The organism is Meridianimaribacter sp. CL38 (assembly GCF_004328055.1).
Lineage (GTDB): Bacteria > Bacteroidota > Bacteroidia > Flavobacteriales > Flavobacteriaceae > Gaetbulibacter_B > Gaetbulibacter_B jejuensis.
Genome location: NZ_QKWS01000001.1, coordinates 980,414 through 1,038,084 on the forward strand (window position 1 = coordinate 980,414; position 57,671 = coordinate 1,038,084).

The window sequence follows — 57,671 nt, forward strand, 5'->3', positions numbered from 1 at the left end:
AAGTTGTTCTAAGCTACGTTGTTTATTTTTGTTTTGCTTAGCGAGTTCTTCTAGTTTTTCTGTAAGCTCTTCCTTTTGAATTTTGTCCTGAAGCTTTTCTAATTCTTCAAGTAATTTTTCATCTTCCTTAAGTTGCTGCTCATTTTCATCTAAACGTTTTTGAAGGTCTTCTTTAAATTGATCTTGTTCTTCATTTTGAAATTCCTCAAGGTTGTCTTGAAGTTTTTTGTTGAAGTTTTGCATCAATTGCTCCTGCTCTTTTTGACGTTTTAAAAAGTTTTCGAGTTTCTTTTTATCATTGAAATTGAGCTCTTCTTTTTCCTTTTGATTTTTTGAAATTTCTTCGAGTTTCTTATCCTGATCTTTCAGTTTTTCAAAAGAATTGTTTAAGTCTTTTATGGTTTCGTTTTGCTCCTCTAATTGCTTTTGCTCTTCTTCATCTTTAGTCAACTTTCTATAACTAAACACTGAACTTTTAGTGCTTTTGTAATTATGGATTGCATCGTTATCAAACACCTGAAAATATAGCTCATAATCTACACCTTCGGTAAGTTGTAATTGATTTGGGAACGCGCTTACAAACTCGTCAAAATTAGATGAGCTAACAGGAATAGTTTCGGTCTTTTTATCACTATCATCATTTGAAGGGTAATACACCAACTGCAGTTTGCTCAATCCATAATCGTCACTAACTTGTCCGAAAAAATACAAGGATTGGTTATCAATTGAATCTTTTTCAACCTTTAAGGTTAACTCAGGGTAATCATCTTTAATCACATTAATTGAAAACGCTAAATTTTCGTAATCTTTTAGCGCATCATTACTTGTGCTAATACTGTACTCTAAATTGTTGTACAAGCGTTTATTAGCTTCAAAATTTCCATTGTCTAAAGGCTTAAACTGTATAGTATCTTGCGCGTAGAGTGCTACAGTATTTGTGGACTTAGTATTAACTTTCCAAGTAACGTTAGTCCCTTCTGGAACTGTTGTAGAACCTGTACTTTTTAAGGTTTCATCAGCTTTTTTGGTATGCGAAGGATAATCTAAAACCATTTCAAAATTCACCAGCTTAGGGATGTTTACCACATTTAAACTATACATTTTAGAGTTAACATTATTTGCCGATAAATTAAACTCTATTTTATCCTTTGGTTGGGTAAACACATACTCAAATTGTCCTGGAGCTGTTTGCTGTAAAAAATAAGTTTCGTTGTTGTATTTTATTTGAGCGTTTTCAGGAATTACTTTTCCTGTAGTAGAAACCAGAAGTTTAAAGTCTTTGTTTTCAATAGCGTTTAAATCTTCATTAACAACAAAAAACTGAAAAGGTGCAGGTGGCTCATAAGCCACATTGTAATTCACCACACGTTCATAACTATCACTAAACCAATTTAGTTTTCCTGTTGCGTAAGAGAGCAACAAAATAACAATTGGTATAGCTGCATATTTTAGATATTTGGCGTTTTTCTTGAAATTAACTGCCATTTTAAACGGAATTGGGCTCAATTCGGCAGATTTTTGTTCAATACTAGCCAATAGTAATTCAGAGTCTGCGGCATGCTGTTTAAGCTGAAGCACGTTAAGCAACTTATCGTTTACTTCAGGAAAATGGTTTCCTATAATTTTTGAAGCGTCTTCATAGTTAATACCTTTTTGAAGTTTAAACAGTTTCGCTAAAGGAATAGCAATAAACTTTGCAAAAAGTCCAATCTCTACCGCAACAAACAACCAAAATAAAACGGTTCGTGCTGTAGGATTCAGCCAAAGTACATATTCAACAAAAAGCGTAAATAAAAGATACAACAAGCCAATGGCAAAAAATAAAATAATGCCTTTTAACAACTCATTGGTATAAAATCGTCTAATAAATTGCTCTAGCTTTGCCTGTATTTCTTTAAAATGACTTGCCATACGGTTAAATAACTTACTAATATAAAATTTATTTTGGTCTGTAAATGCTTAAATTTTGGTAAGATTCTGTTAATTTCGAGAAGATGTATTAAATTTAAGACTAACATTTTGCTTTTGTTATGAAAGATTTAAAATACTTAGCTGCTTTTTCAATTCCAATTGTTGCGTGTATTGGCATCTACTTAAAAGGATATTTTTCTTACTTAACTCCTGTTTTTGCCTTTGTCATTATTCCTTTGCTAGAACTAGTGTTTCCTGTTGATACGCATAATTTATCTTCACAAGAAGTTGATAGTAAACTAAAACACAAACTTTTTGATTGGTTACTGTATCTTAATCTTCCTTTGGTATATGGCCTACTCTTCTTTGGAATTTATGAAGCGACAACCTCAACAATTGAAACTTATGAATTTGTGGGTTTAATACTCTCTGTTGGTATTGTTTTGGGAGTTAATGGTATAAATGTGGCTCATGAACTTGGTCACAGACAATCCACCAACGAGCGTTTTATTGGAAAAGCCTTGTTGTTACCTTCTTTATATATGCATTTTTATATTGAACACAATTTTGGACATCATTTGCATGCAGCAACTCCTGAGGATCCTGCAACAGCAAGATACAATCAAAGCGTGTATTCGTTTTGGATTACTTCAGTATTTAGACAATATGGCAATGCATGGAACATTCAACTAAAATTGCTAAAAAACGGCAAAAAAGGGTTCTTTTCGGCAAAAAATGACATGTTTTGGTACATTTTGCTTCAAACAGGCTATTTATTTACAATGTTTGCGTTGTTTGGAACTTTAGGTTTAATATTTGCGTTTTCGGCAGCAATTATAGGTTTTATACTTCTTGAAACGGTTAACTATATTGAACACTATGGATTGCTACGATTAAAAACTAAATCTGGCAGATACGAGCGCGTTAAAGAAATTCATTCCTGGAACTCCAACCATGTCATTGGAAGAATTGTGCTTTATGAACTCACAAGACATAGCGATCATCATTTTAAATCTTCTAAAAAATATCAAGTTTTAGATTGCCATGATGAAAGTCCGCAAATGCCTTATGGTTATCCAACTTCAATGGTTTTGGCAATGCTGCCTCCACTTTGGTTTAAAATTATGAATAAACGTGTTCCACGTGAAATGATTTCTTAAAAAGAGAAGAGAAAAAAGAAGATAGAAAAGAGACTGTTGTGCATTATCTTTCTCTTTATTCTATTTTCTTTGTTCTTTCTTCTGCTCTAGTCTATCTTTGCAGCCATAAACTAAAAACAATGTCAAAAAACGTTCGTGTGCGATTTGCACCAAGCCCAACAGGACCTTTACATATTGGAGGTGTAAGAACTGCACTTTTTAACTACTTATTTGCCAAAAAACACAATGGTACTTTTGTTTTACGTATTGAAGATACTGACCAAAACCGTTATGTTGAAGGTGCTGAAGACTATATTGTAAAATCTCTTGAATGGTGCGGAATTCCTTTTGATGAAGGTCCAGGAAAGAATGAAAAATTTGGTCCTTACAGACAAAGCGAACGCAAACATTTATATAAAGAATATGCTGACAGATTAATTGCTGAGGGAAAAGCTTATTATGCGTTTGATACTGCTGAAGAATTAGATTTTCATAGAAAAGACCACGAGGCTAAAGGCAAAACATTTATCTATAATTGGCATAACAGGCTAAAATTGAGTAACTCTTTATCACTTTCTGAAGATGAAGTAAAAACTAAGCTTGACGCTGGAGAAGATTATGTGATTCGTTTTAAATCGCCTCAAGATGAGACACTTCATCTAAAAGATATTATTCGTGGTGATATTAAAATAGATACCAATACGCTAGATGATAAAGTATTATTTAAAGCTGATGGTATGCCAACTTATCACTTGGCAAATATTGTAGATGACCATTTAATGGAAATCACTCATGTTATTCGTGGTGAAGAGTGGTTGCCTTCTCTTGCTTTACATATTCAACTTTATGATGCTTTTGGATGGGAAGCTCCAGAATTTGCACATTTACCTTTAATTTTAAAGCCAACCGGAAAAGGAAAATTAAGCAAGCGTGATGGAGATAAATTAGGCTTTCCAGTGTTTCCTTTAGAATGGAAAGACCCAAATACTGGAGATGTATCTAGAGGTTATAAAGAAGATGGTTATTTCCCTGAAGCAGTGGTAAACTTTTTAGCCTTTTTAGGTTGGAATCCAGGAACAGAGCAAGAAATTTTCTCTTTAGAAAACTTAACTCAAGTGTTTGATTTAGCTAAAGTTAATAAAGCTGGTGCGCGTTTTGATCCTGATAAAACCAAATGGTTTAACCACCATTATATGCAAGAACAAGACAACTATGATTTAGCTGTTGCATTTAAAAATTCTAAAGCTGAATTATCTGAAATTGACACACAGTATATTGAACTAGCAATAGGATTAATTAAAGAACGTGCCACTTTTGTGAGTGATTTTTGGGATTTGAGTCATTTTTTCTTTGTAACTCCTACTGAATATGATGAAAAATCAGCTAAAAAAGCATGGAAAGAAGATTCATTGGACTTAATGAAAGAGCTTATTTTTGTTATAGAATCTGTTGATGATTTTACAGTTGAAAACCTTCAAACCGTTATAAAAGGTTGGATAACTTCTAACAATATTGGTTTTGGAAAAGTAATGATGCCTTTACGACTAGCTCTTGTTGGTGCTTTACAAGGACCTGATGTGTTTGATATTATTTACATGATAGGTAAAAACGAAACTGTACAGCGTATACAAAACCTTATTAATAATTTAAAGTAAAAAAAAGCGAGTTGTAACAACTCGCTTTTTTATTTTATTCTTTATCGTTTAAAACACAATAATAGCTGTAAAAGCAAGCATAGACTGGTTTCCTTTAAACTTGTTGTTTCCTCCTGTTGTGTCTAAATCATTATTGTTATTAAGTTTATTGAGCATGTTTGTAAACCCATAAATGTATTGCGCTCTTAACTTAAATCCTTTAAAACCTGCTGTAGCTCCTACTGCTCCATTGACATTAAACTGTGAAATTCCTGTGATATCTTTAGCTGAAAGATTGTTATAGCTTCCAATAATGTAATTTTCGTGGTTGTCATCTTTTAATTCCAATTCGCTATTGTATTGAATCATTGGTCCTACATCAACAGTAATGTAATCCTGTAAAACCTTTGCATGAAACAAAAAAGCCACTTGAGCTGTAAATAATTTATAATCTATTTCTTCTTCATTAGCAATTACATTTGATGGTCTAGCAAAAATACCAACATTATTTTCAGATAATTGAATGTTATAACTAACCGTGTACCACTTATGAGGTAAATCGACTGTTGCACTTAAACCTCCTATCCAGCCTTCGCCTTTTACTGTTTGAAAGTTATCCGTAATAATGTCAAACTGGGTAAGTCCACCATATATTCCAATACCATTTTTTATAGAATATCGTTGGTGTTGTGCTAATGCTGTTGTAACAAAAGCTATACTAAATGCTACTAATAAGAAAAGTTGTTTTTTCATGATTTTATTTTTTGAGGGATAAACAAACCTAATCATTTTTTGATTTAAACTTTGGTAATTCGTAAAAAATATGGTGCTTCATTAAAATATAACTTAAATTAGTAAACAAATATTTCCTAACCATTAAAAAACTTGTTATGGGCGAATTTATCTTATTTCCTATTATTTTTTTCGGATTAATCGTTTTAATCTCTTCCTTCTTTATTGTTAAGCAACAGTCAGCTGCCATTATTGAACGCTTTGGTAAATTTCAAAGCATTCGTCATTCTGGACTTCAAATGAAAATCCCTTTAATCGATCGTGTAGCTGGTCGTTTGAGCTTAAAAATTCAACAGCTCGATGTGATTATTGAAACCAAAACGTTAGATGATGTATTTGTGCGTTTAAAAGTTTCGGTTCAGTATATGGTAATAAAAGATAAAGTTTACGATGCGTTTTATAAGTTAGATTATCCACATGATCAAATTACTAGTTATGTATTTGATGTGGTTCGTGCCGAAGTGCCTAAAATGAAACTAGATGATGTATTCGTTAAAAAAGACGATATCGCCATTGCTGTAAAAGCAGAATTAAATGATGCAATGTTAGAGTATGGTTTTGACATTATTAAAACCTTAGTAACTGATATTGATCCTGACTCTCAAGTAAAAGCTGCAATGAACAGAATTAATGCTTCTGAGCGTGAAAAAATAGCTGCTCAATACGAAGGTGATGCAGCACGTATTTTAATAGTTGAAAAAGCAAAAGCAGAAGCTGAAAGTAAGCGTTTACAAGGTCAAGGTATTGCTGATCAAAGACGTGAGATTGCTCGTGGTTTAGAAGAATCTGTTGAAGTACTAAATCGCGTTGGTATTAACTCACAAGAAGCCTCTGCATTAATAGTTGTAACACAACATTACGACACATTACAATCGTTAGGAGAAGAAACCAATAGTAACTTAATTTTATTACCAAACGCTCCTCAAGCAGGAAGTAATATGCTTAATGATATGGTGGCTAGTTTTGCTGCAAGTAACCAAATTGGTGAAGCTATGAAAGAAGCTAGAAATAAAAAGAAAGAAGACTAATTATTTATATTATAAAGTAAAAGCCTCAAAGTTATTTTGAGGCTTTTTTGTGTTTATTAATTAGTTGTTTTAAACTTTCTAAATAATCCTCAAGTGCTTTGTTATTGACTTTTGGATGCTCCATATTAGGAATCGTCATTGGGTTTTCATCCAAATGCTCATAAATTTCAGGATAATTGGTTTCAATTTCTCTCGTTAATACTGATATTTCTGTTATTAAATCTTTTGCAGTTTCCATACTATTTGAGTTTATCTTAAAATACAAAAAAAATAAGCCAAACAGTATTAAGGATTAGTTAAAAGGATGGCGTTCTTCCCAATCTCTTGTTGGATTCATTAGGCTAAAAATCAAATTTAAAGCAGCATTTAACAACACGTTTGTATGCCTTAAGTATATGAACATATTTTTAGGTTTTGCACCTACCGAACTCTTTATTTCCATTGCTGTTCTTGCATAAACAGTATGTTCAAATTTGTTGTTTATAGCAAATTCTGCCATGTCATACAGCATATTCAAATACAATTGATGGTTGTATTGATATGCGCTATCATACCCAAGAAAATAGGTTTCAAGCACCTTATTATTCAGAATTAATGTATAAAAACCTACAAGAGTACCATCAAGATAATACGCAAAGACTTTAAATTGGTTTTTTAGCTCTTTTTTAAGCGTGTAAAAATGATTTTTAGGAAGTATAAAGGTATTTATCCTTGCATTATCAGAAACGTTCTTATAAAGGCTAAATAACAATTCTGAATGAGCTTCAATAGCATCAAGGTTTAATTCTTTCTTTTGAATAGCACTCGCCTTTTTACGAGCTGTTTTTAAACGTCGTCGATATTTTTTATTTAAACTGATTTGATAATCATTAAAGGTATTCCAATTTTTATGCGTTGGCATAATCATATTGGGTTGAACCGAGACTTTTCTGAATGTATTCGTTTTAAACAATTCTGAATACGAATGAATAGAATCATCTTCAAAATAGTCTTTAAAAATTAAGGTTCTTATGGTTTTTCCTTTTGATGATTTTATGTCTTTTTTCAACTGATACACAGCATCGAAAACACAAGAAAGAAAATCACGTTCTGATATGGCTTCAGCATTAAAATATAAACCGTGTTGTCCTGTATGCATAAGGTTTCCAACAACCAAAACATTTCCTTTAAGCACTTTAGAAACATAATGTTTTACGCGTTCTTGAAAACAAGAGTCTTTATGGTTTCTAAAAATATCTTCAACATACAATTGTACACGCTGAATGATAGCAATACCCACTAAATTTTCAGCATTAAAAACACCTATATAATACCATGACATATTATCTGGTGAGGCGTTTTCAACAGCTGTTAAATAGGGTTTTTGAAGAAATACATCATGCGTGGTTAGTGCTTGCCACGAATCAGGTAAATCATTTTGAGAATTGTATATTTTAAAGTGTATCAATGTAAAAAGAAAAAGACTGAACGCTTATGTCAGTCTTTTTATGTTATAATTCATTACAAAATTTATTGCCATCCGCAAACAATGCCTCCCATGATTGCCATAGTAACAATCCAATAGCCAGCATTAATAAAAATGTATTTTGCGCCTTTTCTTTCAAACAACGCATTGGTTCCAAGAATTGGTAATGCGATAAAGATTCCTGCAATTGTGCCATGTAAAGCACCATGTTTAAAGGTTCTAAAAGCAGTACCATAATCTGCCATAAATGCTTCAAAAGATGGTTTTGCAAGACTAGGATCGCCACCAACCATACCTAAAGCACCAGTTTGATGAATGGTTAAAAACTGTAAAGCAAAGGCTAATAAGAACGCAAAAATAAATGCAAGGATAAAAATTTTAGCCATATTGGCGCCTTGCATTTTTTCTTCGGTCATGTCAGCAGCTTTCATCCAAGCTGTACCAAATACTTTTGGATTGTACCAAATTGCACCAATAATCAATGCAGAAACTGCAGCTGCTAAAAGTGCTAAAAAATTGATTTCCATAATGAAATGTTTTAGTTAGTGTACTAAAGATAGTAATTATTGAAATACAATTTCTGTTTTATTATCTATTAAAGCGCTTTAGCTTCTTCTACCAACAATGCATTTTTATCTTCTAAAGCTTTTTCTATAAACTCATTAATAGCATCGTTTTTTTCTAAACCATTTGCTAATAATACTTTTAAAGTAAGCATAGCAGCAATGCGTGTTCCAACCTTTTTTACAGCAGTTCCAAATAAAGGCTCTAACTCGTCATAACTAACCTCATTGGCTAATTCAAGAATTTCAGCTTTTACTTTAGCCTGTTTATCTTCTGGGTAATTCGTGTACTTTTTTCCTAATTGCTGAATAACATTAATAGCTTTACGCTGTTGTTGCTGTTTAGGTTTGTTTTGTTGTTGCGGCTTTTCTTGTGGTTTTTGTTTTTCCCAAGTATCTCGCAATCCAACTGTTTTATTAAATACTAAAGCATTAGATGTAGAATCGTTATCAACATTAAAATATCCTAAACGTTGAAATTGAAACCTATCTCCTACTTTAGCTTCTTTTAAACTAGGCTCAACAAATGCTTTGGTAATGTTTAACGAATTAGGATTTAAGAATTCCATAAAGTCTTTGTCTTGATGACTATCTGGTGCTTCATCCATAAACAAACGATCGTATTCTCTAACTTCGGCTTCAACAGCATGCTTAATGGATACCCAATGTAATGTTCCTTTTACTTTTTTAGACGTATCAGTATCGTAAGTACAATGTACTTCGGTAATATTTCCGTTAGCATCTTTTACAACCTCATTTGCTTGAATGATGTAAGCGTTTTTTAAACGAACTTCACCACCAAGTTTTAACCTGAAAAACTTACTTCCTGCTTCTTCTTTAAAATCGGCTTTTTCAATATATATTTCTTTTGAAAAAGGAACTTCTCTAGAACCTGCTTGTTCGTCTTCAGGATTATTTTCAGCCTCTAACCATTCTACTTTATCGTCAGGATAATTAGTGATAACCACTTTTAGTGGATCTAAAACTGCCATAACACGTGGTGCAGTTTTGTTTAAGTGATCACGAACACAAAATTCTAATAAAGATACATCAATAACATTTTCGCGTTTTGCAACACCAACACGTTCAATGAAATTTCGGATAGATTCTGGTGTATAACCACGACGTCTTAACCCAGAAATAGTAGGCATTCTAGGATCATCCCAACCGTTTACAATACCATCTTCAACCAACTTAAGTAGCTTACGCTTACTCATAATGGTATAACTTAAATTTAAACGTGCAAACTCACGCTGTTTAGGAAGCATTGGATAAGTGCTTTTTGAATACTCATACACTTGCTCCTTAAACCAGTCGTAAAGCTCTCTATGCGGCTTAAATTCAAGCGAACATAAACTATGCGAAATTTGCTCGATATAATCACTTTCACCATGTGTCCAATCGTACATTGGGTAAATACACCAATCGTTTCCTGTCCTGTGATGTGCTTTTTTAAGAATACGATACATAATTGGATCGCGCATTAACATATTAGGATGTTGCATGTCTATTTTTGCACGTAAAATATGATCGCCTTCGTTGAATTCGCCTGCTTTCATACGTTCAAACAACTCTAGGTTTTCTTCAACCGAACGATTGCGATAAGGACCATCGACTCCTGGTTGTGTTGGTGTTCCTTTTTGTTCTGCCATAGCTTCGCTAGATTGCGAATCGACATAGGCTTTACCTTGTTTTATTAATAAAACAGCCCAATCATATAATTGCTGAAAATAATCTGATGAGTATAATTCATTTTCCCATTGATACCCTAACCACGCTACGTCTTTCTTAATAGCATCTACATATTCTTGCTCTTCTTTAGCTGGATTGGTATCATCAAAACGAAGATTTACAGGTGCGTTATACTTTTCACCCAAACCAAAACTAATACCTATCGCTTTAGTATGCCCAATGTGTAAATAACCGTTTGGTTCTGGTGGAAAACGAAAACGTAATTTAGAAGCTTCTAATCCGTTTGTTAAATCTTCTTCTATAATATGCTCAATAAAATTGAGTGATTTTGTTTCTTCTGACATAATCTATTTTACCTTCAAAATGAGAAGTACAAAATTAGATAAATTTATATGAATTTAATGTTGTAATAACTTATAAAATGTAACATATCAATTGTTTTTACTACCTATAAATAAAACCAAAAACCATGCAACATAGAAATTACGAATGCCCAAAATGTCACAACAGAACATATAAAGTAAGACAAATGCGTGCTACTGGAGGTACTTTATCAAAAATATTTGATATTCAAAATCAGAAATTTACAGCGGTAACATGTGAACGCTGTACGTATACAGAATTTTATAAAACCAAAACTAGCGCGATAAGCAACGTATTTGATTTCTTTACGAATTAATTTTTTAGTTTTTATTTGCCATACCAATCTGTGTCGTATTTTTGCTTTATGGGAATTATAAAAGTTGAAAACATTCGTGTGTTTGCGCATCACGGTTGTTTAAAAGAAGAAACAAAAATAGGTAGTGATTACCGTGTAGATTTAGAGATTAAGGCAAATTTACAAACATCGGCTGTAACAGATCAACTCCAGGATACTGTTGATTATGTGTTTTTAAACAGAATTGTAAGAGAGGAAATGGGACAACCATCTCACCTTCTTGAAACTGTTGCTAAACGCATCATTAAGCGTATTTTAAAAGAAGATAAAAAGGTTAAAAAGGTTACTGTTTGTGTAAGTAAATTAAACCCTCCAATAGGTGGTGACGTAGAAATGGTAACGATAAAAATGACAGAAAGACGAAAAAATAAGTAGTAAATAGTGTAAAAACTTTATTTTTTTTACATTTGCCAACTCTTGTTTTCTATTTAAGAAAATTGAGAGTTCTGCTTTCGCAGAAATAATTGGCGTCATGGCCGAGTGGCTAGGCAGAGGTCTGCAAAACCTTCTACAGCGGTTCGAATCCGCTTGACGCCTCAAAAACCTTCAAGTATTTCTTGGAGGTTTTTTTTATAGCCTATGTTCAATTTCTTCTTGAATGCGTTCTTTTCCTTTAGGAAATATACCTTGAACTAATAATAATACACCAAAACCTAAAATCACTAAAGCAATGATTTTTTTAGTTTTGTAGATGAGTCTTGGTGTTAATTTGTTACGTAATCTTTTTGCGATAGCTATTTTCACTAAATCTACAAGAAAATAAACAGTAAGCATTGTAGCTATAAAAACAGTAACTCCATTTTCAGATTCGGTAATAGAACTTCCAATAACGATAAATCCTAACCATCCTAAAAGTACTCCTATATTGATAAAATTGAGTAAAAATCCTTTAATGAATAATTTACCATATGCATTTTTAGGCATTTCAACTTTATGATATTCTCTAACGATTGTTCGGAAGGATTTTGATGTTTTTATAAAAGAAATAACACCATAAACCACTAAAAGAGCACCACCAAAAATTAAGAAATTAGGATCGTCTTTTATCTTATCGATAAGCTTATTGGTACTATAAAAAGCGACTAGGATAAAAACAATATCAGCGAAAATAACTCCAAAATCAAATACTAAAGCGCTTTTAAATCCTTTGGTAGCACTAGTTTCGAGCAGTACAAAAAATACTGGACCAATAGTGAATGCTAGGATTATTCCGAAGGGAATTGCAGCTAAAATATCATCAAACATATAGGAAATAAGTTTCCTACAAAGCTAATAAAAAAGACGTATTAATTAGTTCATACGTTTAATTCTTCCACCTAACATTGTGTCTTCGTTTACTGTAGCAGGACTTCCATAAATATTTACATCTCCTCCTGCTCTAACTTTAGCATCAACTAATTTAGATGCATTAACATCTGCTTCACCAGCTGCTTTAATACTTACAGTAGTATTTTGGGTCTCGAAAGCTTTACCTTCATAAACACCTCCTGTGTTAAGTACTATATCTTGAGATTCGGCTTTTCCTCTGGTTTCAACTACTCCACCAGAAACTGCTTTGATGTCAACTTTTTTAACATCCAATCCTATTTTAAGTCGAGCACCTTCTTGAGATTTCAGTTCTATATAATCTTGTTTTATAAGCTCATTTGAAGAAATAAAAGCACCTTCGTTACCATCAATAATATCTAACTTAGTGTAATGTACAGCAACAAATGTTCTGTCACCATTAAAGATTTTATTAAACTTCATTCTTATTTTAAGTTTTCCATCTTTATTAATAACTTCTACATCATCAATATCATCACCTGTGATTTCAACTTTGTTAACGTCTGATTTAACTAAATTCACTTCTATCCTATCAAAAACTTTTACTTCGGTAAAATCTCCTACTCCTTTTTCTTTAGGATTTTGTGCTGTTATAATTGAAGTTAATGCTAAAAATGCAATGGTTATAAACGTTTTCATGTGTAAGTGTTTTATTATATTTACGTGTACTATTATAGTAAAGATGTTATAAAAACGTTATTGTTACAGTAATTGTACCAAAAATTGAATTAAGCCACAGAAACTGCGGTTCCTGTTACTGAAACTATTATGGCTGTTGTATTAGGAAATGTTTCTATGTCTAAATGTATTCCAACTACAGCATTTGCTTTTAAATTGATTGCATTTTGCTGTAATTTTTGAAATGCATCTTCTTTAACTTCGTTTATACTTTGCTCTAACGAGTTATAAAATTTATCCATACTGAAGGAGAATGATACTTTTTTACTATTTACGCCTACTCCAGTGACTAAACCTAAATAATCTATAATTTGATGTCCTTCAATGGTATTTGTGGTTGTTAAAATCATATTACTCGTGTTTTCCTATTAATGTAAAATCTAAATGTTTTTTAACTAAATCGGTTTCTTTTACTTTTACAATCACTTCATCACCTAATTGATAGATATTTTTAGTTTCGCGACCTACAATAGCGTATTGGCTTTCGTCAAACTCGTAATAATCGTCTTTTATATCACGAATACGAACCATACCTTCGCATTTGTTATCAATAATTTCTACATAAATTCCCCAATCTGTCACTCCTGAAATAACGCCTACAAATTCTTCGTCTTTATGATCTTGCATAAATTTAATTTGCATGTATTTGATACTATCACGTTCAGCTTTTGTGGCTAAATATTCCATATTACTGGAATGTTTACATTTATCTTCATAAATAGCTTCATTAGCGCTTTTTCCGCCATCTAAATAATGTTGTAATAAACGATGTGCCATAACATCAGGATAACGACGTATAGGCGATGTGAAATGACTATAATAGTCAAATGCTAATCCGTAATGACCTATGTTGTGCGTGGTATACTCTGCTTTACTCATACTTCGTATCGCAAGCGTATCAACCAGGTTTTGTTCTTTTTTACCAGCAACATCTTTTAATAAATTGTTTAATGAAGCTGTTGTACTTTTTCGGTCTTTAAAATTGAGTTTATAACCAAAACGTCCAACAATATTTTGTAAAGCTGCCAATTTACTATCGTCTGGTTCGTCGTGCACACGATATATAAAGGTTTTTTCTGGTTTTTGTTTTCCTATAAATTCGGCTACTTTTTTATTTGCTAACAGCATAAATTCTTCAATTAACTTGTTAGCATCTTTTGAAGTTTTAAAGAACACACCAACCGGATTATTGGTTTCATCTAGGTTGAACTTCACTTCTACTTTATCAAAAGAAATGGCACCAGAACGCATACGTTTAGAACGCATTTTTTTAGCCAATTCATCAAGTTTTAATGTAGCATCGGCTATTTTTTGATCGGTATTGTAAGCTTTTCCTGTTAAAGATACTTCGGCAGGAATTTCGTTTGTTTTAGATTCTATAATGGCTTGCGCTTCTTCGTAAGCAAAACGTGCATCACTATAAGTGACTGTTCTACCAAACCATTGGTCTTTAACTTCAGCTTTATCATTGATTTTAAAAACTGCTGAAAAGGTATATTTTTCTTCATGTGGTCGTAATGAACACGCGTTGTTAGATAGAATTTCGGGTAGCATTGGTACCACGCGATCTACTAAATATACTGAAGTTGCACGCTCGTAAGCTTCGTCATCTAAAACTGTATCTGGTTTTACATAATGTGATACATCGGCAATATGAATACCAACTTCGTATAAACCATCATCTAATACTTGAAATGATAGGGCATCATCAAAATCTTTAGCATCTTTAGGATCGATAGTAAACGTCAACACATCTCGCATATCACGACGTTTAGCAATTTCTTCTTTCGTGATTGAAGTATCTATATTATTGGCATAATTTTCTACCTCATACGGGAATTCGTAAGGCAAACCATATTCAGCTAAAATGGCATGAATTTCGGTATTATGATCTCCTGGTTTTCCTAGAACTTTTATCACTTTTCCGTAAGGAGAATCGGCTTTTTCAGGCCAATCTTCAAGAGATACTAGTACTTTGTCACCATCTTCAGCTTTAAAGGTTTTATTAATTGGTACAAAAATATCTTTGTACATTTTATTGCTATCAGGCACCACAAAAGCATAGTTGCTATGTAACTGAATGACACCAACATATTCGCTTTTTGCACGTTTTATAATTTCGGTAATTTCACCTTCAAACTTTCCGCGTTTACGACGTTTATAAACATAGAATTCTACTTCGTCTCCATCTAACGCTTTATTTATATTGTTTGAAGCAATGTAAACGTCTTCATCAAAATCGTCACAAATAACGTAACCTGAACCTTTAGCGTTTAAGTCTAGAATACCTGTGTGATATTCTGCAGTAACAATGGCTTTAAATTTACCACGATCTACTTCTTCTATTTCTTGTTTCGCTTTAAGTTGCTGAAGTTTTTTTATAATTTGATTTCTGCTACTGGCATCATTTACACCAAGTTTAGCAGCTATTTGTTTGTAGTTAAACGTTTTATTTTTCTCTTTTTTTAAAATACTTAAGATTGTATTAGTAAGGTTGGAAATCTTGTTATGTGAAGGTTTCCTTTTTTTCTTTCTTGCCATGTATTATGTAATCATTTTCATTTCCTAATTAAAGATAGGAATCTGTTATTTTATAACCTAATAAAAGTGAAGTACTGGTTATAAGTTTACTCGATAATCGAGATTTAAATCTTCCTAGGCTTGCTTCGACGTTAAAACTCTTTTCTTATTCATGCCTTAAGTGCTTGCACCAAGTTATTTGATACAAAGCTACGATTTAAATATTAAATGAATTATCAGCCTAGATTAATTAATAGTTTTATAACACAATGAAATAATAAATAGAAGACTACTATTTGATAAAATGAACAGAAAGCAGTTATTCACATTTATATATATAATATCTTTTCTTTTTAAAAATTTAAAAAAAATATTAATGATTATTATTGTTTGTTAATAGCTGGAATAACTTTTTTAAATTTTATTTTGAAAACACGTAGTTTACATTCTATTGATATTTAGTTAACATTAGAAACGCATCTAATACATTCATTTTTAGAACTATTTTAAAAGCTATTAACAGCTGTTAATAACTCATGTTAATAACCAAATATTGATAATATTTTCAAATTTCTATGTTTATAAACGTAAAAAAGATGGCTTAAAAGTCAGCTAAAAAAAGCGAAGTTATTTTTTGGTTTATTGGTTTCAATTTTTGTTTGTAAATAAAATTGAGATTTAAAAATATTTCTTTCAGAAAGAAGTAAACAGTTATTAACAAGTTATGAGCTACTATTTGATTAACTATTAACAATGCTAATTAATTGTTAACTATTACCTACATAACATAAGTGTTTATAAGGACATTTTGTACCTTTACTCCATAATTAAGATAGTAATGTTTTGAAGTTTATTTCAACATTAAAATCTTATGTCTTTTACAACAACAACAACACAACAAAAACATGAAATTATCAATTGGTAACGACCACGCAGGTCCAGATTACAAAAAAGCTATTGTAAACCATTTAGAATCTAAAGGGTATTCTATTACAAACTATGGTACAGATACTGAAGATAGTGTAGACTATCCAGATTTTGTACATCCTGTAGCTAAAGATGTTAATAATAAAGAGGTAGATTTTGGTATTCTTATTTGTGGTAGCGCAAATGGTGTAGCTATGACAGCAAATAAATATCAAAACGTTAGAGCTGGCGTTTGCTGGACAAGCGAAATTACTGAACTCACACGATTACATAATAATGCAAATATTATCTGTATTCCTGCGCGTTTTACATCAATACCGCAAGCTATTAAAATGGTAGATGTATTTTTAAATACAGCTTTTGAAGGTGGTCGTCATCAAAACCGTATTGATAAGATTCCTTTATCTTGTTAATTACCAATTTTTAAGTTGGTAAACTATGAGTCATTCGCATGCACATAACCACGATCATAAAGATTTAAAAGGCCGAAAGCTTTTAATTACCATATTACTTAATACTGTAATTACAGTTGCTCAAGTAATAGGTGGTTTGGTTTCTGGTAGTTTATCGTTGTTAAGTGATGCGCTGCATAATTTTAGTGATGTACTGTCTTTAATTGTAAGTTATATAGCTTCAAAATTATCAAAGCAAAAAGCATCAATAAATAGAACTTTTGGTTATAAACGTGCCGAAATTTTAGCGGCTTTTGTAAATGCTGCAACCTTAATAATTGTTGCAGTAATACTTATAAAAGAAGCTATTGAGCGTTTTCAAGATCCGCAAAATATAGAATCAAACCTTGTTATTTGGTTGTCTCTTATTGCAATAGCAGGTAATGGTTATAGTGTGTTACTGCTAAAAAAAGATTCTGATAATAATATTAATATAAAATCAGCTTACTTACACTTATTAACAGATATGTTAGCAAGTGTTGCAGTATTGATAGGTGGCTTATTAATGAAGTATTTTCAGTTGTTTTGGGTAGATAGTTTGCTTACCTTTTTAATAGCTGTGTATTTAATTTTTGTTGGCTATCATTTATTAAAAACATCAACTAAAATGCTGATGCTTTTTACACCAGAACATATAGATATTAAAGCTGTGGTTCGTGTTGTTAATAAGCTTCCAAAAGTGAATAAACTACACCATGTGCATATATGGAATTTAAGTGATGACGAACTGCATTTAGAAGCGCATTTAGATTTAAAAGAAGATATTTCAACATCAGAATTTAATGACTTATTGTTAGAAATAGAAAACCTATTACATGACGAGTTTAATATAAATCATGTAACCATACAACCAGAGTTTAATAAAGAAGATCCTAAAGAAGTTATCGTACAAGACTAATGCTAGATATTACAACCAAAACATTTCAAGAATTAACTACTCAAGAATTATATGATATACTACAATTACGAAGCGAAGTTTTTGTTGTAGAACAAGATTGTGTATATCAAGATATTGATGGAAAAGACCAAAAAGCACTTCATGTTTTAGGTTATAAAAACAATGTTGTAGTAGCTTACACACGTATTTTTAAACCAGGAGATTACTTTGAAAAAGCTAGTATTGGTAGAGTTGTAGTTGCTAAAAAAGAACGCCAGCATAAATATGGTTATGATATTATGGAGGCTTCTATACAAGCTATAAAAGAACACTACAACGAAACCGACATAAAAATATCAGCGCAATGTTACTTAAATAAGTTTTATAATAATTTAGGATTTAAAGCAATAGGAGAGGAGTATCTTGAAGATGGCATTCCGCATATAGCTATGGTTTACAAAGAAGCGTAAACTAATTATCTTGACCACCAACGTAGGTTACTAAAATTTCCACACGTCTATCATATTTTGGTTCGCCACCAAGCGGAAATTTACGACGCATACCAACATATTTCATTCGGCGTTTATCCACACCTTTTTTAGCTAAATAGTCATAAATATATTTAGCTCTAGCTACAGAAAGATTTCGTTTTTTTGTTCTTCGGTCAATAGCATCTCTACTATTTTGCGTACAACACACATGACCTTGTATAGTAAAGTAAATGTCATCGCGTTCAACAAGTACTTTAGCAATGTCTTCTAATGTTTTTACTGATTCTGGAAGCAAATAACTATAACCTGTTTTAAATAAAATATTGTCTAAAGTAAATTTATCACCAGCTTTAAGTTCGCCTTTTAAAGCATCTTTTACATCTTGTTTTTTAGGTTCTTCAACAACAACTCTAGGTGGATCATAAGGATGCACAATAATTTGAACTTTACGATTTAAACCACGTATTTTATTAATGTCTTCTTCTTTAACAAGTTTTAATAATACTTCTCCTTTTCCATCAACATTTGTAATGACTGACTCGTCAAACTCGTTATTTGAAAATATTTCTTTGATAGAATTTGCCCTTTGCTGTGATAAAACCAAGTTGTAATCATCACTACCTCTATCATCACAAAAGCCGTAAATGGATATTTTTTCAATATCTAACCCTTCAATTTTTGATAAAAACATTAATAGTCTACTATGCTCAGTTTCAGGAACATCATATTTATCTGTTTCAAAATACACTTCGTGAGTAAGTTCTTTTTGAGCACAAACAAATTGAGATATTAAAAAGAGTAAGACTATTAGTTTTTTCATTTTTCTTTAAAAAAGGGGAATTAAAGATAAATTATTTTTATTTTTTAACATAAAATACAGTCAAATAATTAATTTAAATAACTTGAATATGTTGAAGGATTTTTAAGAATTTCCTTTGCTTTTTGAATTTCAAGGTTGTTAGCTAAATAATATTCATACAGTCCTTCTCTATAAAAATAACGTTTTACAATTTCATCAGATAAAAGCGATAGTAACTGGTCTTTATTATTATCTACAGCTCTATTTTTATAGGTATTTATAGTATTAATTAAGCTTGTATATTCATTGTTTATAGCAGCATAAATTTGCTCGTCATTAGCTACTTCCATAGCCTCTTCAAAAGCTTTTTCGGTTTTGGTCTCAAAGTTGAAATTATTCTTATCTAAAAAGGCTTTAAAATTATTGAAATCACTATCTGAAAGTTTAAACGATTTCAAATCTGTAACACTATTATTGTAGTAATATTCAGTAGCATAATTAAATATTAAGTTATCATTTAAAATAGCGTTTGTAATTGGGCTATAAACCGATTCTACTAATTCCAAGTCAGGTTGAATTCCGCCACCATCGTAAACAGTTCTTCCTTTTTTAGTTTTAAATGCACTATAGTTTTCTTTTTTAACTCTGGTTGCTTTACCATTTTCATCTCTATTCCAGTAATCTAAAGCTTGTATACATCTTCCAGATGGTGTGTAATATCTAGAAATGGTTATTTTCATTTGAGTTCCATAAATAAGCGGTTTTGGTCGCTGTACAAGACCTTTTCCAAAACTTCTTGCACCAACAACAACTGCTCTATCTAAATCTTGTAAAGCACCTGATACAATTTCGCTTGCTGAAGCACTTCTACCATCTATTAAAACCACTAATGGAATTTCGGTATCAATAGCTTCGCGTTGTGTGTAATAGGTTTTGTTGTATTTTTTAACTTTAGATTTTGTAGTAACTACCAACTGGTTTTGAGGTACAAAAATGTTAACAATATTTACAGCTTCACTCAGTAAACCACCAGGATTTCCTCTTAAATCCAATATTAATTTTTCGGCACCTTGGTTTTTAAGACTTCTTATAGCGTTAATGGTTTCGCTAGAGGCTTTATCATTAAACTTTCTTAAAACAACATAACCTGTTTTATCATTAATCATTGAAAAATGAGGAACAGCATGAATTTCTACTGCTTCGCGTTTTATAGCTGCTGTTTGTGTTTTTCCTTGTCTTACAAAAGTTACATTTACTGTTGTACCAGAAGCACCTTGTAATAAATTGCCAGCATCATCTTTAAAATCGGCAACAACAACATTTTCAACTTTTATAATCTCATCACCAGCTTTTAAGCCTGCTTTATCTGCAGGATAATCCTTGTAAGGTTCTACAATTACCAACTTGTCTTTAAGTGTTAAAACGCTTGCTCCAATGCCTGTATAATCGCCAGTATTGTTTATACGAGCAGCTTCAACATCTTGCTCGTTCATAAAATTGGTATAAGGATCAAGATCTTCTAACATACTTTTAATGGCAGTATCCATTAAATCTCCAGGATTGGTTTCATCAACATAATTCATGTTAAGTTCCTTAAATAGCGTCGTGAAGATTTCAATTTGCTTTGCTATTTCAAAAAACTCACTTTTAAAAGCACTTGTTGTTACAAAAATTGAAAGTGCCAAAACAGGAATGAATATTCTTTTTCGTAGTAATGTTTTCATCTTAAGTTTAGTTATTTGAGGATGCGTTTAAGAATTTGTTCAGTAAAACCTTCATTTTAGTGTCCAATACCTCAAAAGTTATACCATCGTTACCAATGTATAAAATCATTAACGCATATTGTGTTGTAATGTTGTTAAAAATTACAGCCTTGTTTAATCTATAGGCTTCTCTCATTAATCGTTTGATACGATTTCTATCAACAGCATTTTTAAATTTTCTTTTGCTAACAGTTACACCTGTTTTTAATGAAACAGAATCATCAAAATTTACAGGCAAGTATATAAGCTTAAGTGGATAAGCTGAAACCGATTGTCCTTCTGCAAAAAGTTGTTCAATAAGCTTTTTACTCTTTAATTTTTCTTTTTTGTTGTAGGTGAACATTAATTAGTTGTTGTTTAGTTTAGAAGCTTCTAATAATGCGTTGTAGGCATTTAATAGTTTACCAGATTTTGACAAGGTATCAAAAGACTTTATATCTCCAATATTTCCACCAACAATTACTTTGGTATTAATTTCTAAACCAGAATTTAAAATAGCTTTTTTTACTTGTGATGCTGTTAAATTAGGGTATTGTGAACGAATTAATGCTGCAACTCCTGTAACCAATGGAGCAGCCATTGAAGTTCCTCCTTCAGACTCATAAGAATTATTAGGAACTGTGGAATAAATACTAGAACCAGGAGCAAAAATATCAACATTTTGTTTTCCGTAGTTAGAATAATCTGCAACTAGGTCGGAACCATATCGATAATAGGTTGCACCAACATTTATAAAGTTATCCGCAATTTCTTTTCCATTATCAACATCAGTAGGAAAATTAAGAGAAGAATCTAAATTTAATGCATCGTTACCTGCTGCGTGAACAATGAGTACATCATTGCTTGCTGCATATAAAATAGCATCCTTAACCCACTCTTTATGAGGTGAAAAGTATTTACCAAAGCTCATATTGATAATTTTTGCTCCATTATCAACAGCATATCGTATGGCTAGAGCAATGTCTTTATCATATTCATCTCCATTAGGTGTGTTACGAATAGGCATAATTTTTACATTGTTTGCAACACCATTTATGCCTTTGTTGTTGTCTCTTTTAGCTGCTATTATACCTGAAACATGAGTGCCATGGGTTTCTTCAGCATCATAAGGTTTTACATTATTATCTCCATAACCTATATCGTTTATATCGTTAGGATTGTCTTTAGTTTTTCTGCCTTTTAGGTTTTTATTTAAATGAACTGTTAATCGCTCGTTTATTAATTTCAAATCTTTATTTAAAGCTGCTTTAATGGCATCAACAGTTTCAAAATTGTAAGTGTAAACAGATCTCATTATTGAAACCGCTTCCAATACATTTTGGTCTTCTGTTCTAATAGCAAATACGTCTTCTTTGGTATAGTTCTTTTTATTTAAATAACTTGAAATTCTATTATCTGCAGTAGTTACTTGTTGAATAAGATTCTCAGTATTGGTTTTTGCTTCAGTGTATTTTTGATACTGTTTTTGATATTCAAAAAGCGCATCAGCATATCGTGGGTTGGAAGAATCTCCACTTACAATTAACCTTACAAACTCAAATTGCTCGTCATAAGTATCACCTATAAAATTCCAACCGTTAACATCATCTATAAAGCCATTATTGTCATCATCTTTTCCATTGTTTGGAATTTCTTTAGTATTTACCCAAATAGAACTTGAAAGGTCTTCATGGTTTATATCTACTCCAGAATCTATAACAGCAACTATGGTTGTAACACCTTTATTGGTTTTAATAATTTCGCTGTAGGCTTTTTCAAGGCTTATACCTGGAATTGTGTCTTTTGTTAAGTCTAAATGACTCCATTTTTTTAGCTCACTTTCAGATAAATTAGAGATTTTTAAAGGAATGTTGTCAATATTCTCTTCTGGTGTTGAGATAATAGGAGACGACCCACAATTATGTAGCAACACAAGTAGTAAGTAAAAAAATAAAGCTTTAATTGTTTTCATGTTTTACAATTACGTTTTTTAGAACAAATCACTACAACTGTAAACATCTTTTAGTCTTACACCTTTTTCGGTATGCTGTACAGTTATAATCTCATTGTGAGCGTCGTGTTCTAAAAATAGGTAAAAATTGTCATTTGCTGCAAGATTTAAAAAAGCTTCTTTTTCATCTAAGGTCAATAGAGGTCGTGTATCGTATCCCATAACATAAGGTAAAGGCAAATGACCTGCAGTTGGTAGTAAATCGGCCATAAAACATATTTTCATATCCTTATAAGTAATTATAGGAATCATTTGTTTATCAGTATGTCCATTTGCAAAAAAGATATCAAAACCTAATTCAGAATTCTTTAAAATTTCGGTTTCAGGCAACGATACAAAGTTTAGCTGACCACTCTCTTCCATAGGAAGAATATTTTCTTTCAAAAACGAAGCTTTTTCACGATTATTAGGTTGAGTTGCCCACAACCAATGGTCTTTATTGCTCCAAAAACGCGCGTTTTTAAATGCTGGTTCATATCCTGTTCTATCTTTATTCCATTGTACACTACCTCCACAGTGGTCAAAATGTAAATGCGTCATAAACACATCAGTAATATCATCTCTATGAAAACCGTATTTTTTTAGAGATTTATCAATAGTGTCATTTCCCCATAAGTAATAATATCCAAAGAATTTGTCGCTCTGCTTGTCTCCCATTCCTGTATCGATTAAAATCAACCGATTTCCATCTTCAATAAGCAAACAACGTGCAGCAATATCTATCATGTTATTAGCATCGGCTGGATTGGTACGATGCCATAACGATTTTGGTACAACACCAAACATAGCACCACCATCAAGCTTAAAATTTCCAGATTCAATAGGATATAATTTCATAACATTTTATTTTTATGCAAATTAAAAAAATACTAAGGAATTTAAGTGATTGAAGCGCACTATAATACTTTTAAAAACCAATTATTTTACCGTTGAGTAATGTATGGTTATGGTTTTTATTAGTATTTTAACAAAAAATAAAATACATGATTGAACTTTCAGGAATTGTAATTTTAGGAATATTAGCACAATGGGTTGCATGGCGATTTAAAATACCTGCAATTTTACCCTTAATATTAATAGGATTATTTGTTGGGCCAATTTCTACATTACTATCTCAAGATGGCTCAAAATGGATTGAACCTGTTTGGAACGGAACCAAAGGACTCTTTCCTGGTGAAAGCCTCTACAGCTTTGTATCTTTAGCAATTGGTGTCATACTTTTTGAAGGAGGTTTAACCCTTAAGCGCAATGAAATATCTAAAGTAGGACCAGTAATTTTAAAATTGATAAGTGTTGCAGCAGCTGTTACATTTATTGGTGGAGGAATTGCAACTCACTTTATTTTTGGCTTAAGCTGGAAAATATCATTTCTATTTTCAGCATTAATAATAGTTACAGGACCAACTGTAATTGCACCTATTTTAAGAAATATTCCGCTTAAAAAAGACGTTTCTGCAGTTTTAAAATGGGAAGGTATTTTAATTGATCCAATAGGAGCTTTAGTAGCGGTTTTGGTTTTTGAGTTTATAAGTATTGGAGATGATAGTGGTTACACATTACAGGCATTTATTGAGTTTGGGAAAATTGTAATTGTTGGATTTTCTTTTGGTACAACAGCAGCATTAGCATTGTATTTTGCTATTAAAAAGCATTTAATTCCTCATTATTTATTGAATGTTGCAGCATTATCAGTTGTGCTTTTAGTGTTTGTAGAGTCTGATGTTTTTGCACACGAATCGGGTCTTTTAGCTGTTGTGGTTATGGGAATGGTGCTAGGTAACAGCAAACTTCCTAACCTTAAAGAATTATTATATTTTAAAGAGTCGTTAAGTGTTTTACTTATTTCTATACTCTTTATTTTGCTATCTGCCAATGTAAATATTGAAGATTTAGAAATTGTTTTCAATTGGAACACTGCCATATTAATGGCAATAATCATTTTTATTCTTCGTCCATTAGGTGTGTTCTTAAGCACCACAAATTCTAGGTTAAAAGTCAACGAAAAACTATTTATTAGTTGGGTTGGACCAAGAGGTATTGTAGCTGCAGGTATTGCTTCTTTATTTGGTACAAAGCTAGTTTTAAAAGGAGAACCAGGAGCTGAATATATTACTCCTTTAGTGTTTACAACAGTTTTAGTAACCGTATTACTTAATGCTACAACAGCACGATCTTTTTCAAAATGGATAGGCGTTTACTTAAAATCAAGCAACGGAATTTTAATTATTGGAGCGTCTGAAGCGTCTAGAATTATTGCAAAATACTTGATTGATAATGGACGACATGTGGTGTTAATTGATAGTAACAAAGAGAATATCGATAAAGCCAGAGCAAAAGATATTGACGCAATGGAAGCTAATGTGTATTCTGAAGACTTATCTAACGATGTTGAGCTAAGCGATATTGGATATTTACTTGCACTTACAGGAAGTGATGAGGTAAACAGACACTCTATCAATAAATTTCAAAAGCATTTGGGAGAATCTGGAGCGTATCGTTTAATTTCTGCTGAAGAAATAAAGCATCCAGAATCTATTCCAACTGATATTATTTTCTCTAAGAAAGACGATTACTTAAACTTTAGTGAAGTTGCAAGAGACTATCCTGTAGTTAATGAAATAAATATAGAGTCTAAAGAAATGTATTTAAAGACCATTGAGCGCTTAAATGCTGAACAAAAAGCAATACCTCTATTTATAAAAGATCTATCAGGAGAGCTACATATACTTTGCTCTTTAGATAAGAATTTTGAAATAGAAAAAGGCTTTCAGTTAGTATACTTAGGAAAACCCGAAGGACTTTAATCGTTAAGCTTTAATACAGCCATAAACGCTTGTTGAGGTATTTCAACATTACCTACTTGACGCATACGTTTTTTACCTTTTTTCTGTTTTTCTAAAAGTTTACGTTTACGCGAAATATCTCCACCATAACATTTTGCAGTTACATCTTTACGAAGTGCTTTTACAGTTTCTCTGGAAATAATTTTAGCTCCAATTGCAGCTTGAATAGGAATATCAAATTGTTGTCTTGGGATAAGCTCTTTTAGCTTTTCACACATTTTTTTACCTATGGTGTAGGCATTATCGGCATGAATTAATGCTGAAAGCGCATCAACTTGTTGTGCGTTTAATAAAATATCAACCCTTACAAGTTTTGAAGCACGCATTCCAATAGGAGAATAATCAAAAGATGCGTAACCTTTTGAAACCGTTTTTAAACGATCATAAAAATCAAAAACAATTTCAGCTAAAGGCATATCAAAAGATAGTTCAACACGCTCAGGTGTTAAATATGTTTGATTGGTGATGACACCACGTTTTTCTATACACAAGCTCATTACAGGACCAACAAAATCGGCTTTAGTAATAATAGTTGCTTTTATGTACGGTTCTTCTACTCGGTTAAGTGTAGAAGGTTCAGGTAAATCGGTTGGGTTGTTAACAATGATGATTTCATCAGGGTTTTTGTTGGTAAACGCATGGTAGCTTACGTTAGGAACGGTTGTGATAACTGTCATATCAAACTCACGCTCTAAACGCTCTTGAATAATTTCAAGATGCAACATTCCTAAAAATCCACAACGGAATCCAAAACCAAGAGCCGCAGAACTTTCAGGAGCAAATACTAAAGAAGCATCATTAAGCTGAAGCTTTTCCATAGACGCTCTTAAATCTTCATAATCTTCAGTATCTACAGGGTAAATACCAGCAAACACCATTGGTTTTACGTTTTCAAACCCTTCAATAGCGTTTTTAGTTGGCTCTTTAGCATCAGTAATAGTATCACCAACTTTTACTTCTTTAGCTTCTTTAATACCAGTAATTAAATACCCAACGTCACCAGCGTTAATAACTTGCTTTGGCTGTTGTTTAAGCTTTAAAGTTCCTACTTCATCAGCAAAATACGTTTTGCCAGTTGCAATAAACTTAATGTTTTGCCCTTTTCTAATTTTACCATTAATAACTCTAAAATAAGTTTCAACACCTCTAAAAGGGTTGTAAACGGAGTCGAAAATCAAAGCTTGTAATGGTTCGTCTGGATTACCACTAGGAGCAGGTACACGCTCAATAATTGCAGATAAAATATTTTCAACACCAAACCCTGTTTTTCCACTAGCATGAATAACTTCAGAAGGGTCGCAACCTAATAAATCTACAATATCATCAGTAACTTCTTCAGGATTTGCACTAGGTAAATCTACTTTATTCAACACAGGAATGATTTCTAAATCATTTTCAAGAGCTAAATATAAATTAGAAATAGTTTGCGCTTGTATACTTTGAGCAGCATCAACAATTAAAAGCGCTCCTTCACAGGCAGCAATAGAACGCGATACTTCGTAAGAAAAATCTACGTGACCAGGAGTATCAATAAGGTTTAAAACATATTGTTCGCCATTGTGCATATACTCCATTTGGATAGCATGCGATTTAATAGTGATACCTCGTTCACGCTCTAAATCCATGTTGTCCAAGAGCTGATCTTGTTTTTCTCTGTCGGTAACCGAACCAGTAAAATCTAACAGCCTATCAGCAAGAGTACTCTTGCCATGGTCGATATGTGCTATTATACAAAAATTTCTAATGTTCTTCATAGTGCAATTCTTCATCCTAAGATTTTGCAAATATAATCGATTTATTAAGGTTTATAGTTTTTTCTTTTATACACGTTTACGGTTTTTCAGTAAAAAAAATTCTAAAACAAATAGTATATTGCAATATTAAATTATAAAAATTTGAATTTTATTCAACGAATTATAAAATTATTACTGTTTTTTATCCCATTACTTAGCCTAAGTCAAGAGTTTACTATTTCTGGTCGTGTACTAGATATTGACAACAACCCTGTGTCCTACGCTAATGTAATATTAATGACTAGTGATTCAACTATTGTTAAAGGTGTTTCCTCTAATGATAAGGGAGCTTTTAGTTTTTTTGATATAGAGAGTGATACTTATCTCTTAAAAACGAGCTTTATTGGTTACAAAGACAATATTATAACTATTGTAGTAGATGGAGATCTTGTTCTTGAAGATGTTATTTTAGAAGAAAAACAAGAATCTTTAGACGAAATTACACTTACCTATAAAAAGCCAACAGTAAAAAAAGAAGCTGATAGAGTCGTTTTTAATATTGAAAACTCTGCATTAACTGAAGGTAATATGCTTCAGGTTTTAAAAAGTACACCAGGAGTTTTGGTATTAGACAACAACTTATTGGTTAAAAACACAGAGCCAACGGTTTATATAAACGACAGAAAGGTACATTTAACTGCTGCAGAACTAAGTCAATTACTGGAAGGTGCATCGGCTAATAGCATAAAAGCTGTAGAAGTTATTACAAATCCTTCGGCAAAATATGATGCTGAAAGTGGAGCTGTTATAAATATTGTAATGAGTAAAAACCTTATTACAGGGTATAGAGGTAATGTGTTTGCTAATTACACTCAAGGTGTTTTTCCTAGATATAATGCAGGAACAAGCCACTTTTTTAAATCTGAAAAAATAAACTTCTCTGCAAACTACAGTTATACGCAGAATAAAATTAATAGAAACAATAGGGAAGAGGTTAATTTTTTAGATGATAACTTAGATATTGAAGAGACTTGGAAATCTGAACTTAATCGAAACACATGGTCAAAAACCCATAATTTCAACTTCAATTTTGATTATAATATCAATGAAAAAAACACGTTGAGTTTATCTTCTACAGTACTTTGGTTGCCTGATTTTAAGTATAAAATAAGCAACCTTACCAATGCTTTTGATAATACTGAAAGCTTAATGTTTTATTATGATTCCAACAGTTTATCATCAGATGAAAAGCATAATATTGGATTGGATTTAGACTATACTCATTTATTTAAAAACCCTGGAGAAAAGTTGTCTTTAAATGCACATTATACCAACTATGATTACAATAGGTTACAAGATGTATTGAGTAATTATTACAATGCTGACGATTCTTTTATTGAGTCAACGAGTTATAACACAAACAACAACCAAGAGACTGAAATTTTTACTTCAAAAGCTGACTACACATTACCAATTAGCGATTCTTCTCTTTTTGAAGCAGGAGCAAAGGCTTCGTTTATAAACACCAATAGCGATATTACGCAATACGATATTGTAGGCGGTAGTGAAGTTTTAAACCCAGAAAATACTGATGCGTTTGATTATGAAGAGGCTATTTTAGCAGCTTATGTAAACTATTCTCAAGATTGGGAAAAGTTTAGTTTAGCTCTTGGGTTAAGAGCAGAACAAACCAATGTTACAGGAATTTCTATAAGTAATAACGAAACTAACAAACAAGACTATTTAGAGTGGTTTCCAACAACAAGTATAAACTATATAATATCTGACAACCTTAGTTTTTATACTAATTACAAACGAAGCATTCAAAGACCAGATTACGAAAGTTTAAATCCGTTTCACTTCTTCATTAATGACAATACAGTTTATTTAGGAAATCCTTCTCTTAGACCAGTTATCGATAATTATGTAGATGCAGGATTTACTTTAAACGACAGCTATACTATTCAAGCCTATTATAAGAAATCAAAAAACAACATTTATGAGTTACCAATACAGGATAACGAAACCAATTTAGTATCGTATGTTCCTGTTAACTTTGACAACACTGTTGAGTATGGTTTTGATTTTATTCTTAGCTCTTATATTACCGAAAGATGGTTTTTATACGGAGTATTTTCAGTTTACAATATTGAAGATACCGAAACGTTTGATACTGAGGTTTTAAAACGAGATATATGGTCCACGTATAGTGTTTTACAAAATGATTTTACCTTTTTAAAAGACAAAACGCTCAACCTTAACTTAACCATGTATTGGGTTGGAAAAAACCTTCAAGGACTTAGAGAGGTTGATGGACGCTTAGCTTCAAACTTGTCAATTTCGAAGTCTGTTTTCAATAAAAAAGGAGTCATTTCACTTTCAGCTGAAGATTTGTTTAACCGACAAGATTTTACTGATAGATCACGTTACTTAAACCAAAACAGTAAACTTTTTACTGATGTTGATAACCGTTATATTAAAATAGGGTTTAGATACATGTTTGGAAATACCAACCTAAGCTCTAACTCAAGAACCAGTAACCTTCAAGAGCGTAACAGGTTGCAGTCAGAAAGCAATTAGTCTTGCCATTCAGCAATAAATAAGTTGGTATCACGACCACCACCATTATTTCGGTTTGAAGAAAACGCTAAATATTTTCCATCATTTGAAAACACAGGAAACGCATCAAATGTTTCGCCATGAGTAATGCGTTTAAGGTTTTTACCATCAAGATCAATCATGTATAAATTAAAAGGAAATCCGCGTTCAGCTTCAAAGTTTGAAGAGAACAACACTTTTTCTCCACTAGGATGAAAAAACGGACTCCAGTTGGCATTTCCTAAACTAGTTAGTTGACGTAAATCACTTCCATCAGCATTACAAATGTACAGTTCCATTTCAGTAGGTTCTACTAAACCTTCTGCTAAAAGCGCTTTGTATTCTTTAATTTCTTCTTCGGTTTTTGGTCTTGATGAACGGAAGATCAATTTAGTACCATCAGGAGAGAAGAAAGCACCTCCATCATAACCCAATTCGTTGGTAATTTGTTTAACATCAGTTCCGTCAATATTCATGGTGTATAATTCTAAATCACCACTTCTAGTAGATGTAAATACAATTTTATCGCCTTTAGGAGACACTGTTGGTTCTGCATCATAACCAATTTCGTTGGTCAATTGCTTTACAATATTTCCATCTAAATCAGCTACAAAAATGTCGTAACTGTCATAAATTGGCCAAATGTACTTTCCGTTTTTACGCAAAGGTGTTTCTGGGCATTCTTCACCACCCAAATGTGTTGAAGCATAAATAATATGTTTGTTATCAGGAAGAAAATAAGAGCATGTTGTTCTGCCTTTTCCAGTACTTACCATTTTAGGCGCAATACTATCAGTAAACGTGTCTGTAGCATTCATTAAAAACATTTGATCGCAACCTACATTCCAACCTTTATTGTTAGATTGAAATACCAATTGCTTGTCGTCAAAACTCCAATAGGCTTCAGCATTATCACCTCCAAAAGTTACTTGACGAAGGGATTTAAAATGTGTTTCTTCAGGATATATTAAAGACTCTTTTTGCTCCTTTTCAACAGCAACAGTTGTATCTTGTGTGTCGTTAGTAGTGGTTTTGTTTTCGTTTTTACAACCTAAAAGGGCTAAAGCTAAAATTGAAAGTAATGTGTATTTCATACTATTATTGACTAAATTTGCTCAAAAATAAGATTATTATCATGAAGAGAATATCGCTACTAGTTTTTTTTATATCGCTATTAGGTTGCAAACAAACCGAAACATTAAGCAGTAAAATTAAGGATGATGTTACTTTTTTGGCAGATGATGCGCTTGAAGGAAGACAAACAGGAACCGATGGTGAAAAAGCTGCAGCTGAATATATTGCTCAAAGGTTTGAAGATTTAGGATTTACAGCTAAAGGAACCGAAGGGTTTTACCAAGCGTTTTCTTTTAAACCAAAAACAGATCCTCACCAAGAGGTTAATTACACTGTTAAGGATGGAGACAGCTCTATAACAGGAACTAACGTTATTGGGTTTTTAGATAATAAAGCAGAGAATACTATTATTATTGGAGCACACTATGACCATTTGGGGTATGGAGCAGAAGGATCGTTATACAGAGGAGAAACTAATGAGATTCATAATGGAGCAGACGACAACGCAAGTGGTGTAGCAGTATTGCTTGATTTAGCTAGAAAACTTAAAAGCGTAAATACAGGAAACAACTATTTGTTTATGGCGTTTTCTGGCGAAGAAATGGGATTGTTAGGGTCTAACTACTTTACAAAAAACCCGACAATAGACTTACAAAAAGCCAATTACATGCTAAACATGGATATGGTTGGTAGACTAAAGCAAGATAGTACGCTTGCGGTTTATGGTGTTGGTACGTCTCCTATTTTAAAGCAAGTTGTAAAAGCAAACAATTCTAAATTTAAAATCATTGAAAATGAATCTGGTGTTGGTCCAAGCGATCACACCTCTTTTTATAATAGCGATATTCCTGTGCTGCATTTTTTTACAGGTCAGCATGAAGATTACCATAAACCAGGTGACGATACTGAAAAGTTGAATTTTGAAGGAATGGAAACCATTTCAAGCTATATTTTTGATATTATTTCAGACCTTGATGATAACGGAAAGTTAGCCTTCAGAAAAACTAAAAATGAAAGTGAAGAAACACCACGATTTAAAGTTGGTTTAGGTGTAATTCCTGATTATTTGTTTGATGGAGAAGGTATGCGAATTGATGGTGTTAGCGAAGATAAACCAGCGCAAAAAGCAGGGCTTCAAAAAGGTGATATTGTTATACAATTAGGAGATAGTTTGGTAACAGATATGATGAGTTATATGCGAGCATTATCAAGTTTTAACTCAGGTGATAAAACTAAAGTGACTGTAAAAAGAGGAGAGGATAAAGTAGAAGCAGAAATAGAGTTTTAGTATGGTAAAAATAGGTGATATAGAACTTCCAGATTTTCCATTGTTGTTAGCACCAATGGAAGATGTAAGCGATCCTCCGTTTAGAGCGTTATGCAAAGAACAAGGCGCAGATGTGGTATATACAGAGTTTGTATCTAGTGAAGGGTTAATTCGTAATGCAGCTAAGAGCGTTATGAAACTCGATATTTATGAAAAAGAACGTCCTGTTGGTATTCAAATATTTGGCGCCAATTTAGATAGCATGCTTCAAACTATTGATATCGTTGAAAAATCTAACCCAGACATTATTGACATCAACTTTGGATGCCCTGTAAAAAAAGTGGTAAGTAAAGGCGCTGGAGCAGGTATTTTAAAAGATGTTTGCCTTATGGAAAGCTTAACTGCCGAAATGGTTAAACGTACGAATTTACCTGTTACAGTAAAAACCAGATTGGGTTGGGATCACGACTCTATAAAAATTGTTGAAGTTGCAGAGCGTCTTCAGGATGTTGGTTGTAAAGCCATTTCTATTCATGGTCGTACAAGAGCACAAATGTATAAAGGAAATGCAGATTGGAAACCTATCGCTCAGGTAAAAAACAATCCAAGAATGCACATTCCTGTATTTGGAAATGGAGATGTAAACTCTCCTGAACGTGCTATGGAAATGAGAGACGATTATGGATTAGATGGCTGTATGATTGGTAGAGCTACTATTGGAAACCCATGGTTTTTTAAGCAAGTAAAACACTTTTTTAAAACAGGAGAACATTTAGCGCCAATTAGTTTAGAAGAGCGCGTAGATGCTGCAAGACGTCATTTGCAAATGTCAATCGACTGGAAAGGGGAGAAGTTAGGTGTTTTTGAAACTAGACGTCATTACACCAACTATTTTAAAGGCATTCCAAACTTTAAGGAGTATAGAACCAAAATGGTAACTAGCGATGACCCTAAAGATGTATTTAATACCTTTGATGAAGTATTAGATAAGTTTGCTGACTACCAGTTTGTGTAACTTTTTTAACTTCTTAAAAATTATTTACCAGCGCTTTATTTATTCTGCTAGACGCAAGTTTAGAAGCCAATATTCCTAAAACGGTTATAGTAACTAGCACTATTACAAAATTGATAGGTTTTATAGCGACAGGATAAGGTAACGACGGAGTTAACATGACAAGCTCAAAAAGATATTGAAACAGCACAATTAAAAAGCCAATGACTAAACCAAGAATACCTCCTAAAACAGTCATTAAGCTACCTTGAAGAAAGAACACATTTTTAATTTGCGATACATCAACCCCAAGGTTAAATAAAGTATTTAACGATTCTTTTTTGTCTAAAATCATCATGATTAATGCGCCAATAACATTAAATAAGGCTATAATGATTACTAAAGTAAAAATAAGATACACAGCCATATTTTCGGTATTGAGCATTTTGTTGAGTGAATCGTTAAGCTCATTTCGGTTTTTAATTTGAAAACGATCTCCCAAAGCAGCAGTTAAAGCGTCTCTAACATTTGCTTCATTAGCTTTTTCAGTAAGTTTAACCTCAATACTACTAATTTGATTATCGTTATAATTCATAAGGTATTTAGCAGTGTTTAAATTGGAATACACATACTCATTGTCTAAATCTTCGTTAATGTGAAACACTCCTGTGTTTACAGCATTTATAGAGTTAAACGCACCTCTTACTGAGCTTATTTGTCCTTTACCTGGTTTAGGAACATAAATAGTAAGACTTTTACCATAATCTAAAACACCAAAAGACAATGTATTTGAAATTCCCCAACCAGAAACAATTTGGTTACTATCAGTTAACCAAGAACCACTTACAACCATAGTATCAATAGACGTTACACGCGTGTAATTAGCATCAACACCTTTTATATTTGCGAGTTTTCGTTTTCCGTCAAATTCAAGAATAACGCGTTCTTCAATAGTCTTTGAGTAGTATTTAATATCTGAAATACCAGCAAGTGCTAGGGAATCTTTTTCAGAAAACACAAACGATTTTCCTTCAACAGGAGTCAATTTTAAATCAGGATCTACAAACGAAGAAAATTCAAGGCTAAAGTTTTTTAAACCCGCAAAACCAGAAAGTACAATAAACAATGCAGCTGAGGCTATAACAATACCTGAAGCCGCAATAACAGTCATAATATTTATAGCGTTGTTACTGCTTTTAGAAAACAGATAACGTTTAGCTATATATAAAGAAACATTCAATTATGACTTTTTTCTTTTATTAAGAAGATCAGGGTTGCTAATAGGGTTTTCTTTTCCTTTAAGAGACTTTTCAATTTGGTCAATATATTCCAAAGAGTCATCAATAAAAAATTCTAAACTAGGCATTCTTCGTAATTGATTTTTGGTACGTTGTGCTAGTTCGTGCCTAATTAATGGTGTGTTAGAGCGAATGCCTTTTAAAAGTTCCTCGCCTTTATCATTAGGAAAAATGCTTAAGTAAACTTTTGCAATAGATAAATCTACAGTAACCGAAACTTTGGTTACTGAAATGATAACACCTCTAAGACCACCTTTAGTTGCTGCACCTTGAAGTACATCTACTAAATCTTCTTGTAAAACGCCACTTATCTTTTTTTGTCTGTTGCTTTCCATGATGCAAAAATAGTTGATATTTAAGGATTATTTTATTTTTGAATACACAAAATTTATGCCTTAGGCACAAAACACCTTAAAAATGAACAAAATAGAGCATATTGGTATTGCAGTAAAAAACCTTGACGAGTCCAACAAACTGTTTTCAAGCTTGTTTGGAGAAGCACATTATAAAATAGAAGACGTTTTAAGCGAAGGCGTAAGAACCTCATTTTTTAAATCAGGACCTAATAAAATAGAGTTGCTTGAAGCGACCAACAGCGATAGTCCTATTGCAAAATTTATAGAGAAAAAAGGAGAGGGAATTCATCATATAGCTTTTGCGGTAGATGATATAAAGTCAGAAATTGAACGCTTAAAGACAGAAGGCTTTATAGTTTTAAACGAAGAACCGAAACGAGGAGCCGACAATAAATGGGTTGCGTTTTTGCATCCTAAATCTACAAATGGTGTTTTAATTGAGTTGTGCCAAGACATAAAGGATTAAAAATTCTTGTAGAGTATTAAAATAAGTAGTAATATTGCACACTCTTTTTTAGAAGAGATTAATAATTAGCGTTAAGCTAATGGGTCCTATAACTCAGTTGGTTAGAGTATCTGACTCATAATCAGAAAGTCCCTGGTTCGAGCCCAGGTGGGACCACAAAACAAACCGTTTCAAATTATTGAAGCGGTTTTTTTGTTTTAACAATAGCCATAATACATGAGAGGTTTATGCTAAACAACGCTTAAATTAAAATATATTTTTAGTTGCTAGATACTTACCTATTTTTTGTAGATTGAGCCTTTGTAAACCAAATGTCCATTTCAAACAAATTTCACTTTGAATTTTAGCCTTAATAGAATTATTAGTTACCTACCTTTTAAAAGAAATGCAATAATTTTTGCTTTAGTGCTAATAACAGCAATCTATTTTGTTAAAATGGAGTTCTTCATCGAGGACACCAATATTGCTTTATATCTTAAGCTGTTTGCGTGGGTAATTGGAACGTTTATATTGATTTTAATTGGTATAGGTTTTTTATACACGTTGGTTTGTTACCTGTATTTTGTCATCAATAAGAAAACCATTAATCCTAAAATTGATATAGGATTAGATGGTAACATAAAAGGAGTTGCAGGACAAGTACTGGTTTTAATTTCTTTACCAAAAGCCATACTTCCGTTATTGGGTTACATCAAAATAAAGATAGAATTTGAAAATGGAAAACTCTCTGACACTGTAGTTATCAATAAGTTTTCTCAAGGGTTTGAAAAACTATTGCCAAAAGAAGGTTCAACTTTAATTTGGTTACCAGACAGAAAGCAATATCACGTTAAAGGGTTTGTTATTAGTTTTATTGACTATTTGCAGTTTTTCCGTTTTACAACGTATAAAAAATCAAAAAACGCATTTTATCTTCATTCTTCTGAAATTGAACTTTCCGTTGATGATATTAACCCTTCAAAAACTAAGGAAGAAAAAGAAAAAATAAAAACGTCTCGTAAAATACAAGGCGACTATCTCAACTATAAAGATTTTGAAGTTGGAGATGATGTTCGCCGAATTGTCTGGAAAATTTTTGCTAAAAATAGAGAGCTTGTCATTAGAACGCCTGAGGTTATAAACCCTTACGCGTCTCACATCAAATTTTACACAAGTTTTTATAACGTTTTGTCTAAAGATCTTACTTCGGTATATGCGGTTAGTATGCTCAATTATTACAAAGATATTGTGTACAACATTTGTTTAAACATTAAGAAAAAAGACAAAAAAGTAGAATTCAATATTGACCAAGCTGTAAACGAATTTATATCGGTAAACGAGAATGATCGTGTTGGGTTTCAGCTAAGTTCGGCAAGTTGGCAAAACAACTTTTCGGTAAACGAACTGAAAGCCTCTGGAGAATCTATAATATGTGTGTCGACCTTAATTAGCTTAGAAGAGCTTACTACCTTAATTGAAAAAGGAACTTCAAACATTATTATTGTAAAAGCATCGCGACATTTAGACCATCAAAACGTGTTTAATTTCAAAAACCTATTTTTAAGACAAGATCAAAAAAGCGAACTTAACAAGCTAGCTTGGATATTTTCGGCAACCCGAAAAAAACTAAAAAGGAACGAAAAAGGTATAGAAAAATTAGTGTCTAACTCTAATTTTACAGGACAGATTATATGAGAAAAATAGACTACAAAGAACTTACACTTGGGTTACTGTTTTTAATCCTTCCTACGATACTTATAATGTATCCGTTGCTCGATTTTCTGTCAGAGTATTACTCATTGCTTTTTGTCAACAAGCATGTATTAATTGGTGTGTTTTCAGCAGGAATTATTACAGCATATTTATTACATAAAACCAAAATTCGATTTCTAATTATTTTTGGCTTACTACTGCTCATTATTAATATTCTTTACAGCTCTATTAGTGCATCGTCCTTTAATGAGTTTGATGCTTATTATGTGGCAAATCGGTTTAAAATAAACACCAGCATTTTTGTGTTTGGATGGTTTTCGGGCTTTGCAATATCACGTTGGAGGTATTATTTAATAGTGTTTTCAATACTATTAACAACACTGTCAGTCATTCTCATTTCAGATATGGAAATGTCTAACGTAAACGAAATGATATGGCTTGTTGCACCAACGGTACTCTACTTGTTTTACGTACTGTTTGTAAAAGAATTGCTTAAAACCATTCAAAAGCAAGAAAAAACCAATTACGTTATGGTAGTTGGAAGAATTTTGTTGTTTTCGTTAATAGCGTTGTTTTTGTTTTGGTCAACCATACAGTTATTAGACTCAAAGATTGACCATATTCAAAACGAGATTACACAAGGTCAAAGTGATGAAAGCGATGAAGAAGATTCTGATGGCGAAAATGAGGACAAAGACAAAAAAGATTCTGATAAAAGTAATTCTAATACCAGGTTTAATTTAGATGATTATTTAGGACTTAGAGATCGATTAAACGTTTCAGAAGAACTATTGTTTTGTGCCAATATTGATAACTTTATCAATCCTACAACACCAAATCCGCAGTACATTACGCTGTATCATTTAAATCAATACAATCCAACTTTAGAGCAATTTGAAGTTGATCCAGACAGTATTGTTCGCGATTTATTTTTACCAAACCCAACAAAAATTCCTCAATATTTCACTCAGGTAAATGATTCTGTATTAGTTTATGATAAAATGGAACGCGCTACCAAAGAGGTAAAAAGCACCATTTACATTGCTGGTCTTAGCCCTGAGGTTTTTGTGGCTCCAAGCACAGCTTATGCATGTCAACCAATTTCAATTGAAGAAGAGTTTAAAAAAGACTATAAATTTGCTTACAACGTGTTTTCTGAAGTTTCAGAACTTAACAGTGCTTATTTTGTTTACAATACCCAAGACGAATCGATTATTAATTATCAAGAAAACCGTTATCGCACCTTAAGACGCGCTAAAAGTTATGAAGGCGAAAACGAACGATTTATGGACTATTATACCGAAGTTCCTGAAGGTGAGCTCTATAATAAAATAGGTCATTTGGCAGATAGTCTTACCAAAGGAGACAATACAACTATTGATAAAATATTAAGCATTCGCAATTATTTCTTATCAAAAGATGAAAAAGGAGATCCTTTATACGTCTATACTTTAACACCAGGAAAACCAACAGACCCAAACATTCCTAACGCAAGTATGTTAGATGAATTTATGTTCAACACACATAGAGGCTATTGTACTTATTTTGCAACGTCATCATTGTTTATGTTGCGATCTTTAGGAATACCAACACGTGTGGCTGTTGGATTTATGACGGTTGATAGAAGTCACAAAACTCCAGGTTGGTATTGGTTTTATGGAGATCAAGGTCATGCTTGGACGCAAGTTTATATACCAGAATACGGTTGGCTAGATTTTGACATGACAGTAAGTAATACTGATGCTGAACAATCACCACAACCTGATGGCACACCTCCAACGCCTCCAACAAAAGAAACTTATGTAGGTAAAGGTGTAATTACCGAAGTAGATACCCTAAGCAAAACAATGCAAGTTCGTGTTGATAAAATGATTATCAACGATAATGGTATTGCTCTAGACAGTACCAATCTTTTAGACATGTCGTTTGACGTCAACCAAGCCAAAGTATTCGCTGGCGAACAACCAATTGCTTTAAAAAATGTAAAACTTGGTGACACAGCTGTAATGGTGTCTTTTGATTATAAACTGGAACGAATTCGGAAAAAATACAATAGCGAGACTATTGAAAATTACATGAAACTTTTTCCAGACCCAATTACAATTATGGAAGTTCATGTTCCTAAAATTGAAGAAGAGAAACTAGACGACGCTACTAAAGAAGAGGAAAATAGTGCAATGAAAACCATAACAGATTGGTCAATTTATGTGCTTGCTGCAATTCTGTTAATACTATTGGTGTTAATGTTGCTGCCAATATGCTATTACTTGTGGTTGTCTAAAAAAGCTAAAAACCACAGCTCTATTACAAAACTATCTGAAGCCAATTATAAAAACGCTCACTTTATACTTAATCAAATGGGTATTCCAAGAGATCACCAAACACCTATGGTTTATGCACGAGATGTTGTTGATCCTAAGTTTGGAACTCACTTTGAGACTTTTGTTAAAACCTATCAAAAACTAAAATATAGCGAAGATCAACTTACTAATGCTGAGGTTGATTTAATTAAAGAATTTCATTCTGATTTTAATCAAAAAGTGTTTTCAAAATATAGTAATTCGCAGCGCTTTTTCAATTTTATTAAACCAAACAAATGGATTCACTACATGCTGAATCTTAATCTAAAAAAATAGTGTATTATTATGAGTCAAGACCTAGAACATACAAGCCCAAACCACATACAAACCATTGCTGAAGATACCTCTGGGAAAAATATAGATGTATTAATTGAAAACATTGGAAAGGTTGTAAAAGGACATAGAGAGCAGATTATTCAAATTATCACTTGTCTTATTGCTAAAGGGCATATTTTGTTAGAAGATAATCCAGGTTCTGGTAAAACGGTTATGGCAAAAACCTTGGCACATTCGTTGTCTGGTGAGCAAGCACATTCCGATTTTAAACGTATTCAGTTTACTCCAGATTTGTTACCAATGGACTTGATTGGGTCGCATTTATATGATGAAAGCAATAAAGACTTCATTTTCAAAAAAGGACCTTTATTCTGTAATATTTTATTAGCAGACGAAATTAACCGAGCATCACCAAAAGTACAGTCGGCTTTATTAGAATGTATGGCAGAAAATCAAATTTCTATTGGAGATCAAACTTATAAGCTCGAAGACCTTTTTTTTGTAATAGCTACACAAAACCCAATTGAAATGGAAGGAACCTATCCTTTACCAAATGCGCAATTGGACCGTTTTTTTATGAAGATTAGTTTTGGGTATGTAAGTGAAGACATAGAGTTAGAAATCTATAAAAAACAATTAGAAATACAGCGATCGCAAGATACTGTTGAAGCAGTGTTGAATATGAAAGATATTTTAGCACTTCGCAGTAAAGCAGAAGAAGTTCATGTTGACGACGAAATTATTAAGAGCATAAATAACATTGTTAGAGGAACGAGAGAACATTCAGGAATTATTTTAGGCGCATCAGTTAGATCTGGAATTATTCTTTTAAAATGTTTGAGAGCTTATGCTGTAATTCATAAACGAAACTATGTAATTGAAGATGATTTGGCAGCTTTGGTAAAACCAGTACTTCAGCATAGATTATTATTTAAAAACCTTAGTGCTGAAAGTAGCGCTATTGACAGTATAGTAAAAACTGAAATTTCGCGTTTGTCAAGACTTAATTTAAAAAAGTAATTTGTGAATAGTACAAGCACTAAAATACGCTTAACTTTTATTTGCTTCTTTTTGGGGTTAATGACGCTCTTTGCGCAACGCATTGAAATTGACCGATTGGAACGAGAGTTTAGAGGAGGTTATAGTGGTCGTAAAGCCTATGAGCTTTCACAAAAAATGATTCAGTTAGATAGTACGTACTATGTTGGTCATTTTTTTGAAGCAAATTACAGGTACGACAGAGCTTCGGATAAAAGAGGATATGAGTCAGCAATAAAGTCGCTTGTAAAAGCTGTTGAGCTGCTTGAAAAAGATTTTTATAGAGAACTAAGACGAACTACTGATATTAGAACATATATTGACCGTTATCAATACCAAAGAAAGTATGCTATTCTCATTTATTACTTGTCAAAAAGTTATGAATATATAGACAAACCTGGTGAAGCGATTAAGGCGGTTAAAAGACTTCAAAAACGTGACTTTGTATTCAATTTCGGTATTAATCCGTATAGTAATATTTCATGGATTTACTTGCGCAACAGGATGTACAGTCCAGAAAAGTATCCGTTTTTAAAATCTACAATTGAAGAAAATCTTCAACTAGCCTCTAAATATGCCGATTCTATTAAAGACAGTGACAAAAACAACCAATGGTTTATAAATACTTATTGGCCAGATTATGGAAATGGAGCGTTGTTGAGTTACTATCACTATAAAAACATTATTTACTCCCACCAACTTAAAACAGATTCTGCCGAATATTTCAGCAAACAATTAGAAAGATACGATAGGTTGTCGTATAACAACTATGGTAATCTTCAGTTTATACAAGCAAAGTATGACGAAGCCGAAGAAAGCTATGAAAAAGCACGTAAAAACGATAACTACGAAGAGAAAAGCGTAAAAGAGTTTGACTATATGCAATCTGCGGTTAAGATTTTTAAAAACGATTTATCGGCAGCAAAAACAATTATTGATAGGTCTATTAAATATCTTGGTCCATCTCCTGGTTTTGGATGGAATAATATTGCATTAAGTAGAGCTTATTATTATTCAGGAGATTTAAAAAAGTCTAAAGAATTTCGTGATAAAGCAGCAAACTTTAAAGAAATACACGTTAACAGTACTTGGGGAGAAGTGTCGTATAATCGCAACACGCTTTTATTTAAATATTTATACCATAAAAAATCTATAAAAGAGCTAAAGTTTAGAGACAAAGGTTATTGGTATAAACCTAAAACGTTGTACGAGATTTCAAAACATCACTTTAAACAAGAAAATGCGCATTTGTTGTTAACTAGTGAATTATCTGCAGATCCTGAACGATTTATAGGCTATTACAATTTATTTGCTTCGGAAAACAATTTGTTTTTTGATGAGATTTGGGAGCTTATAAAGTATTTTAATCCTGAATACTTCATCAATATATTTGAGAAAAAATTACAAGAAGACGAGCGTGAAAACGTGCACAAATACTTTAACTATTTTATAGGACAATTTCATTTAGAAGATGGAGAATATGACTTAGCGATTGAAAAACTTGAAGGCGTTTTAAAAGACGAGCATCTTAATGCTACTAATGAAAAACTACTCATAGCTCGAGTACATGAAGCATTAAGTAAAGCCTATCTTGAAAAGGATAATGCAGCCTTGGCGAATGAACATTTGTTAGCGTTTTATATGAATTTCCCTCAGTTAGTGCCTTATTCGGAGCTTGAAATGAAGTTCAACCTAAACATAGTTAATACAAGTTTAACACCAGAACAGGAGGCTATAGTTGAGGAGCTTAAAGACAGCAATATTGAATGGGTTGAAAATGATTTAAGTTGGCCTACTTTAAAAATTAATATTACAGAAAAAGACAACGAACCTACAGTTGATTATGAAGTCTTAATTGATAACGACACAAAATTTGAAGGTAGTTTAGAGTTAAAATCTATTGAAAACCCAGGACAGTTATTAGCTTTTAAAGCTTTTGGTATCAACCTAGAATAGTTAAAAAACCACAGCCTTTATCTTCTTCCAAAGATGTTTTAAGGCAAAAGCAGATACAAGCGCAACAAAAGTTAAAATAGTAGCTTTTGTGTATTGTCCATAAATCCAATAACCTGTTGCAAACAACACGCTATATATTGTAACACATCCAACAATTGTTGCTAAAACTCCTGAAGGCACATTCCATTCTTGTTTGTTAAGGTTGAGGTCAACACCATGGTCTTGTGCTTTTTTGACAGTGTGTTTCCAACCTGGACCACCAGGTTGTATTTTTTTGTAAAATGAAAACAGAGTGTCGTCTTTTTCAGGCTTAGTTAAAAAAGTAACCAGCAACCAAACACCTGTTGTTACTATAACAATAAAAGGATAAGTCATCCAACTAGGCATTAAGCCAATAGTGTTTTCATTGCCAAATAACCAAGCAGATAGTGGAATTGATTTTGAATTCAGTAGCAAAGAAATAATCCCAGAAACAAACATTGCCGAAATTTCACTCCACGCATTAATGCGCCACCAAAACCAACGCAGTATAAAGATTAATCCTGTGCCAGCGCCAAACATTAGTATAATATTGAATAACTGAAGCGCATTGTTAAGCAACAAAGCAAGTATAGCAGAAATAGCCATTAGAATAACTGTTGATATTCTTCCAACATTTACCAATTCTTTTTGAGAAGCATTTTTGTTAACGCGTTGCACATAAAAATCATTAACGATATAAGATGAACCCCAATTAAGATGCGTAGAAATAGTTGACATATAAGCTGCAATTAACGAGGTAAGTACAACGCCTAAAAGTCCACTAGGTAATTTGGTTAACATTGCAGAATACGCAATATCATGACCTAATTTATCATCAGTAATATTTGGAAAGGCATCTTTAAGACTTATTAAATCAGGATAAATAACTATTGAGCAAAGCGCTACAATTATCCAAGGCCAAGGACGTAATGCATAATGAAGTATGTTAAAGAAAAACGTTGCACCAATAGCATGGTTTTCGTTTTTGGCAGCCAACATACGCTGAGCAATATAACCACCACCACCAGGTTCAGCTCCAGGATACCAAGCGCTCCACCATTGTACAGCTATTGGAATAATTAAAAGCGTAATAAGCGCTTCTTTATTATTGAAATCAGGTAAAATATTTAGTTTAGAGGCTACAGTTTCGTTCTCAATAAGTGCGCTTAAACCACTTATTTCAGGCAAGTTTACACAGTAGTACGCGGCACCAATTCCGCCACACATTGCTACAAAAAACAAGATAAAGTCGGTGTAAACCACGCCTTTAAATCCACCAACAGCACTAAAAATAACTGTTACAGCACCAGCAATCCCTACAGTTTGTAACGCAGTAAGCCCAAGCATAACTTGCCCTATTTTTATGGCAGCCAATGTAACCGCTGCCATGGCAAGAATGTTAAAAATAACACCAAGATAAATAGCTCTAAAAGAGCGTAAAAACCTTGCAGGTTTGCCACCATATCTAAATTCGTAAAACTCAATATCTGTTGATACTCCTGATTTTCGCCATAATTTAGCATACACAAAAACAGTTAATAAGCCAGTAATTAAAAATGCCCACCAAACCCAGTTTCCAGACACGCCATTAGTTCTAACAATATCAGTAACAAGGTTGGGAGTATCTGTTGAAAATGTAGTCGCTACCATTGAAACACCAAGTAACCACCAAGGCATTGTACGTCCTGAAAGAAAATATTCAGCTGGATTTTGACCTGATTTTTTTGATACCATAAAGCCGATACCTAAGGTAATGGCGAAAAAACCAAAAATAAAAACGTAATCTATTGTGCTTAAATTTATCATGTACTGATTCGTATTAAATTTAATTATCGTGAAATTTAGATTAAAATATCAAGAATGAGAATTTTTAGTAGTAGTTTCTAATAAAATGATATTTAAAAATGTCTATAAATTAAGTTTAAAAACACATGTTGTCATGTGAAAAATGTAGTTTGTGGAAAATTGAAGCCTTTTTCTTACAATAAATGTTGTTTTCTGTTAAGATTGTAAATAATGAAACTGCTTTTATAAAAAATACGTATATATTAAAAATTATTGATAAAGCTCCAAATAACAATAAGTTAATGAAGTTTTAAACTTAGATTTTGTTTTAAAATAAGTTAATTATATTATATTTGAGTGCTATTAAAGTAAGTGAAAAATATATCTTTTGGCGATGCATTTCGTCGATGATTTTTGCATTTTAAAGAATGTTTGTTGGGATTTTATTTTGTTAACTCGCTTTTTTTTATACATTTACAACTTAAATTAAAATATGCTGTTAATAATAACAGTATATGTGTTCAAGTTTGAATACTTTTATTTAGAAGCGATTAAAAATTTTGTTGACACTATAGTTTTATAAATCATTACTTTTAAAATAAGGGTTAATAACTTACTTTTTATACATTAAAAGTAAAAAATGGGAATACAAAACAGGAAAATTTTAGCCTCAATCTTATTTGTATTAATAAGTTTTGTATGCAACGCTCAAGTAGATGGAACACCTCCTCCTCCAATCCCTCCACCTCCACCAGGACTTCCTATTGATGGTGGTATTGCTTTTCTGGTAGCTATAGGTTTATTTTATGGAATAAAAAAGAAAATAAAGTAACTACTCTTGCTTTAACTCGTGAAGCCTAGTTATATATTTGCCTAAAACATCAAACTCTAAGTTTACTGTATCACCAACCTCTATTTGTTTGAAAGTTGTATGTTCATAAGTGTAAGGAATAATTGCAACACTAAATTCATTTTTTTTAGAGTTTACAACCGTTAAACTAACGCCATTAACAGTAATAGAACCTTTTTCTATTGTAATGTTGTTAAGTGAATCGTCATACTTAAAAGAAAATAACCAGCTTCCGTTTTGTGATTCTTTAAAAGTACAAACTGCTGTTTGGTCAACATGACCTTGAACAATATGACCATCTAGTCTATCACCAAGTTTCATTGCTCTTTCAAGATTAACACCTTCGTTTAATTTTAAACTACCAAGATTGGTTTTTGCTAATGTTTCTCTTATAGCAACAACAGTATGTTCATTATTGTCAATGCTTGTTACGGTTAAGCATATTCCGTTATGAGATACACTTTGGTCTATTTTAAGTTCAGATGAAATATTACTTTTTACTGTAAGAACTAGGTTTTCATCTTCATGGCTTAACTTGGTAACGGTACCTATTTCTTCAATAATTCCTGTAAACATAATGTCGAATAAATGGTTAAATTTGTAACTGTAAAAATACACACTAAGAAAGTATTTTAATGAAAAAAGAAGAAAAAATTACAGTAGGAATTTCTATAGGAGACTTAAACGGTATTGGGCCAGAAATCACATTAAAAGCATTTGAAGACTCTCGAATGCTTGATTTTTGTACGCCAGTTGTTTTTGCTTCAGTAAAAGTGATGTCCTTTTTTAAAAAACATTTCAATAGTAGTATAAATTTTCATGGTATAAATAATTTAGACCAAATAGTTGAAGGTAAAGTAAATGTCTTTAATACATGGAAAGATAATGTCAATATTGAGTTTGGTAAGGAAGACCCAAAAATTGGACAATTTGCTATAAGGTCTTTAGAGGCTGCTGCATCTGCACTTAAAAGTGATAAAATAAACGTTTTGGTTACAGCACCTATTAATAAGCACAATATACAATCTGATAAGTTCAAATTTCCTGGACACACAGATTATCTTGCTAAAGTTATAGGTGGTAAAAGCCTCATGTTTATGGTAACCGATTCGTTAAAAGTAGGCTTGCTTACAGATCATGTTCCTGTAAAAGATGTGCCAAATCATATTACGCCACAACTTATCGAAGACAAAATACATACGGTTTATACCTCACTTAAAAAAGACTTCAGAATTAATAGGCCCAAAATTGCAGTTTTAGCAATAAACCCTCACGCAGGAGACAATGGTGTTATTGGAAATGAAGATGATAAAGTGCTTGGGCCAACACTACAAAAAATTAAAGCATCAGGAAAATTGGTTTTTGGACCATATTCAGCCGATAGCTTTTTTGGTTCAGGCAACTATAAAGGGTTTGATGCTGTGGTAGCTTCCTATCATGATCAAGGATTAATTCCTTTTAAAACTATTGCCTTTGGAAATGGTGTAAACTTTACTGCTGGCTTAGCTAAAATAAGGACATCGCCAGATCATGGAACAGCTTATGAAATAGCAGGAAAAGGTATTGCAGACGAAAGTTCTTTTAAAGAAGCCATCTTTACAGCATTAAAAATATTTAAGAATAGAACTGAATATAACGAGCTTTCAAAAAACCCATTAAAAAAAGCGCCAAAAAAGATATAAACAAAAATTGTTTATAACATCGGCTACTTAATAAAAAATTTATATATTTGCAGGCTCAAAATGAATGTGGATATGAAGTTGTTAAAAGAGTATACAATCCCTTTTGTGGGATTAAAGCTAGGGAAACATCATTTTGATTATCAAATTGATAAAAAGTTCTTTGAGCATTTTGAGTATGATGAGTTTAATGATGTTAACGTAAAAGCAGAATTGCTTTTTGAAAAAAAAACAACCTTTTTAGAATTACATTTTAAAATAAAAGGAGACGTTAACGTTAATTGTGATGTGTCAAATGAGCCTTATAACCAAAAGGTAAAAGGTACTTTTGATTTAGTTGTAAAGTTTGGCGAAGAGTATAATGACGAGCATTTAGATGTGCTTATTATTCCTCATGGCGAATACGAAATCAATGTTTCACAATACATCTATGAACTAATAGTATTATCAGTTCCAGCAAAAAGGGTTCACCCAGGAGTTGAAGATGGTACACTAGAGTCAGAAATGCTTAAAAAGTTAGAAGAATTAAGCCCTAAAGCTGAAGAAAATAAAACCCAATCAGAGGAAATTGATCCTCGTTGGAATACATTAAAAAAACTATTAACGGATAAATAATATAGAAAATGGCACATCCTAAGAGAAAGATTTCTAAAACTAGAAGAGATAAAAGGAGAACACATTATAAGGCATCAGTGCCTCATATTGCAACATGCCCTACAACAGGAGAAGCTCATCTTTACCATAGAGCTCACTGGCACGAAGGTAAATTGTATTACAGAGGTCAAGTACTTATAGATAATTCTGAAAAAGAAGAAAATTTAGCATAACTATTATGCGCGCATACAATAAAACGCTCTAAACAGAGCGTTTTTTTTATGATTAATTTTTGAAAGTCTTAAAAACAACTTAATTTGCATAATATTTGACCAAAAAAGTGGTGATTTTATACAAAAGTTACTTGTTTTTGACACTTTTACCACCTTTTTTGAGATAACTAATTAATAAGCAATGAGTAAAATCACAGCAGCAATAACAGCTGTAGGAGCTTTTGTGCCTGAGTTTGTACTATCAAATAAAGTCTTAGAGACTATGGTAGATACAAATGATGAATGGATAACAACCAGAACAGGTATAAAAGAACGCAGAATACTTAAAAAAGAAGGCGAAGGCACTTCTTACCTTGCAGTTAAAGCAGCAGAAAACTTAATAGAAAAAAAGCAAATCGATCCTAAAGAAATCGATTTGGTAATTGTTGCTACAGCTACACCAGATATGCCTGTAGCATCTACAGCAGTTTATACAGCCACTAAAATAGGAGCTACCAATGCCTTTGCATACGATTTGCAGGCTGCATGCTCAAGTTTTCTTTACGGTTTGTCAACAGCATCTAGCTATATAGAATCAGGAAGATATAAAAAAGTGCTACTTATAGGAGCAGATAAAATGTCTTCAATTATAGACTATACTGATAGAGCTACATGTATTATTTTTGGTGATGGAGCAGGAGCTGTACTTTTAGAACCTAATGCCGAAGGCTTAGGTTTTCAAGATGAATACTTAAGAAGTGATGGCTCAGGAAGAGAGTTTCTTAAAATAGAAGCAGGAGGTTCAATATTGCCTCCAAATGAAGAGACTGTAAAAAACAAACAACATTTTGTACACCAAGATGGTAGAACAGTGTTTAAGTTTGCTGTATCTAATATGGCTGATGTTTGCGAAAAAATAATGCAAAGAAACAACCTAACACATGATGATGTGTCTTGGTTAGTGCCACATCAAGCTAATATGCGAATCATAGACGCTACAGCAAGTAGAATGAATTTAGAAGATTCTAAAGTACTTAAAAACATTCATAGATATGGTAATACAACATCTGCAACATTACCATTACTATTAAGTGATTTCGAAGACAAACTAAAAAAAGGAGACAATTTAATTTTTGCTGCTTTTGGAGGTGGATTCACTTGGGGATCAATATATTTAAAATGGGCATATAATTCCTAACTAATAAAACCAATTTAATTAACTAATCTAATTTATTATGGATATAAAGGAAATTCAAAACTTAATCAAATTTGTTGCCAAGTCTGGAGCAAGCGAGGTTAAATTAGAAATGGACGATATAAAAATCACCATTAAAACAGGAAGTGACGATAAAGGAGAAGCAACAACCATTGTACAACAAATTCCAATGGCTCAAACACCAGTTGCTCAACCAGCAGCAGTTGCTGCAGCTGAAGTTGTAGCATCAACTCCTGTTGCACCAGCAGCTTCAAATGAAGATTCAAAATATGTAACTATAAAGTCTCCAATAATTGGAACATTTTACCGCAAGCCTTCACCAGACAAGCCTGTTTTTGTTGAGGTAGGAAGCACTATTAAAGAAGGTGACGTATTGTGTGTTATTGAAGCGATGAAATTATTCAATGAAATTGAATCTGAAATTTCAGGAAAAATCGTAAAAGTACTAGTGGACGATGCATCACCAGTTGAGTTCGATCAACCATTATTTTTAGTAGATCCATCATAATTCGAAGTTTAAAGTTTACAGTTAAAAGTTCAAAACTATTTTAGCTAGAACTCTAAACACATAAACCATAAACTTTTAAACTCATCTAGTTATGTTTAAAAAAATACTGATAGCCAATAGAGGAGAAATAGCACTTCGTGTTATTAGAACCTGTAAAGAAATGGGCATTAAAACGGTAGCTGTTTACTCTACAGCAGATGCTGATAGTTTACATGTAAAGTTTGCTGACGAAGCCGTTTGTATTGGTCCTGCACCAAGTACAGAGTCTTACCTAAAAATGTCTAATATAATTGCCGCAGCCGAAATTACTAACGCTGACGCAATTCATCCAGGATACGGATTCTTATCTGAGAATGCTAAGTTTTCTAAAATTTGTGAAGAGCATAATATAAAATTTATTGGAGCCTCAGCTGAAATGATCTCTAAAATGGGAGATAAAGCAACAGCTAAAGCTACAATGAAAGCTGCAGGAGTACCATGTGTACCAGGTAGTGAAGGTATTATTGCCGATTTTGAAGAATGTGAAAAACTTGCAAAAGAAGTAGGTTACCCAGTAATGCTTAAAGCAACTGCTGGTGGTGGTGGAAAAGGAATGCGTGCTGTATGGAAACCAGAAAACCTTAAAGCAGCATGGGAATCGGCTAGACAAGAAAGTAAAGCAGCCTTTGGAAATGACGATATGTATATGGAAAAGCTTATTGAAGAGCCAAGACATATCGAAATTCAAGTTGTTGGTGACTCTCGTGGAAAAGCATGTCATTTATCTGAAAGAGATTGCTCGGTACAACGTCGTCATCAAAAATTAACCGAAGAAGTACCATCGCCTTTTATGACTGATGCTCTTCGTAAAAAAATGGGTGAAGCAGCAGTAAAAGCAGCAGAATTCATAAAATATGAAGGCGCAGGAACTGTAGAGTTTCTTGTAGATAAACACAGAAACTTCTATTTCATGGAAATGAATACTCGTATTCAAGTTGAGCATCCAATTACTGAACAAGTTATTGATTTCGATTTAATACGCGAACAAATTTTAGTAGCAGCAGGTGTGCCAATTTCTGGTAAAAACTACACGCCAAATCTACACTCAATTGAATGTAGAATTAATGCTGAAGATCCATTTAACGACTTTAGACCATCTCCAGGTAGAATAACTACATTACACGCTCCAGGAGGTCATGGTGTACGTTTAGATACTCATGTTTATGCAGGATATAGTATTCCGCCAAACTACGATTCTATGATCGCTAAGTTGATTACTACTGCTCAAACAAGAGAAGAAGCCATTAATAAAATGAAACGTGCTCTAGACGAGTTTGTTATTGAAGGCATTAAAACTACAATACCTTTCCACAGACAACTTATGGAACATCCTGATTATTTAGCAGGAAACTATACTACTAAGTTTATGGAAGATTTTGTAATGGAAAAACAAGTTGAAGAATAAATAATAGAACTCCGAATGAAAATTCGGAGTTTTTTTATGGTGTTCCTTTTGCTATTTCATGCGCAAAAGTCAGGCTATTCACTATATCTTTTTTCTTCGTTCCTCAAAAAAAGGATGCCGTTTCTATCCTTAACACAAGTCAAAAATACTACTAAAAAATAAGTACATTTACAGTAATAAACCTTTCGTCTTTTTGAATTTTAGTTACTGGGAAATAAAAACATGGTTAAGCAATATCGATTTTACTATTGTTGGTAGTGGTATTGTTGGTTTAAACTGTGCACTACACTTAAAAAATAAATACCCAAAAGCTAAAATTTTAATTTTAGAAAAAGGGATTTTACCTCAAGGCGCAAGTACTAAAAATGCAGGATTTGCTTGTTTTGGTAGCTTAAGCGAAATTCTAGATGATTTAAACACACATACAGAAGAAGAGGTTGTAAACCTTGTAAAAAAACGTATTGAAGGATTAAGGTTATTGCGAGAAAACTTATCTGATAAAGCGATAGATTATCAGCAATTGGGTGGTTATGAGCTTTTCTCTGAAACAGACCATGAATTATATGAAGATTGTTTGTCCAAGCGAGAATCAGTAAACAGCTTGTTAAACCCTATTTTTAAGGCTGATGTATTTGGTTTAAGAGGTAACGACTTTAAGTTCAAAAACATCAAAGACAAGTACGTTTTTAATCCCTTTGAAGGTCAAATAGACACAGGTTTAATGATGCAAGATTTACTAGAAAAAGTGTTGCATAAAGGCATTAAAATACTTAACAACCTTACACTAGAAGCATTTGAGGAAGCAACTGCTTCGGTTCATCTAAAAACCAATGCATTTGAGTTTAAAACCAAAAAGCTAATAATAGCCACAAATGGTTTTGCGTCTCAATTATTAGATGAAGATGTAAAACCTGCAAGAGCCCAGGTTTTAATTACAAAACCCATTGAAAACTTACCCATAAAAGGAACGTTTCATTTAGATAAGGGCTATTATTATTTCAGAAATATTGATAATAGAATCCTTTTTGGAGGAGGTCGACACCTTGATTTTAAAGGCGAAGAAACAACAGAATTTAATCAAACCAAATTAATTCAAGACCAACTAGAATTGTTGTTAAAAACCACCATTTTACCTCAAACACCTTTTGAAATTGACCATAGATGGAGTGGTATAATGGGAGTTGGTAATCAAAAGAAGGCTATTGTTAAACAAGTGTCCAATAATGTATTTTGTGGTGTACGTTTAGGAGGTATGGGAGTTGCAATAGGTAGTAGTATAGGTAAAGAGTTATCAGAGTTAATTTAAGTGAGTATCAAGCAAGAACTATACAGTCAGTGTTTAAATTTTGTTGAAAACAGAATTGAAGCTATCAAGCGTAACATAGAAGAAATTCAACAATCATTACTTTCTGAAACCAAAAGTAGTGCAGGAGATAAGCACGAAACAGGTCGCGCTATGATTCAGTTAGAGCGAGAAAAAGCAGGTGAACAACTTAGAGATGCTGAAGCTTTAAAAGAGGTTCTTTTTAAAGTAAATCCTTTAAGTACAACTTTAAAAATTACCTTAGGAAGTGTTGTTTACACTAGCGATTTAAATTATTTTATAGCAATAAGTGCTGGTCAAATACGTATTAACGGAATAGCGTTTTTTGCAATTTCTCCACAAACACCAATAGGTCAAAAACTAACAGGGAAAAGGATAGGTGATGAGGTTGTTTTTAGAGATAAAACCTTTAAAATCACTAAGGTTGGGTAACAACTTCTAAACACACGTTTGCTCCTTTTTCTAGTTTAGTATGGTGGTTAAAAAACACTGAACTTCCATTGTATATGGCTTCTATTAAAACATGTGTTCCCTTAAAGTAAGACTGTTTTACCGTAACATTCAGCTTTGAATTTTCAACCACTTTTAATTGATGTGCGTAGATAATTTGACCACCAATAGTATTAAACTCTCCAAAAAAAGAAGCAATTAAAGGTTCTTTAGGATTTTTAAAAAGAGTTTCAGGTGTGTTGTTTGCAACAATTTTTGAATCGTTTAAGACTAAAATTCGATCAGCATATCCTAAGACGTCTTCTTTATCATGTGTGGCAACAACGCAAGCAATGTTTTTTGCTTTTAAATAGTTAAAAAGATTTCGTCTTAGACTTTGTTTTTTAAAATTATCAATATGGCTAAAAGGTTCATCTAGCAACAATATTTCAGGTTGTTTTGCAATAGCTCTAGCTAAAGCTACACGTTGTTTTTGACCTCCACTAAGCAGTTTTACTTTAGTTTTGGCAAAGTCATTTAATTCAACTACTTCAAGAAGTTCATTAACGCGTTCTTTTTTCTCTTCTGGAAAAAAATTAGATAGGAATGCGCCTATATTTTCTTCAACAGAAGTAAAAGGCATTAAATCGAATTCTTGCGATACATATTTCATAAAGGGATAGCCAACAACAAGATTATACTTAGGGCCTAAAATTTCGGTAGTATTCCAAAACAGCTGTCCTTTGGTGCAATCCAATTCTCCGTAAATAAGCTTCAGCAGTGTTGATTTACCTGAACCACTTTCACCAATAATTGAGATGTGCTCTCCTTTTTTAACTGTGAAGTCAATATCTTTAAGTATAAAATCTTTACTGTATTTAAATGAAATGTTCTTTACGCTTAGCATGCTGCAAAAGTACCATAAAAAAATCGCTCAGTCACTTGAGCGATTTTAGAAATTTTATATAAAAAGTATATTACTGTTTTATAAATTTTTGAGTTTTAATTGAATTTCCAGAAATGATTCTTAAAACATAATTTCCTGCACTTAAGTAGGATACATCTATGATTGAAGCATCTAATTTAGCATTGCTAACACGTTTACCTGTAAAATCGAAAATAGTGTAAATCGCACTTTCAAGGTTATCAGCAGGAAGAGAAATATTCAAAAAGTCTTTTGTTGGGTTAGGGTAGATAATTAAGTTATCTGTTAGCGTATCGTCCAATCCAAGAGTTTCTCCTTCAACAACAACTACACTAGTATTTATTGTTGGGTTTTCAACAATATCTATAATACCAGAAGGCCAATAAATAGTAATGTTATTAATACTTGTTTGAGAGCCTAAACCAAAGTGAGTGTTAAGTGTACTCATGTATTTAAAACCCTCTCCACTTCTTACATCTCTTATTTGAGTACCTGAATCTGTATGAATTTCAACTCTGGCCCCAATACCATGAATATTGCTAACTGTACCTACAGTATTAATTGTTATCCAGTTATTAGGTGTTGTATTGTTCCAGTATATTGTTTCGTTGTAGTAAGCATCGATGAAGCCATCATTGTTTAAGTCTCCAAACGATCCGTTGGCGTAACTCAATTGCGCATTATCTATATCTTCAAACGTGAGGTCTCCTTTTCCATACATAATTGTACCATTACAAGCAATATCTAAAAAACCATCATTGTCAAAATCATAGCTTACGTTTTCATGACCAGTAGGAGCAGTACTTACACCAGCACCAGAAGTTACATCGGTAAAAGTACCATTACCATTATTTCTCATTAATTTGTGACTTCCTGAACTTGCACCAACAAACACATCCATGTCTCCATCGTTATCATAATCTCCCCAAGTAGAAGACCATGTTTGCATTGGGTCGTCAAGTCCTAAGGCAGTAGCGTTTTCAGTAAAAGTACCATCTCCATTATTGGTTAACATTTGATTGGTTCTTCTCGCAACTTCTCCTCCGCATTTAGCAATAAACATATCAATATCTCTATCGTTATCATAATCAATCCAGATAGAGCCATAATTACCACCAGATGAATAATCGCCTAATCCACCTTGGTTAAATGTTAGGTTACCATTTCCATCGTTAATATAGAAAACGTTAGGAGCAACATCATGACAAACAAAAGCGTCGAGATGCCCATCGTTATTGATGTCAACAAAGTTTGTGCGTTGAGAAAATACGTCTTCAGGACCTGAGATTTCAGTAAAAGCAGTACCTGTATCATTTGCCTTCATAAAAGTAACTCCAAATGTGTTTCCATAAACTAGGTCTGTATATCCATTAGCATCAAAGTCTGCTGCTGCCATACTCCACCCAGGCATAAAGTCTGCTTCAGGTGTCGGTAAATTAGCTTCATTAAAACCTCCAGTACTTAATTGGTAATGAATATTTACATTAGTATTTGATACAGAAACGATATCGTCTAAGAAGTCATTGTTCATGTCTACAACAGTTAAATCGTAACCAGAGGCAACATCTATTGGGTCTTGAGTAAAGTTAACTCTAGATAATACAGGTGTAGTAAAGTTAACAGGACCTATCCAATTGCTATAATCTTCACCTCCACAATTTCCTCTAACATAAACTTCATAAGTTGTATTGTCTAATAAGCTACTAGCCTCATAAGGGTTATTAAAAGTTGTGCTTTCTCCTGATCCAGTTGGCACTCCTGTTCCAGCCAATTGAATAGCTATTTCCCAAGACGATTCTACATCACCAGCTTGCCAGAAAATATCTGCAGAATCATAAGAAACGTTACTCACACTAAGGTTAGTTATATTAGGACAAGCAGGAGGCATTTGAGAATAAATGGTTGGTGAGGTAAGACAAAAGCCCCAACCCCAAGAACCATTATCATTATAATGAATTCGATATTGAAAGTTTGCCAGTTGGTTGGCAGTAAAAGCTGAAATGTTTAAATGACCTGCATTTAAGGCTTCAGGTGGACCACCACAAAAATTGCTGTTTGGCGCACCAGATGAATTAGAGGTAATAGGAGTTCCCCAACTAATCCAACTCGAAGCGTCATCATCCCAATACTCTAAACTTAAAGATTCATCTTGATAAATACTAATAACGTAATTAGCGTCTACTAGTATCCATGTTTCCCCTGCATTATAAGCATTGGTGAGATTAATTACTGGAGAAACAGCAGCAATATTATTTATAGAGTTATCACCAGCTTCGTCTTCATCAAATGAAAATGTTGATGAATCTACTGTTGGGTTTTCTACAAAAATTAATGGATTATTATCATAGGTTCCTGATAGTGTCCAGTTGGTATTTGGCCAATTGGCTGATTGATTTAAAACTTGAGCACTTAAGCAGCTCGAAATTAAAAATAAAACTAGAGTAATTTTTTTCATATCATGATTAGTTTTAATTTATTGGCAATCTGTACTTAAGGAGTTTATCCATTCTTCTATTAATCTAACGCCTTCAACATGTTTTAAAGTTCTACCCAGTAAAGGCATTCTATATTGATCTTGCACAGAATTAATTCTAAAGTGTAGTATGGATTCGTTAAAGTTGTTTGGTGTTACTATTGTTGTTAGCCCTTCGACTTGCGTATCAGCATCAACACAAACACCCATGTTTTCTTGGTTGTCGTTTTCGTTAAAAGCAAAACGCATTGACCTGTACTCACAATAACTCTCGTCTGAGTGACAATGCGCACAGTTTATATCAATGTATGACCTAGCTCTAATTTCTAAAGGAAGCGACTCATCTTCCCAGTTAACAGTTGATACGATGTTGGAAGGTATGGTGTTTTCTAGGTAACCAACCTCAATCCACTTGTTTAATTGATTTTTTAAACCTTCGGAGTAATTGTATTCTTTATTTATATTTTGCGGTTTAGGACCAATAGGAAGTGGAGTTCCAAATTTGTTATGGCAAGTAAAACATTCATTTTTGGAGGGTATTCGGTAATTAACCGTTTTAAGTTGTGAGTTTTCTATCCACTCGATACTTTTAAAGCTGCCATCATCTGTAAAAGTCGCTTCGGTTTGTTCATCATTCCAAACATATTTTGCAAAATCCCAACCTTCATCAGTCATGTACATTAATCGGGTTTCAATAAGTACGGTTGTATTTGTTGGTTGAACATTTTCGTAATAAAAATTTTTAATCAGTACTGTACCAACAGGAAAATCGAAAGGACTGTGATCATTAATATATTGAGCTGAAACATTATTAGGCATCCATAAAAAACGTTTTTTATGAGCATAATCACTAAATAGAGGAGAGCTAAGATCGTAAGGAACAACTCCTGAACTAGGATTTAAGTCTTTTAAAGTTCCAGTAAAAAACCCATACTCCGATAAGTTTTGATAAGGTATTTCGTTAAGGTTGAAGCTTACGGTTGAGGCTGAAGTCACAGTAATAGATACAGTTTCAGTAACACAGATTGAGGAGTTTTCATTTTCACAAACTGTGTAAGTAAAGGTGTCTTGACCAGTAAAGTTTGGACTTGGAGTGTAAACCACAAGGTCATCTAAAATAGTTTGCGTGTTATTGTTTAAAATTTCCACAAAACCATTAGAAGCAGTAGTTATTGTTAAAAAACCTTGTTCGGGAATATAACCATCGTTTTCAAAAATAGCTATTTGAACAGAAACAGACTCTTGAGTTGAAGCAGTATCAAGACTTGTTTCAATTTCTCTTGAAACATAATTATCGTCTGAACCACAAGAAAAGCAAACAAGTAATATTCCTAATAACAGAGCTTTTTTCAACATAAGTAAGAAAAGAAGCCTAATATAAGAAATATATCTACTTAAAGCTAAAAGCTTTTAAGATATGATGTGTTTATTGTTAAATAGTTTAGTATTTGATAAATTTTTGGGTTTTAATTGATGCGCCATATACTACTCTTAAAAT

The 57,671-nt window shown here is 32.6% G+C and carries 51 protein-coding genes and 2 tRNA genes (2 of these 53 running past the window's edge); 28 read left to right on the top strand and 25 right to left on the bottom strand.

Annotated features, from left to right (window positions below; genetic code table 11):
• Positions 1 to 1,911: the 5' portion of a DUF4175 family protein gene (locus DMZ43_RS04485; RefSeq protein ID WP_131506395.1), read on the bottom strand. It extends 1,494 nt beyond the left edge of the window; 1,911 of the gene's 3,405 nt are visible here — the first part of the coding sequence; its start codon is at positions 1,909 to 1,911; its stop codon lies off the left edge, out of view.
• 119 nt (positions 1,912 to 2,030) lie between these two features.
• On the opposite strand from DMZ43_RS04485, the gene DMZ43_RS04490 reads away from it, so the two are divergent.
• Positions 2,031 to 3,071, top strand: a complete 1,041-nt coding sequence (locus DMZ43_RS04490; RefSeq protein WP_131506396.1) for an alkane 1-monooxygenase — start codon at positions 2,031 to 2,033, stop codon at positions 3,069 to 3,071.
• A gap of 119 nt (positions 3,072 to 3,190) precedes the next feature.
• Positions 3,191 to 4,705 carry a glutamate--tRNA ligase gene (gene gltX / locus DMZ43_RS04495; protein ID WP_131506397.1) on the top strand — a complete coding sequence of 505 codons (1,515 nt, stop codon included), beginning with the start codon at positions 3,191 to 3,193 and terminating at the stop codon, positions 4,703 to 4,705.
• A 48-nt stretch (positions 4,706 to 4,753) separates the two neighbouring features.
• Here gltX and DMZ43_RS04500 read toward each other — a convergent pair whose 3' ends face one another.
• Complete coding sequence (locus tag DMZ43_RS04500; RefSeq protein ID WP_131506398.1) at positions 4,754 to 5,437, bottom strand: hypothetical protein; 684 nt, start codon at positions 5,435 to 5,437, stop codon at positions 4,754 to 4,756.
• Between the two features lie 137 nt (positions 5,438 to 5,574).
• Between DMZ43_RS04500 and DMZ43_RS04505 the strand changes: the two genes are divergently transcribed.
• Positions 5,575 to 6,504, top strand: coding sequence for an SPFH domain-containing protein (locus DMZ43_RS04505; RefSeq protein WP_129759800.1), 930 nt, complete (start codon positions 5,575 to 5,577; stop codon positions 6,502 to 6,504).
• A gap of 31 nt (positions 6,505 to 6,535) precedes the next feature.
• Here DMZ43_RS04505 and DMZ43_RS04510 read toward each other — a convergent pair whose 3' ends face one another.
• The 4 genes from DMZ43_RS04510 to DMZ43_RS04525 all read right to left on the bottom strand — a co-directional run bounded on the left by DMZ43_RS04510 (position 6,536) and on the right by DMZ43_RS04525 (position 10,568).
• Positions 6,536 to 6,742: a hypothetical protein gene (locus DMZ43_RS04510; protein WP_131506399.1), complete on the bottom strand. Its 207-nt coding sequence runs from the start codon at positions 6,740 to 6,742 to the stop codon at positions 6,536 to 6,538.
• A gap of 54 nt (positions 6,743 to 6,796) precedes the next feature.
• Positions 6,797 to 7,951: a GNAT family N-acetyltransferase gene (locus DMZ43_RS04515; RefSeq protein WP_131506400.1), complete on the bottom strand. Its 1,155-nt coding sequence runs from the start codon at positions 7,949 to 7,951 to the stop codon at positions 6,797 to 6,799.
• 62 nt (positions 7,952 to 8,013) lie between these two features.
• Positions 8,014 to 8,496 (bottom strand): DUF1761 domain-containing protein, encoded by a 483-nt coding sequence (locus DMZ43_RS04520; RefSeq protein ID WP_129759803.1) that lies wholly within the window; start codon positions 8,494 to 8,496, stop codon positions 8,014 to 8,016.
• Between the two features lie 68 nt (positions 8,497 to 8,564).
• Complete coding sequence (locus DMZ43_RS04525) at positions 8,565 to 10,568, bottom strand: glutamine--tRNA ligase/YqeY domain fusion protein (RefSeq protein WP_131506401.1); 2,004 nt, start codon at positions 10,566 to 10,568, stop codon at positions 8,565 to 8,567.
• A gap of 125 nt (positions 10,569 to 10,693) precedes the next feature.
• On the opposite strand from DMZ43_RS04525, the gene DMZ43_RS04530 reads away from it, so the two are divergent.
• The 3 genes from DMZ43_RS04530 to DMZ43_RS04540 all read left to right on the top strand — a co-directional run bounded on the left by DMZ43_RS04530 (position 10,694) and on the right by DMZ43_RS04540 (position 11,479).
• Positions 10,694 to 10,903, top strand: a complete 210-nt coding sequence (locus DMZ43_RS04530; protein WP_131506402.1) for a zinc ribbon domain-containing protein — start codon at positions 10,694 to 10,696, stop codon at positions 10,901 to 10,903.
• Positions 10,904 to 10,951: 48 nt separating this feature from the next.
• Complete coding sequence (gene folB, locus DMZ43_RS04535) at positions 10,952 to 11,317, top strand: dihydroneopterin aldolase (RefSeq protein ID WP_131506403.1); 366 nt, start codon at positions 10,952 to 10,954, stop codon at positions 11,315 to 11,317.
• Between the two features lie 91 nt (positions 11,318 to 11,408).
• A tRNA-Cys gene (locus tag DMZ43_RS04540) sits at positions 11,409 to 11,479 on the top strand.
• A gap of 33 nt (positions 11,480 to 11,512) precedes the next feature.
• On the opposite strand, the gene DMZ43_RS04545 is transcribed toward DMZ43_RS04540, so the two are convergent.
• The 4 genes from DMZ43_RS04545 to rnr form a co-directional block, all read right to left on the bottom strand.
• Positions 11,513 to 12,187 (bottom strand): LysE family translocator, encoded by a 675-nt coding sequence (locus DMZ43_RS04545; RefSeq protein WP_129759806.1) that lies wholly within the window; start codon positions 12,185 to 12,187, stop codon positions 11,513 to 11,515.
• A gap of 45 nt (positions 12,188 to 12,232) precedes the next feature.
• The gene (locus DMZ43_RS04550; RefSeq protein ID WP_131506404.1) at positions 12,233 to 12,907 is read right to left on the bottom strand and encodes a head GIN domain-containing protein; all 675 of its coding nucleotides are present in this window, start codon (positions 12,905 to 12,907) and stop codon (positions 12,233 to 12,235) included.
• A gap of 89 nt (positions 12,908 to 12,996) precedes the next feature.
• Positions 12,997 to 13,296: a heavy metal-binding domain-containing protein gene (locus DMZ43_RS04555; RefSeq protein ID WP_131506405.1), complete on the bottom strand. Its 300-nt coding sequence runs from the start codon at positions 13,294 to 13,296 to the stop codon at positions 12,997 to 12,999.
• Position 13,297: 1 nt separating this feature from the next.
• Complete coding sequence (rnr, locus tag DMZ43_RS04560) at positions 13,298 to 15,487, bottom strand: ribonuclease R (protein WP_131506406.1); 2,190 nt, start codon at positions 15,485 to 15,487, stop codon at positions 13,298 to 13,300.
• Between the two features lie 884 nt (positions 15,488 to 16,371).
• On the opposite strand from rnr, the gene rpiB reads away from it, so the two are divergent.
• From rpiB to DMZ43_RS04575, 3 genes are read left to right on the top strand one after another with little or no spacing between them, the layout of a single operon-like run.
• Complete coding sequence (rpiB, locus tag DMZ43_RS04565) at positions 16,372 to 16,806, top strand: ribose 5-phosphate isomerase B (protein ID WP_129759810.1); 435 nt, start codon at positions 16,372 to 16,374, stop codon at positions 16,804 to 16,806.
• Positions 16,807 to 16,831: 25 nt separating this feature from the next.
• Positions 16,832 to 17,743: a cation diffusion facilitator family transporter gene (locus tag DMZ43_RS04570; RefSeq protein ID WP_131506407.1), complete on the top strand. Its 912-nt coding sequence runs from the start codon at positions 16,832 to 16,834 to the stop codon at positions 17,741 to 17,743.
• On the top strand, positions 17,743 to 18,192 hold the full coding sequence (locus DMZ43_RS04575; protein ID WP_131506408.1) for a GNAT family N-acetyltransferase: 450 nt from the start codon (positions 17,743 to 17,745) through the stop codon (positions 18,190 to 18,192). Before DMZ43_RS04570 ends, DMZ43_RS04575 begins: the two co-directional genes overlap by 1 nt.
• Position 18,193: 1 nt before the next feature.
• On the opposite strand, the gene DMZ43_RS04580 is transcribed toward DMZ43_RS04575, so the two are convergent.
• The 5 genes from DMZ43_RS04580 to DMZ43_RS04600 form a co-directional block, all read right to left on the bottom strand.
• Positions 18,194 to 19,033, bottom strand: coding sequence for an OmpA family protein (locus DMZ43_RS04580; protein ID WP_131506409.1), 840 nt, complete (start codon positions 19,031 to 19,033; stop codon positions 18,194 to 18,196).
• A gap of 68 nt (positions 19,034 to 19,101) precedes the next feature.
• Complete coding sequence (locus DMZ43_RS04585; RefSeq protein WP_131506410.1) at positions 19,102 to 20,736, bottom strand: S41 family peptidase; 1,635 nt, start codon at positions 20,734 to 20,736, stop codon at positions 19,102 to 19,104.
• A gap of 7 nt (positions 20,737 to 20,743) precedes the next feature.
• The gene (rnpA, locus tag DMZ43_RS04590; protein WP_131506411.1) at positions 20,744 to 21,118 is read right to left on the bottom strand and encodes a ribonuclease P protein component; all 375 of its coding nucleotides are present in this window, start codon (positions 21,116 to 21,118) and stop codon (positions 20,744 to 20,746) included.
• Positions 21,119 to 21,121: 3 nt separating this feature from the next.
• Entirely contained in the window at positions 21,122 to 22,726 is a 1,605-nt protein-coding gene (locus DMZ43_RS04595; RefSeq protein WP_131506412.1) for a S8 family peptidase, read from the bottom strand.
• 18 nt (positions 22,727 to 22,744) lie between these two features.
• Positions 22,745 to 23,602 carry an MBL fold metallo-hydrolase gene (locus DMZ43_RS04600; protein WP_131506413.1) on the bottom strand — a complete coding sequence of 286 codons (858 nt, stop codon included), beginning with the start codon at positions 23,600 to 23,602 and terminating at the stop codon, positions 22,745 to 22,747.
• A gap of 146 nt (positions 23,603 to 23,748) precedes the next feature.
• Between DMZ43_RS04600 and DMZ43_RS04605 the strand changes: the two genes are divergently transcribed.
• On the top strand, positions 23,749 to 25,569 hold the full coding sequence (locus DMZ43_RS04605; RefSeq protein WP_131506414.1) for a sodium:proton antiporter: 1,821 nt from the start codon (positions 23,749 to 23,751) through the stop codon (positions 25,567 to 25,569).
• Here the strand turns inward: DMZ43_RS04605 and lepA are convergent.
• Positions 25,566 to 27,362 carry a translation elongation factor 4 gene (gene lepA, locus DMZ43_RS04610; protein WP_129759819.1) on the bottom strand — a complete coding sequence of 599 codons (1,797 nt, stop codon included), beginning with the start codon at positions 27,360 to 27,362 and terminating at the stop codon, positions 25,566 to 25,568. The two genes, DMZ43_RS04605 and lepA, sit on opposite strands and share 4 nt — an antisense overlap.
• 141 nt (positions 27,363 to 27,503) lie before the next feature.
• Here lepA and DMZ43_RS04615 point away from each other — a divergent pair, with 141 nt between their 5' ends.
• A complete protein-coding gene (locus DMZ43_RS04615) occupies positions 27,504 to 29,921 on the top strand; it encodes an outer membrane beta-barrel family protein (protein WP_131506415.1) in 2,418 nt (805 codons plus the stop codon).
• Here the strand turns inward: DMZ43_RS04615 and DMZ43_RS04620 are convergent.
• Positions 29,918 to 31,033 (bottom strand): PD40 domain-containing protein, encoded by a 1,116-nt coding sequence (locus DMZ43_RS04620; protein WP_131506416.1) that lies wholly within the window; start codon positions 31,031 to 31,033, stop codon positions 29,918 to 29,920. The two genes, DMZ43_RS04615 and DMZ43_RS04620, sit on opposite strands and share 4 nt — an antisense overlap.
• A 41-nt stretch (positions 31,034 to 31,074) precedes the next feature.
• On the opposite strand from DMZ43_RS04620, the gene DMZ43_RS04625 reads away from it, so the two are divergent.
• On the top strand, positions 31,075 to 32,301 hold the full coding sequence (locus DMZ43_RS04625) for a M28 family peptidase (protein WP_131506417.1): 1,227 nt from the start codon (positions 31,075 to 31,077) through the stop codon (positions 32,299 to 32,301).
• Position 32,302: 1 nt separating this feature from the next.
• A complete protein-coding gene (dusB, locus tag DMZ43_RS04630; protein ID WP_131506418.1) occupies positions 32,303 to 33,295 on the top strand; it encodes a tRNA dihydrouridine synthase DusB in 993 nt (330 codons plus the stop codon).
• Positions 33,296 to 33,308: 13 nt separating this feature from the next.
• On the opposite strand, the gene DMZ43_RS04635 is transcribed toward dusB, so the two are convergent.
• Together DMZ43_RS04635 and rbfA are read right to left on the bottom strand one after the other, a co-directional pair.
• Positions 33,309 to 34,511 carry an ABC transporter permease gene (locus DMZ43_RS04635; RefSeq protein ID WP_131506419.1) on the bottom strand — a complete coding sequence of 401 codons (1,203 nt, stop codon included), beginning with the start codon at positions 34,509 to 34,511 and terminating at the stop codon, positions 33,309 to 33,311.
• Positions 34,512 to 34,904 (bottom strand): 30S ribosome-binding factor RbfA, encoded by a 393-nt coding sequence (gene rbfA, locus DMZ43_RS04640; RefSeq protein ID WP_129759824.1) that lies wholly within the window; start codon positions 34,902 to 34,904, stop codon positions 34,512 to 34,514.
• 82 nt (positions 34,905 to 34,986) lie between these two features.
• Between rbfA and mce the strand changes: the two genes are divergently transcribed.
• The 6 genes from mce to DMZ43_RS04670 all read left to right on the top strand — a co-directional run bounded on the left by mce (position 34,987) and on the right by DMZ43_RS04670 (position 42,713).
• A complete protein-coding gene (mce, locus tag DMZ43_RS04645) occupies positions 34,987 to 35,391 on the top strand; it encodes a methylmalonyl-CoA epimerase (RefSeq protein ID WP_129759825.1) in 405 nt (134 codons plus the stop codon).
• Between the two features lie 82 nt (positions 35,392 to 35,473).
• Positions 35,474 to 35,547 (top strand) — tRNA-Ile (locus DMZ43_RS04650).
• Positions 35,548 to 35,826: 279 nt separating this feature from the next.
• Entirely contained in the window at positions 35,827 to 37,065 is a 1,239-nt protein-coding gene (locus DMZ43_RS04655; protein ID WP_131506420.1) for a DUF58 domain-containing protein, read from the top strand.
• The gene (locus DMZ43_RS04660) at positions 37,062 to 39,719 is read left to right on the top strand and encodes a transglutaminase family protein (protein WP_131506421.1); all 2,658 of its coding nucleotides are present in this window, start codon (positions 37,062 to 37,064) and stop codon (positions 39,717 to 39,719) included. Before DMZ43_RS04655 ends, DMZ43_RS04660 begins: the two co-directional genes overlap by 4 nt.
• A 9-nt stretch (positions 39,720 to 39,728) precedes the next feature.
• Complete coding sequence (locus DMZ43_RS04665) at positions 39,729 to 40,739, top strand: MoxR family ATPase (protein WP_131506422.1); 1,011 nt, start codon at positions 39,729 to 39,731, stop codon at positions 40,737 to 40,739.
• Positions 40,740 to 40,742: 3 nt separating this feature from the next.
• Entirely contained in the window at positions 40,743 to 42,713 is a 1,971-nt protein-coding gene (locus DMZ43_RS04670) for a hypothetical protein (protein ID WP_131506423.1), read from the top strand.
• Here the strand turns inward: DMZ43_RS04670 and DMZ43_RS04675 are convergent, their stop codons facing one another.
• Entirely contained in the window at positions 42,714 to 44,540 is a 1,827-nt protein-coding gene (locus DMZ43_RS04675; protein WP_131506424.1) for a sodium:solute symporter family protein, read from the bottom strand. It lies immediately after the preceding gene.
• 619 nt (positions 44,541 to 45,159) lie between these two features.
• Between DMZ43_RS04675 and DMZ43_RS04680 the strand changes: the two genes are divergently transcribed.
• A complete protein-coding gene (locus DMZ43_RS04680) occupies positions 45,160 to 45,351 on the top strand; it encodes a PID-CTERM protein-sorting domain-containing protein (protein ID WP_129759831.1) in 192 nt (63 codons plus the stop codon).
• On the opposite strand, the gene DMZ43_RS04685 is transcribed toward DMZ43_RS04680, so the two are convergent.
• Positions 45,352 to 45,945, bottom strand: a complete 594-nt coding sequence (locus tag DMZ43_RS04685; RefSeq protein ID WP_131506425.1) for a riboflavin synthase — start codon at positions 45,943 to 45,945, stop codon at positions 45,352 to 45,354.
• Positions 45,946 to 46,004: 59 nt separating this feature from the next.
• Here DMZ43_RS04685 and pdxA point away from each other — a divergent pair, with 59 nt between their 5' ends.
• From pdxA to DMZ43_RS04725, 8 genes are all read left to right on the top strand, one after another.
• The gene (pdxA, locus tag DMZ43_RS04690) at positions 46,005 to 47,051 is read left to right on the top strand and encodes a 4-hydroxythreonine-4-phosphate dehydrogenase PdxA (protein ID WP_131506426.1); all 1,047 of its coding nucleotides are present in this window, start codon (positions 46,005 to 46,007) and stop codon (positions 47,049 to 47,051) included.
• 72 nt (positions 47,052 to 47,123) lie between these two features.
• Positions 47,124 to 47,663, top strand: a complete 540-nt coding sequence (locus DMZ43_RS04695) for a DUF177 domain-containing protein (protein ID WP_129759834.1) — start codon at positions 47,124 to 47,126, stop codon at positions 47,661 to 47,663.
• Between the two features lie 8 nt (positions 47,664 to 47,671).
• A complete protein-coding gene (gene rpmF, locus DMZ43_RS04700; RefSeq protein WP_129759835.1) occupies positions 47,672 to 47,875 on the top strand; it encodes a 50S ribosomal protein L32 in 204 nt (67 codons plus the stop codon).
• Positions 47,876 to 48,056: 181 nt separating this feature from the next.
• Positions 48,057 to 49,052, top strand: a complete 996-nt coding sequence (locus DMZ43_RS04705) for a beta-ketoacyl-ACP synthase III (RefSeq protein ID WP_131506427.1) — start codon at positions 48,057 to 48,059, stop codon at positions 49,050 to 49,052.
• Positions 49,053 to 49,089: 37 nt separating this feature from the next.
• Positions 49,090 to 49,578: an acetyl-CoA carboxylase biotin carboxyl carrier protein gene (accB, locus tag DMZ43_RS04710; RefSeq protein WP_131506428.1), complete on the top strand. Its 489-nt coding sequence runs from the start codon at positions 49,090 to 49,092 to the stop codon at positions 49,576 to 49,578.
• 91 nt (positions 49,579 to 49,669) lie between these two features.
• Positions 49,670 to 51,022, top strand: coding sequence for an acetyl-CoA carboxylase biotin carboxylase subunit (gene accC, locus DMZ43_RS04715; RefSeq protein WP_131506429.1), 1,353 nt, complete (start codon positions 49,670 to 49,672; stop codon positions 51,020 to 51,022).
• A gap of 193 nt (positions 51,023 to 51,215) precedes the next feature.
• Positions 51,216 to 52,328: an FAD-binding oxidoreductase gene (locus tag DMZ43_RS04720; protein WP_131506430.1), complete on the top strand. Its 1,113-nt coding sequence runs from the start codon at positions 51,216 to 51,218 to the stop codon at positions 52,326 to 52,328.
• Positions 52,329 to 52,778: a GreA/GreB family elongation factor gene (locus tag DMZ43_RS04725; RefSeq protein ID WP_131506431.1), complete on the top strand. Its 450-nt coding sequence runs from the start codon at positions 52,329 to 52,331 to the stop codon at positions 52,776 to 52,778.
• Here DMZ43_RS04725 and DMZ43_RS04730 read toward each other — a convergent pair.
• From DMZ43_RS04730 to DMZ43_RS04745, 4 genes are all read right to left on the bottom strand, one after another.
• Positions 52,765 to 53,682 (bottom strand): ABC transporter ATP-binding protein, encoded by a 918-nt coding sequence (locus tag DMZ43_RS04730; RefSeq protein ID WP_131506432.1) that lies wholly within the window; start codon positions 53,680 to 53,682, stop codon positions 52,765 to 52,767. The genes DMZ43_RS04725 and DMZ43_RS04730 overlap by 14 nt on opposite strands.
• Before the next feature lie 70 nt (positions 53,683 to 53,752).
• On the bottom strand, positions 53,753 to 56,155 hold the full coding sequence (locus DMZ43_RS04735; protein WP_131506433.1) for an FG-GAP-like repeat-containing protein: 2,403 nt from the start codon (positions 56,153 to 56,155) through the stop codon (positions 53,753 to 53,755).
• An 18-nt stretch (positions 56,156 to 56,173) separates the two neighbouring features.
• The gene (locus DMZ43_RS04740) at positions 56,174 to 57,529 is read right to left on the bottom strand and encodes an Ig-like domain-containing protein (protein ID WP_131506434.1); all 1,356 of its coding nucleotides are present in this window, start codon (positions 57,527 to 57,529) and stop codon (positions 56,174 to 56,176) included.
• Between the two features lie 85 nt (positions 57,530 to 57,614).
• A protein-coding gene (locus DMZ43_RS04745; protein WP_131506435.1) for an FG-GAP-like repeat-containing protein crosses the window boundary here: on the bottom strand, positions 57,615 to 57,671 show its end. It continues 2,043 nt past the right edge of the window; 57 of the gene's 2,100 nt are visible here — the last part of the coding sequence; its start codon lies off the right edge, out of view — the gene reads right to left on this strand; the stop codon is at positions 57,615 to 57,617.

Excerpts from the sequence above, each read along its gene's own strand:
- DMZ43_RS04735 (WP_131506433.1), bottom strand. The coding sequence starts at position 56,155 with ATGAAAAAAATTACTCTAGTTTTATTTTTAATTTCGAGCTGCTTAAGT.
- DMZ43_RS04620 (WP_131506416.1), bottom strand. The coding sequence starts at position 31,033 with ATGAAATACACATTACTTTCAATTTTAGCTTTAGCCCTTTTAGGTTGT.
- DMZ43_RS04575 (WP_131506408.1), top strand. The coding sequence starts at position 17,743 with ATGCTAGATATTACAACCAAAACATTTCAAGAATTAACTACTCAAGAA.
- gltX (WP_131506397.1), top strand. The coding sequence starts at position 3,191 with ATGTCAAAAAACGTTCGTGTGCGATTTGCACCAAGCCCAACAGGACCT.
- DMZ43_RS04695 (WP_129759834.1), top strand. The coding sequence starts at position 47,124 with ATGAAGTTGTTAAAAGAGTATACAATCCCTTTTGTGGGATTAAAGCTA.
- DMZ43_RS04705 (WP_131506427.1), top strand. The coding sequence starts at position 48,057 with ATGAGTAAAATCACAGCAGCAATAACAGCTGTAGGAGCTTTTGTGCCT.
- DMZ43_RS04500 (WP_131506398.1), bottom strand. The coding sequence starts at position 5,437 with ATGAAAAAACAACTTTTCTTATTAGTAGCATTTAGTATAGCTTTTGTT.
- DMZ43_RS04570 (WP_131506407.1), top strand. The coding sequence starts at position 16,832 with ATGAGTCATTCGCATGCACATAACCACGATCATAAAGATTTAAAAGGC.
- DMZ43_RS04580 (WP_131506409.1), bottom strand. The coding sequence starts at position 19,033 with ATGAAAAAACTAATAGTCTTACTCTTTTTAATATCTCAATTTGTTTGT.
- accC (WP_131506429.1), top strand. The coding sequence starts at position 49,670 with ATGTTTAAAAAAATACTGATAGCCAATAGAGGAGAAATAGCACTTCGT.
- DMZ43_RS04595 (WP_131506412.1), bottom strand. The coding sequence starts at position 22,726 with ATGAAAACAATTAAAGCTTTATTTTTTTACTTACTACTTGTGTTGCTA.
- rnr (WP_131506406.1), bottom strand. The coding sequence starts at position 15,487 with ATGGCAAGAAAGAAAAAAAGGAAACCTTCACATAACAAGATTTCCAAC.
- rpmF (WP_129759835.1), top strand. The coding sequence starts at position 47,672 with ATGGCACATCCTAAGAGAAAGATTTCTAAAACTAGAAGAGATAAAAGG.
- DMZ43_RS04730 (WP_131506432.1), bottom strand. The coding sequence starts at position 53,682 with ATGCTAAGCGTAAAGAACATTTCATTTAAATACAGTAAAGATTTTATA.
- DMZ43_RS04545 (WP_129759806.1), bottom strand. The coding sequence starts at position 12,187 with ATGTTTGATGATATTTTAGCTGCAATTCCCTTCGGAATAATCCTAGCA.
- DMZ43_RS04685 (WP_131506425.1), bottom strand. The coding sequence starts at position 45,945 with ATGTTTACAGGAATTATTGAAGAAATAGGTACCGTTACCAAGTTAAGC.
- DMZ43_RS04490 (WP_131506396.1), top strand. The coding sequence starts at position 2,031 with ATGAAAGATTTAAAATACTTAGCTGCTTTTTCAATTCCAATTGTTGCG.
- accB (WP_131506428.1), top strand. The coding sequence starts at position 49,090 with ATGGATATAAAGGAAATTCAAAACTTAATCAAATTTGTTGCCAAGTCT.
- DMZ43_RS04605 (WP_131506414.1), top strand. The coding sequence starts at position 23,749 with ATGATTGAACTTTCAGGAATTGTAATTTTAGGAATATTAGCACAATGG.
- DMZ43_RS04510 (WP_131506399.1), bottom strand. The coding sequence starts at position 6,742 with ATGGAAACTGCAAAAGATTTAATAACAGAAATATCAGTATTAACGAGA.
- DMZ43_RS04585 (WP_131506410.1), bottom strand. The coding sequence starts at position 20,736 with ATGAAAACATTACTACGAAAAAGAATATTCATTCCTGTTTTGGCACTT.
- DMZ43_RS04625 (WP_131506417.1), top strand. The coding sequence starts at position 31,075 with ATGAAGAGAATATCGCTACTAGTTTTTTTTATATCGCTATTAGGTTGC.
- dusB (WP_131506418.1), top strand. The coding sequence starts at position 32,303 with ATGGTAAAAATAGGTGATATAGAACTTCCAGATTTTCCATTGTTGTTA.
- DMZ43_RS04660 (WP_131506421.1), top strand. The coding sequence starts at position 37,062 with ATGAGAAAAATAGACTACAAAGAACTTACACTTGGGTTACTGTTTTTA.
- DMZ43_RS04530 (WP_131506402.1), top strand. The coding sequence starts at position 10,694 with ATGCAACATAGAAATTACGAATGCCCAAAATGTCACAACAGAACATAT.
- rbfA (WP_129759824.1), bottom strand. The coding sequence starts at position 34,904 with ATGGAAAGCAACAGACAAAAAAAGATAAGTGGCGTTTTACAAGAAGAT.
- DMZ43_RS04555 (WP_131506405.1), bottom strand. The coding sequence starts at position 13,296 with ATGATTTTAACAACCACAAATACCATTGAAGGACATCAAATTATAGAT.
- DMZ43_RS04550 (WP_131506404.1), bottom strand. The coding sequence starts at position 12,907 with ATGAAAACGTTTATAACCATTGCATTTTTAGCATTAACTTCAATTATA.
- DMZ43_RS04520 (WP_129759803.1), bottom strand. The coding sequence starts at position 8,496 with ATGGAAATCAATTTTTTAGCACTTTTAGCAGCTGCAGTTTCTGCATTG.
- pdxA (WP_131506426.1), top strand. The coding sequence starts at position 46,005 with ATGAAAAAAGAAGAAAAAATTACAGTAGGAATTTCTATAGGAGACTTA.
- DMZ43_RS04525 (WP_131506401.1), bottom strand. The coding sequence starts at position 10,568 with ATGTCAGAAGAAACAAAATCACTCAATTTTATTGAGCATATTATAGAA.
- DMZ43_RS04675 (WP_131506424.1), bottom strand. The coding sequence starts at position 44,540 with ATGATAAATTTAAGCACAATAGATTACGTTTTTATTTTTGGTTTTTTC.
- DMZ43_RS04665 (WP_131506422.1), top strand. The coding sequence starts at position 39,729 with ATGAGTCAAGACCTAGAACATACAAGCCCAAACCACATACAAACCATT.
- mce (WP_129759825.1), top strand. The coding sequence starts at position 34,987 with ATGAACAAAATAGAGCATATTGGTATTGCAGTAAAAAACCTTGACGAG.
- DMZ43_RS04505 (WP_129759800.1), top strand. The coding sequence starts at position 5,575 with ATGGGCGAATTTATCTTATTTCCTATTATTTTTTTCGGATTAATCGTT.
- DMZ43_RS04680 (WP_129759831.1), top strand. The coding sequence starts at position 45,160 with ATGGGAATACAAAACAGGAAAATTTTAGCCTCAATCTTATTTGTATTA.
- DMZ43_RS04740 (WP_131506434.1), bottom strand. The coding sequence starts at position 57,529 with ATGTTGAAAAAAGCTCTGTTATTAGGAATATTACTTGTTTGCTTTTCT.
- lepA (WP_129759819.1), bottom strand. The coding sequence starts at position 27,362 with ATGAAGAACATTAGAAATTTTTGTATAATAGCACATATCGACCATGGC.
- rpiB (WP_129759810.1), top strand. The coding sequence starts at position 16,372 with ATGAAATTATCAATTGGTAACGACCACGCAGGTCCAGATTACAAAAAA.
- rnpA (WP_131506411.1), bottom strand. The coding sequence starts at position 21,118 with ATGTTCACCTACAACAAAAAAGAAAAATTAAAGAGTAAAAAGCTTATT.
- folB (WP_131506403.1), top strand. The coding sequence starts at position 10,952 with ATGGGAATTATAAAAGTTGAAAACATTCGTGTGTTTGCGCATCACGGT.
- DMZ43_RS04655 (WP_131506420.1), top strand. The coding sequence starts at position 35,827 with ATGGAGTTCTTCATCGAGGACACCAATATTGCTTTATATCTTAAGCTG.
- DMZ43_RS04600 (WP_131506413.1), bottom strand. The coding sequence starts at position 23,602 with ATGAAATTATATCCTATTGAATCTGGAAATTTTAAGCTTGATGGTGGT.